Source organism: Stenotrophomonas sp. SBJS02 (assembly GCF_020428325.2).
GTDB lineage: Bacteria > Pseudomonadota > Gammaproteobacteria > Xanthomonadales > Xanthomonadaceae > Stenotrophomonas > Stenotrophomonas africana.
The window spans coordinates 2,193,917-2,251,587 of sequence record NZ_CP109812.1 but is presented as its reverse complement, the minus strand read 5'-3'; the positions used below and the strand labels follow the sequence as shown (position 1 = coordinate 2,251,587).

Sequence of the window (57,671 nt, the reverse complement as noted above, 5' to 3'; positions counted from 1 at the left end):
CGATGGCATGCCGCTGCCGGCGCTCGGCGCCGACCGGGCCAGCCTGGGCGGGCCGGATGCACTGGCCCTGCCGGTGGATTCATATGAGGAACGACTGCGGATGGCGCGTGAAGCCGTAAAGACCGACTCCAAGCGCGTGGCCCAGGTGGTCAAGGGCTGGGTGGCCAATGACTGAGGCACAACTGACCGGCGTACAGCGCGCGGCCGTGCTGCTGCTGTCCCTGGGTGAGCTGGATGCAGCCGAAGTGCTGCGCCACATGGAACCCAAGGAAGTGCAGAAGATCGGCATCGCCATGGCCACCATGACCGACATCACCCGCGAACAGGTGGAACGGGTGATGGACCAGTTCGGCCAGGAGCTGGGCTCGAAGACCTCGCTGGGCGTGGGCTCGGACGACTACATCCGCAACATGCTGGTGCAGGCGCTGGGCAGCGAGAAGGCCGGCAACCTGATCGACCGCATCCTGCTGGGCCGCAACACCACCGGCCTGGACGCACTGAAGTGGATGGACCCGCGTGCGGTGGCCGACCTGGTGCGCAACGAGCACCCGCAGATCATCGCCATCGTGATGGCGCACCTGGAAACCGACCAGGCCGCCGACGCGCTGAAGCTGCTGCCGGACCGTACCCGCGTGGACGTGCTGCTGCGCATCGCCACCCTCGACGGCATTCCGCCGAACGCGCTCAATGAACTCAACGAGATCATGGAGCGCCAGTTCGCCGGCAACCAGAACCTGAAGTCGTCCAACATCGGTGGCGTGCAGTGCGCGGCCAACATTCTGAACTTCATGGACAGCGGCCAGGACCAGGCGATCCTCGGCGAGATCGCGCGCATCGATGCGCCGCTGAGCAACCGCATCCAGGACCTGATGTTCGTGTTCGACGACCTGGTCGACCTGGATGACCGCGAAATGCAGCTGGTGCTGCGTGAAGTGAGCGGCGAGCGCCTGGGTCTGGCCCTGCGCGGTGCCGACATCAAGGTCCGCGACAAGATCACCCGCAACATGTCGCAGCGTGCGGCCGAAATCCTGCTGGAAGACATGGAAGCCCGCGGTCCGGTGCGCCTGTCCGACGTGGAAGGTGCGCAGCGCGAGATCCTGGCCATCGTCAAGCGCATGGCCGATGAAGGCACCGTCACCATTGGTGGCAGTGCGGAGGCCATGCTGTGAGCAACGTCGTGCGCTGGCTTGCCCCGGACCTGCTGGCCCAGCCCGAACCGGCGCTGGAGCAGGAGGACGCGTTCGAACTCACCGAGCCGGACCCGGAACACGAGCCGGAGCCGCCGCTGCAGCTGCCGACCCTGGAGGAAATCCAGGCCATCCAGGACAACGCCGAGAAGGAAGGCTTCCAGCACGGCCATAGCGAAGGTTACGGCCAGGGCCAGGCGGAGGTGCGTCGCCTCGCCGCACAGATCGAAGGCATCCTCGACAACTTCAGCCGACCGCTGGTGAGGCTGGAGAACGAAGTGGTCGGCGCACTGGGCGAGCTGGCGGTACGCATCGCGGGCGCACTGGTCGGCCGCGCTTACGAGGCTGAGCCGGCGCTGCTGGCGCAGCTGGTCGGCGAGGCCATCGACGCGGTGGGTGGCAGCACCCGCGAGGTCGAAGTGCGACTGCACCCGGATGACATCGCCGCCCTCGCCCCGCTGTTGAGCCTGCCGCCACAACAGCGCCTGGTGCCAGACACCAGCCTGAGCCGCGGCGATCTTCGCGTGCACGCAGAAGCCGTGCGCATCGACGGCACCCTGGAAGCCCGCCTGCGAGGCGCGCTGGACGCGGTGATCCGCCAGACCGGAGCCAATGCATGAACCCCGATCCGCAGCCGACGCCGCCACCGGCCGACTGGGCCATGGCCCGCAACCTGCGCCTGGCCCGTCGGCTCGACGGCCTGCGCGTGGATACCGCCCATGGCCGTGGCCTGATCCGCGAAGGCGTGCTGCGCCGCGCGGTCGGACTGACCCTGGAAGCCGTCGGCTGCGAGGCGCCGCTGGGCGCCAGCTGCAAGGTGGAAGTGGTCGACGGCGGCTGGGTCGATGCCGAAGTGGTCGGCTTTGCCGGCGAGCGCACCTACCTGATGCCCAGCGCCGAACTGCACGGCCTGCTGCCCAACGCACGGGTGGTGCCGTCTGCGCGCCGTGGCGGCGTTGAAGTGGGCGAAGGGCTGCTCGGCCGCGTCATCGACAGCGATGGCGTGCCGCTGGACGGCAAGGGCCCGATCCGCGCCGAGGGCCACGTTGGCATGGCCGGCGTGTCGATCAATCCGCTGGCGCGTGAGCCGATCACCCAGCCGCTGGACGTGGGCGTGCGCGCGATCAACGCGCTGCTGCCGATCGGCCGCGGCCAGCGTGTCGGCCTGTTCGCCGGCTCCGGCGTCGGCAAGTCGACGCTGCTGGGCATGATGACCCGCTACACCGCCGCCGACGTGATCGTGGTCGGCCTGATCGGTGAACGTGGCCGCGAAGTACGCGATTTCGTCGAAACCACGCTGGGCGAAGAAGGCCTGCGCCGCGCCGTGGTGGTGGCCAGTCCCGCCGACCGGCCGCCGCTGGCGCGCCTGCACGGCGCCTACCGCGCCACCGCCATCGCCGAATGGTTCCGCGACCAGGGCCTGAACGTGCTGCTGCTGATGGACTCGCTGACCCGCTTCGCCCAGGCGCAGCGCGAGATCGGCCTGTCGGTCGGCGAACCGCCCACCACCCGCGGCTACCCGCCGTCGGTGTTCGCCAAGCTGCCGGCACTGGTCGAACGCGCCGGTAATGGCGCCAAGGGCCGCGGCTCGATCACCGCGTTCTACACGGTGCTGACCGAAGGCGATGATCCGCAGGATCCGATTGCCGATGCAGCGCGCGCGATCCTCGACGGCCACATCCTGCTCTCGCGGCGCGTGGCCGACAGCGGCCTGTACCCGGCCATCGACGTCGAATCGTCGGTCAGCCGCGTGGTCACGGAAATCGCCGACGAGCCGTGGCGCCTGCGCATCCGCAAGTTGAAGCGACTGGTCTCGGCCTACTCGGCCAACCGTGACCTGATCGCCATCGGTGCCTACCAGCGCGGCAACGACGCGGCCACCGACGAAGCTCTGGAACGCTGGCCGGAAATCATGGAGTTCCTCGGCCAGGACGTTGCCAAGGCCGCAGATCTCCCGCACAGCCAGGCGGCGCTGCAGCGCCTGGTGGAACAAGAGAGTTAAGCCATGAACCAGTCCAAGCGCATCGATCCCCTGCTCAAGCGGGCCCAGGAACACGAGGACGCGGTCGCCCGCGACCTGGCCGAACGCCAGCGCGTGCTCGATACCCATCTCTCGCGACTGGACGAACTGCGCCGCTACGCCGAGGAGTATGCGAATGCCCAGATGGCGGCGACCAGCCCGGCACAACTGCTGAACCGGCGTGCGTTTCTCGACCGCCTGGATAGTGCGGTCGAACAGCAGCAGGCCACGGTCAACGGCAACCGCGAGAAGGTGGAAGCTGAGCGCGCCCGCCTGATCCTGGCCAGCCGTGACAAGGCCGTGCTGGAGCAGCTGGCCGCCAGCTACCGCGCGCAGGAAAAGGTGGTGACCGACCGCCGCGACCAGCGCGAGATGGACGACATCGGTGCCCGCCGCGCTCGCCTGGTACAGACCGAAGACCAGGACGGCGCCGAGCAGGGAGGCCGCTCGTGATGCCCGCGCCATTGGCCAGCAGCGCCAACGCGCAGCCGCAGAATTCCGGCAGCAGCGCAACGCGCGCGCCACGCGGTGATGGAAACAAGGAGTTCAGCCAACTGCTGCAGGGTGGCTCATCGGGTGCCGATGCGCCCTCGAAACCCTCGAAAGCCTCGAACACGCCCACGCCGTCCACGCAGGGACCGGCATCCGACAACAATGGCCAGGCCGGCGCCGAGCGCAGGCCGGACAGCGCTGCCGCGCCCGAAGAGACCGCAGCCACGGTGCCCACAGCGCAAGCCAAGCCCGCTGCCGAAAAGGACGCCCAGGCTGCGGCCGAGGAGGCGCCCTGGCCGCCGCTCGGCCTGGCAGGACTGGTGCTGGCGGTACCGGCACCTGCCGACCCTGCCGCCGCTCTGCCGGCGGTGACAGCGACAGCCACCGACGCAGACGGCAACGCACCCCCCGCCCCCGCCGCACTACCGGTCGCAGCAGCCCTGCCGTCCACAGCAGCTGCGACCACATCGTCCACCGCCGAGGGTAATGCCCCCAGCGGCGCCGACCAGGTGACCACACTGCCGTTGCCTGAGCTGGTGCTGCCCGGCAAGCGCAGCGAGCGCGGTGAAGGCAGCGACGCACCCCTCATCGGCGACCGCACCGCGGCGCCGCTGCTGCATGCACCGGGCAACGCGGCTGTGCAGGATCTGAAGACCGCGTTGGCCACGGGCAATGCGATCTTCAATGGTGAACCCACACCGAAACCGGTGCTCGGTGACGACGGTTTCGACCAGGCCATTGGCGCGCGCCTGGGCTGGCTGGCCGACCAGAAGATCGGCCATGCCCACATCCGGCTGAGTCCGGATGACATGGGCCCGGTCGACGTGCGCCTACAGTTGAACGGCGACAAGGTGCATGCCAGCTTCAGCAGCCCGCACGTGGATGTGCGCCAGGCGCTGGAAAGCAGCCTGCCGCGCCTTCGCGAACTTCTCGGCGAGCAGGGCTTCCAGCTGGCTCATGCCGATGTCGGCCACCAGGCGCCCGGTGGTGACGGCAATGCGTCGGGCCAGGCCGGTGGCGGCGGCATGGCAGGTGACGGAGAACCGTCGCCGGCCGAGGGCGGTGTGTCGTCCGCACAGTTGATCCGCCAGCGCGGGTTGCTGGACGCATACGCCTGACAGGCGTGCCAACCAAGGTTGGCACCCACCAGAGCGATGCGGTCGGCACCCTCCAGAGCAGTGCGGTTGGCACCTGCCAGTATCGCGTTGGTGGGTGCGGAGCTTGCTCCGCACGGCCCCACAGGCCCCCCGACGGAATTCCGTCGCACCCCTCTGCCCCGGCTCCGGCACACCCCTTGCATATCCCGGTGAAGCAACCCTCAGGAGCTTCACCCCGTGGCCGCAGCCGCTGACAAAACCAAGAAGACCGCCGAGAAGGACAAGGCCGCCAAGCCGCGTAGTCCGATCCTGATCACCGCACTGGTGGCCGTACTGGCCGCCGCTGCCGCCGGTGGCGGCGTCTGGTTCTTCACCCAGTCCAAGCACGAAGAGAAGACCGCGCAGGCGCCGAAGAAGGCCAGCACTCCGGCACCGGCACAGTACTTCGCGCTGGACCCGGCGTTCGTGGTCAACCTCAATGGCCCGGTCGACGGCCCGCGCTACCTGCAGCTGGAAGTGCAGCTGATGACCCGCGACCCGGCCGCGCTGGAAGCGATCAAGACCCATGCCCCCGCCATCCGCGCACGCCTGCTGATGCTGTTCTCGCAGGTCAGCCCGGACCAGATCGCCGACGTCGCCGGCAAGCAGAAGCTGCAGGCCGCTTCGCTGGCCGAAGTGCAGAAAGTGCTCAAGGCCGAGACCGGCAGCAACGGCGCTGACGATCTGCTGTTCACCAGCTTCGTGACCCAGTAAGGGCCCACCGATGAATGACCTGCTGTCCCAGGACGAGATTGATGCCCTGCTCCACGGCGTGGACAGTGGTGCGGTCGAGACCGATCCGGAACCGCCGTCCGGCGAAGCACGTTCGTACGACTTCGCCAGCCAGGACCGCATCATCCGCGGTCGCATGCCGACCCTGGAAATGGTCCACGAGCGCTTCGCGCGCCTCTGGCGGATCGGCCTGTTCAACCTGATCCGCCGCTCGGCCGAGCTGTCGGTGCGCGGCATCGAGCTGATCAAGTTCAACGACTACATGCACTCGCTGTATGTGCCGACCAACCTGAACCTGATCCGCTTCAAGCCGCTGCGCGGTACCGGCCTGATCGTATTCGAACCGACCCTGGTGTTCGCCATCGTCGACAACTTCTTCGGTGGCGACGGACGCTACCCGACCCGCATCGAAGGACGCGAGTTCACCGCCACGGAAATGCGGGTGATCCATCTGCTGCTGAAGCAGACCTTCGCCGACCTGCGCGAAGCCTGGGCACCGGTGATGGATGTGGATTTCGAGTACATCAACTCGGAGATCAACCCGCACTTCGCCAACATCGTGACCCCGCGCGAATACGTGGTGGTGTGCCGACTGCACGTCGAGCTCGACGGCGGTGGCGGCGACATCCACGTGACCCTGCCGTACTCGATGCTGGAGCCGATCCGCGAGCTGCTCGACGCCGGCATCCAGAGCGACCGCAACGATCGCGACGAGAGCTGGGGGCAGACCCTTCGCGAGCAGCTCAACATCGCCGAGGTGACCCTGTCCAGCGTGCTGGCCAGCAAGCGCATGACGCTGCGTGACCTGACCCAGCTGAAGGTAGGCGACATCCTGCCGATCGAGCTCAGCCCGCAGGTGCCGTTGTGCGTGGAGAACATCCCGGTGTTCACCGGCGAGTTCGGCATCGCCAACGGCATGAACGCCGTGAAGATCACCGCTACCCATCCGCCGGGCACCCGTCCGCGCGTACCCGTCATCCAGGAAGACCCGCAATGAACGATATCGACGCCCTCGAACCCACCCCGGCCCAGTTCAGCAGCCTGCAGGCCGATGAGGCGAACGGTCCGGACCTGAATCTGGACGTGATCCTGGACGTGCCGGTGACCCTGTCGCTGGAAGTCGGTCGCGCGCGCCTGCCGATCCGCAACCTGCTGCAGCTCAACCAGGGCTCGGTGGTGGAACTGGAACGCGGCGCCGGCGAATCGCTGGATGTGTTCGTCAACGGCACCCTGATCGCCCATGGCGAAGTGGTGGTGATCAATGACCGCTTCGGCGTGCGCCTGACCGACGTGGTCAGCCCGAGCGAGCGGATCCGGAGACTGCGTTGAGCCTGCTGGCCTCCACTCTGCTGGCGGTCGGCAAGGCCGCCGCTCCGGTCGGCCCGCAGATCGGCCAGCACGCGGCCGCCGCACCGAGCCTGTTCGGCGCGGTGCTGGCGCTGCTGGCAGTGCTCGCGCTGGTCATCGGACTCGGCTGGCTGCTCAAGCGCATGCCCGGCAGCGGCTTCCGCCCTGCCGAAGGCATGAAGCTGGTGGCCAGCCTCAGTGTCGGCGCCAAGGAACGCGTGGTGGTGGTCGAGGTCAATGGCCAGCAACTGCTGCTGGGCGTCACCGCCGGCGGCATCAACACCCTGCATACCCTGCCCGAACCGTTGCCGCCACCGGCACCGGTGCGCGTGCCGGATTTCAAGAACCTGCCGAATTTCGCCCAGCTGCTGCAGCAGCGGCTGCGCAAGGATCCCTGACATGCGTGTCACCCGTACCCGTCTTGCCACCCTGATGCCGTGGCTGCTGTTGCTTGCCCTGTGCCTGTTGCCTGCGCTGGCGTTCGCCGCGCCCGGTACGCCGGCCACCCCGCTGCCGGACATCAACGTGGGCAAGATCGGCGGTGCGCCGGTCAGCCTGCCGCTGCAGACCCTGCTGCTGATGACGGCGATCACCCTGATCCCGTCGATGCTGCTGGTGCTGACCTCGTTCACCCGCATCATCATCGTGCTGGGCCTGCTGCGCCAGGCGCTGGGCACCGGCCAGACGCCGTCCAACCAGGTGCTGCTGGGCCTGGCCCTGTTCCTTACCGCAATGATCATGCTGCCCACCTGGGACAAGGCCTGGAGCACCGGCATGGCGCCGTACCTCAACGGCGACATCGACTTCCAGACCGCCTGGACGCTGACCACCACGCCGCTGCGCGCCTTCATGCTGGCGCAGATCCGCGAGACCGACCTGATGACCTTCGCCGGCATCGCCGGGCACGGCACCTACGCCAGCCCCGATGCGATCCCGTTCCCGGTGCTGGTCGCCTCGTTCGTCACCAGCGAACTGAAGACCGCCTTCGAAATCGGATTCCTGATCTTCATCCCGTTCGTGATCATCGACCTGGTCGTGGCCAGCGTGCTGATGTCGATGGGCATGATGATGCTGTCGCCGATGCTGGTGTCGGCACCGTTCAAGATCCTGCTGTTTGTGCTGGTGGATGGCTGGGTGCTGACCGTGGGTACGTTGGCGGCGAGCTTCAATCCGGCGTGATTGAAAGGCAGTCGAGCATGGCTCGACGCTACATAAGAAGATGGAACCCGAATGACTCCCGAACTTGCCTTGACCGAACTGCGTGGCGGCCTGATCACCGTGCTGTGGGTGGCCGGCCCGCTGCTGCTGACCGTACTGGTGGTGGGCGTGGTGGTGGGCGTGGTGCAGGCTGCGACCCAGCTCAACGAACCAACCATCGCCTTCGTTGCCAAGGCGGCGGCGCTGACTGCGGTGCTGTTCGCGCTGGGAAGCCTGCTGATCGGCCACCTGGTTGAATTCACCACGCTGCTGTTCCAGCGCATCCCGCACCTGATCGGTTAGGACACGCACCTCGATGGACGCCGCCACCCAGATGGCTGCCGACGGCCTGCAGGCCTTCGGCATGATCGGCACCGTACTGTGGACCATGCTGCGCATCGGTGCGGTGGCCATGGCCATGCCCATGGTCGGTACCCGCGCGGTGCCGGCACGGATCCGCGTGATCCTGGCCGGTACCCTTGCCATCGCGCTGGCGCCGCTGCTGCCACCAGTTCCAGACTGGACCGGTTTCGATGCCGCCACGGTCCTGACCATCGCCCGCGAACTGGCCATCGGCGTATCCATCGGCTTCCTGCTGCGGCTGGTGTTCGAGGCCGGCGCGATGGCCGGCGAACTGATCGCACAGGGCACCGGCCTGGCCTTCGCGCAGATGAGCGACCCGCTGCGTGGCGGCACATCGGGCGTGATCGGCCAGTGGTTCTACCTGCTGTTCGGCCTGCTGTTCTTCACCGCCAACGGCCATCTGGCGCTGATCTCACTGGTAGTGGACAGCTACCGGGCACTGCCGATCGGCGCGCCGCTGCCGGACCCGCACGCCTTCTTCAGCATCGCCCCGACCTTCCTGCTGACCGTGCTGCGCGGTGCACTGAGCCTGGCGATCCCGCTGACCGTGGCGATGCTGGCAGTCAACCTGGCCTTCGGCGTGCTGGCCCGCGCCGCGCCGGCACTGAATCCGATCCAGCTGGGCCTGCCGGTCTCGCTGCTGCTGGGCCTGTTCCTGCTGGCGTTGCTGGCCGGGGAAATGGGCCCGCCGGTACAGCGCCTGTTCGATGCCGCCTTCCAGGCTGCGGACGCGGTCACACACTGACCCGATCATCACGTTTTTCTGCTTGCCCTGCCCCCGGGGCTGCGCGTTAGAGTGAATGCGCGGCAACCGGGGGGATGCCGCACGTGGCCGCCGCTCTGCGTCGGCCTGCCTCATGCATGCCCCACCGTGGTTTCCGTCGACAGGCAGGTCCGGGAGACTGACGAATGCTGGTAGGCACGTACAACCCATGGCTGGTGGCGACCTCATTGCTGGTTGCCGTGATGGCGTCCTACACCGCACTGGCGATGGCCGGGCGCACGGTCACCGCACCCGGCAAGGGCGCGGCGTGGTGGTGGCGCCTCGGTGGCGGCTTCGCCATGGGCCTGGGCATCTGGTCGATGCACTTCATCGGCATGCTCGCTTTCGACCTTCCCATTCCGCTCGGCTACGACCTGCCGATCACCCTGCTTTCCCTGGCCCTGGCCATCGCCTCGTCGGTGTTCGCACTGTGGCTGGTTTCGCTGCGCACCCTGCCGCACCGGAGATTGGCCGGCGGCGCCCTGCTGATGGGCACCGGTATCGCCGGCATGCATTACGTTGGCATGGCTGCAATGCGCATGCAGCCGGGCATCGACTACGACCCGGGCTGGCTGCTTTTTTCGCTGCTGGTAGCGGTGGCCGCTTCGTGGACCGCCTTGTACGTAGCCTTCCGCCTGCGCGCGCAGCGCACCCGCATCGGTGATCGTCTCGCAGCGGCGGGCCTGCTCGGGCTGGCCATCGTCGGCATGCACTACACCGGCATGGCCGCCGCACGCTTTCCGGAGGGCAGCATCTGCGGCGCAGCCGTCGGCGATGGGTTGCAGAGCGAATGGCTGGCCATGCTGGTGGTGATGCTCACCGTGGCGATCCTGGCCGTGGTGCTGGTGGTGTCCTGGCTGGACCAGCGGGTGGAGGCGCAGCTGCTGCGCCTGCGCAATTCCCTGTTGAGCACCTCGCTGACCGACGCGCAGCAGGAACTGACCCAGGCCGCACTGCACGACCCACTCACCCGCTTGCCCAACCGCCTGCTGCTGCAGCGTCGCATCGTGCAGGCACTGGCCGAGGCCGAACAGGGCGGCAGCCGTTTCGCTGTGATGTTCATGGACCTGGATGGCTTCAAGCAGGTCAACGATGCCTATGGCCATCAGGCCGGCGACGCGCTGCTGGTGGCAGTGGCCGAGCGCACCCGCCAGCTGCTGCGCTCCAACGACATGCTGGCGCGGTTGGGCGGTGACGAGTTCGTGCTGGTGGTACGCATCGAGCACGATGAAGACCTGCCGACGCTGGCCCGGCGCATCCTGCAGGCGGTCGGCAGCGGCCCCCTGCTGCCGGACAACGAACTGCAGGTAACCGCCAGCATCGGCGTGGCGATCTGCCCGGATCACGCCGCCAGCGAACGGCAGCTGATGGCGTTTGCCGATGCAGCGATGTACCAGGCCAAGGAATCCGGACGCAACGCCTTCGTGCTGTTCGCCGACTGGATGAATGACAGCGCCGAACAACAATTCCGGCTGCTGGCCGACCTGCGGCGGGCCATTGGCAGCGAGCAGCTGTTCCTGCACTACCAGCCCAAGATCCGCGTGGCCACGCAGAAGGTGGCCGGTGCCGAAGCATTGATCCGCTGGCACCATCCGGAGCATGGCCTGATTCCGCCGGACCGCTTCATCCGGCTGGCCGAGCGCAGCGGTGCCATCAACGATATCGGGCGCTGGGCGCTGGACCAGGCCTGCCTGCAGCTGCGCCGCTGGCATGACGCCGGTCACGAAGGCTGGTCGATGTCGGTGAACCTGTCGCCGGTGCAGTTCAGTTCGCCGCACCTGCTGCAGGATGTGCGCGAAGTGATCGAACGCCATGGCATCGCCCCGCGCCACCTGGTGCTGGAGATCACCGAAAGTACGGTGATGCGCGATACCGATACCAGCCTGCGCCTGCTGCAGGCGCTCTCGGCACTGGGCGTGGGCATCTCCATCGACGACTTCGGCACCGGCTATTCCAGCCTGCTGTACCTGAAGCGGCTGCCGGCCACCGAGATCAAGATCGACCATGCCTTCGTGCGCGATCTGGAACACAGCGCCGAGGATGTGGTGATCGTCTCGGCGATCGTGGCGCTGGGCCACGCACTGGACATGGACATCGTGGCCGAAGGCGTGGAAACCGCCGCCCAGCGCGCCTACCTGGAGCGGCTGGGCTGCGACTACCTGCAGGGCTACCTGCTCGGCCGCCCGGTGGATGCGGCGCGCTTCATGCAGCTGCACGACCTGCCGCGGCCGCGGGTGGAGTTGGCGCAGAGCCCACCGCCCAGCGACAACGCCTCCCTGTAGCCGAACCTGCGCTCGGCTCCCGCCAGGCATGGCCCGGCGCTACCATGGGGTGTCGATCCCCAGTAGGTCCACGCCATGCGTGGATGAGCCGTTCCACCATCATCCAAGGAAGCGCCCGTGGCCCTACGCACCACCTTTGCAGGCTTGTTGCTGGCCCTTGCTGTTGGCCACGCTGCCGCCGCTGATCTGCCGTGGTCATTGCCAGCCGATGCTTCCCCGGCCCAGGTCGACGCTGCCCTGCTGGCCCTCGGCAAGGGCGTGTTGAAGTCCCCCGGCCTGACCGATGCACAGCGCGGCCACGCGCTGCTGGCGATGGGCCAGACGGCCGAAGCGCGGCAATCGATCCAGCAGGCGCGGGCATCGCTGGCAAGCGACGGTGATACCGCGGCGGTGCAGCGCTGGGTGCCCATGCTGCTGCTCGCCACCGCCGGCGAGCGGGACAACGCCGCTTATGCGCGTGCCTTCCACAGCACCTTCGCTGCCCTCGACGACGTCGCCGCGGTGCAGGCCGAGGCCGCGCTCTCGGCTGAGCCGGCCCGGGTGCGCGCCCAGCTGGAGCAGGCCATCGCGGCGCAGGCAGGTGCCGCGACCGTATCCGCGGCCGTCGCCCTGGAACTTCTGCGCCTGCGGGCAGTACTGCGTGCACAGACCTTGGCCGCCGCAATGGCCCCGGCATTGGTCGCCGCAGAAGAGCAGCGTCGCTTCGTCATCGACGACACCCTGCGCATTCCCGCAGGCGGCGACGTGGTGCTGTCGGCCCAGTTGGCACGGCCACGCGCTGCCACTGCGCCACTACCTGCAGCCATGCTGTTCACCATCTACACCGATCCACCGAAGAACCGGCAGAAGATGCTGCTGGCCGCCGCGCATGGCTACGCCGGCATCGTGGTCGATGCACGCGGCAAAGGCCAGGGCACGGGCACCATCGCGCCCTACGAACACGACGGCGAGGACGCCAACGCGGCCATCGACTGGATCAGCCACCAGCCATGGAACGATGGCCGGGTCGCCATGTATGGCGGCAGCTACGAGGGCTTTACCGCCTGGGCAGCAGCGCGCCATCACCATCCCGCATTGAAGACCATCGTGCCCTACGTTGCCGCCATCCCCGGCCAGGGCCTGCCGATGGAAAACAACGTGTTCCTGAGTGCCAACTACGGCTGGGCGTTCTATGTCGCCAATGGTCCGATGCTGGACAACGACACCTACGACCAGGACGAGCGCTGGTCGCAGCTGCCGCGCCGCTGGTATGCCTCCGGTCGCCCTTACCGGCAGATAGACCAGGTCGACGGCACGCCCAATCCCTGGCTTCAGCGCTGGCTCGATCACCCGGCGTACGACGCTTACTGGCAGTCGATGGTTCCCTATAGTGACCAGTTCGACGACATCCACATCCCGGTGCTGACCATCACCGGCTACTACGACGACGGCCAGATCTCGGCACTGCAGTACTTCAAGGAGCACCTCAGGCACCGCCCCGATGCCGACCACGCCCTGCTGATCGGTCCCTACGACCACCGCGGTGCGCAGTCGGCGCTCAAACCCATGGAGCTGCGCGATTACGCGGTCGACCCTGCCGCGCAGTTCGACACCCCGGCAGTCACCTTCCAGTGGTTGGACCATGTGCTGCGCGGCGCCCCGCGTCCGCCGCTGGTGCCCGACCGGGTGAATTACCAGCTGATGGGCGCCAACACGTGGGGGCATGCGGCAACGCTGGAGGCGGCTGCGGGCGCTCACCGCCGCTACCACCTCTCCGCCGATCAGGCATCATCCGATGGCTACCACCGCCTGCTGGAACAGTCGCCAGCCCCTGGCCAGCTACGGCAGACCGTGGACCTGGCCGACCGCAACGAAATGCGCCACGGCTACTACCCGTACCCGATCGTCGCGGCACAGGACGAAGCGGACACCGCGCTGGCCTTCGTCTCCGAACCGTTCATTGCACCGATGGATCTGGTGGGAAGCTTCTCTGGTGACCTGAAGGTCCGCCTCAACAAGCGGGATTTCGATTTCACCGTCACCCTGTACGAGCTGATGGCCGATGGCCGCCGCATGCAGCTGTCCTACTACATGGGCCGGGCCAGCCACGTGCGTGACCCGAGCACACGCCAATTGCTGCGGCCCGGCCAATGGACCCACCTGCCGTTCGACCGGACGCGCATGGTCGCCCGCCGCCTGGCTGCAGGCAGCCGCCTGCTGGTGAACGTGGACGTGCTGAAGGACGCCATGCATCAGGTGAACCACGGCACCGGCCGCGATGTCAGCGATGAATCGGCCGCCGATGCGGGCGCCCCGCTGCAGGTGGACTGGCACAGCGACAGTGTGCTGACGATCCCGCTGCAGGCGGTAGCGCCGAACGGGTGACACGGCCGCCCAGCCCGCCATCACGGAACGATTCCTGCGGCACCCTCCTGTAGAGCCAAGCCCGTGCTCGGCTGCGCTTCGCACCTGGACCCAGCCGCAGCCGAGCATGGGCTCGGCTCTACAAAACGGGCCGTCGGTAGATCCACGCCACGCGTGGAACGGTTCTTGCACGCACCCTGGCATCCCCTGCCGCAGTGCCTGTGATGTCCGAGAACGAATCCGCCGGCGAAAAGACCGAACAGCCTACCGAAAAACGCCTGCGCGACGCCCGTGAACAGGGCAACCTGCCGCGCTCGCGCGAACTCGGCACCGCCGCCGTATTCGGCGCCGGCGTGCTGGCGGTGATGGCCATGAGCGGTTCGATCGGCCGCGGCGCCAGCGCCTGGATGAAGCACGCGCTCAGCCCCGAACAGAGCCTGCGGCAGAACCCGAAGGAACTGTTCGGCCACTTCGGCGACCTGCTGCTGCAGTTCATGCTGGTGATCGCGCCGCTGGTGCTGGTCTGCCTGCTGGCCAGTTTCGTCGCACCTCTGGTGATGGGCGGCCTGCGCTGGTCGCAGAAAGCATTGCTGCCCGACATCAACCGCATGAATCCGATGAGCGGGCTCAAGCGCCTGTATGGCCCGGAGGCCATCGCCGAGTTCACCAAGTCGCTGCTGCGCGTGGCCTTCGTCGGCGTCGCCGCCGGGCTGGTAGTCTGGACCGGCTTTGACACCCTGCGCGGGCTGATCCACCACCCGCTGGAGACCGCCATCACCGACGGCCTCGGCTTCACCCTGCGCCTGCTGCTGGCCACCGCCGGCGCGATGCTGGTGCTGGCCGCCATCGACGCGCCGTACCAGCGCTGGAACTGGATGCGCAAGCTGAAGATGACCCGTGAAGAACTGCGCCGGGAAATGAAGGAAAGCGAAGGCAGCCCCGAGGTGAAGGGCCGCATCCGCCAGCTGCAGCAGCAGATGGCCAACCGCCGGATGATGGAAGCCGTGCCCACGGCCGACGTGGTGGTGGTCAACCCCACCCACTATGCGGTGGCGCTGAAGTACGAGGGTGGCGCCATGAACGCCCCGACCGTGGTCGCCCTGGGCGTGGACGAGACCGCCCTGCGCATCCGTGAAGTGGCCGACGGCAACAAGGTCGCGATCGTCTCCGCCCCGCCTTTGGCACGCGCCTTGTATCGGGAAGGCCAACTCGGAAAGGAAATCCCCGTGAGACTGTATTCGGCCGTCGCCCAGGTCCTGTCCTACGTCTACCAGCTGCGCGCCTGGCGCACTGGCCCGATGCCGGACGCCCCGCACATCCAGGTGGATGAATTCGGCAAGGGAGGCCGCCCGTGAGCGCCCAGCCCTCCACCGGATTCAACACCCGCCGCGCCCTGGAAATGATCCGCCAGGGCCTTGGCGCGCCGCTGATCGTGCTGGCCCTGCTGGCCATGGTCGTGGTGCCGCTGGCCGCGCCGGTGCTCGATGCGCTGTTCACCTTCAACATCGCCATCTCGCTGATGGTGCTGCTGGCGGTGGTCTACGTGAAGCGCCCGCTGGACTTCACCATCTTCCCGATCGTGCTGCTGATCACCACCATGCTGCGGCTGGCGCTGAACGTGGCCTCCACCCGCGTGATCCTGCTCAACGGCCAGAACGGCCACGACGCCGCGGGCAAGGTCATCGCCGCCTTCGGCGAATTCGTGATCGGCGGCAACTACGCGGTGGGCATCGTGGTGTTCGCGATCCTCACCATCATCAACTTCGTGGTGATCACCAAGGGCGCCGGCCGCGTCTCGGAAGTGACCGCGCGCTTCATCCTCGACGCGATGCCCGGCAAGCAGATGGCGATCGACGCCGACCTCAACGCCGGTTTGCTGACGCGTGAAGAAGCCAAGCTGCGCCGCGAGGAAGTCCGCGAGGAAGCCGACTTCTACGGTGCGATGGACGGTGCCAGCAAGTTCATCCGTGGTGATGCCATCGCCGGCATCCTGATCCTGTTCATCAACATGCTCGGCGGCCTGGCCGTGGGCGTGCTGCAGCATGGCATGCCGTTCGGCGATGCCGCGGCTACCTACACCCTGCTGTCGATCGGTGACGGCCTGGTGGCGCAGCTGCCTGCACTGCTGGTCTCCAGCGCGGTGGCGATGCTGGTCACCCGCGCCTCGCGCTCGCAGGACATGGCCCAGGCGATGACCGGCCAGGTGTTCGGCCAGTACCGCGCGCTGGCGATCACCGCCGGCATCATCGGCGTGGTCGGCCTGGTGCCGGGCATGCCCAACGTCGCTTTCCTGACGCTGTCCGCGATCCTCGGCTTCATCGCCTGGAAGGTCTACCGCAAGGGCAAGGCCGCGGCCACCGACCCGGCAGCCGCCGGCAATGACACTGCCGCACTCAACGCACTCGGCCGCCCGGCGGCACCTGCGCCGACCGCCGAACTGAGCTGGGACGAACTGCGCCCGGTCGATCCGCTGGGCCTGGAGGTCGGCTACCGGCTGATCCCGCTGGTGGACAGCAACCAGGGCGGCGAGCTGATGGCGCGCATCAAGGGCGTGCGCCGCAAGCTGACCCAGGACGTCGGTTTCCTGATTCCGTCGGTGCACATCCGCGACAATCTGGAACTTCCGGCCAACGGCTACCGCGTGCTGGTGCACGGCGTGCCGGTGGCCACCGCCGAGATCCATCCCGACCGCGAGCTGGCCCTTGATCCGGGCAGCGCGCTGGGCACCCTGGAGGGCATCGCCGGCAAGGACCCCGCGTTCGGCCTGGATGCCACCTGGATCCAGCCGCACCAGCGCGCCCAGGCCGAAACGCTGGGCTACACCGTGGTCGATCCGGCCACCGTGGTTGCCACCCACCTCTCGCACCTGATCCGCGAACACGCGCCAGAACTGCTCGGCCACGAGGAAGTGCAGCACCTGCTCGCCAACCTGGCCAAGAGCGCGCCCAAGCTCGTCGAAGATCTGACGCCGAAGGCGCTGCCGCTGTCGGCGGTGGTGCGCGTGCTGCAGAACCTGCTGGTCGAACGCATTCCGATCCGCCAGCTGCGCAAGATCGCCGAAGCACTGGTCGAACACGCTCCAAACAGCCAGGACCCGGCGGTGCTGACCGCCGCCGTGCGCACCGCACTGGGCCGCTTCATCGTGCAGGAGATCGCCGGAATGTCGGCGGAGCTGCCGGTGTTCACCCTCAACCCGCAATTGGAACGTGTCTTGCAGGAGTCCACGCAGGGCAACGGCGCCGCGCTGGAACCCGGACTCGCTGAGCGACTGCACCAGAGCCTGGCCGAATGTGTCAGCAAGCAGGAAGCCCGCAACGAGCCCGCGGTTGTGCTGGTACCTGGCCCGGTGCGCGCCGCGCTGGCGCGCCTGGTCCGCCACAGCGTTCCGTCGCTGTCGGTCCTGGCCTACAGCGAGGTGCCGGAGGACAAGCGCCTGAAGCTGGTCGGAACGATCAGCTGACGCCGCCCTCCGATGCGCCAGAAAACAGACACCACTTTCGAACCGACGCAACAGACAGATACCAAGGGGAACCCGCAACGTGCAGACCACCGACCACCCGAGTTCTCCGACCGCCACCCCGCCGTCTTCGTCCCGTGACCACAGCATGAAAATCAAACGATTCGTCGCCGCCGACATGCGCTCGGCCATGAACCTGGTGCGCAAGGAACATGGTCCTGACGCCGTGATCCTGTCCAACCGCCGGATCGAGGAAGGCATCGAGATCGTCGCCGCCGCCAACTACGATGAGAGCGCCGTGCAGCGTGCGCTGGAAGCCTCGCGTCGTGACATCGCTCCGCCGCCGGCGCCGAAGCCGCGCACCGCCGCCGACGCGGTGATCGCCGCCGTCACCCGACGCCGCAGCAACACCCCGGCGCCGGAACCGGTCGCCGCCACCACCGGCCGTGGCCGCCCTCGCCCGCGCTGCGGTCGGCGCCACTGGCCGCACCCTGGACAGTGCCGACGAGATCGTGCCGACCCGTGGCAGCAGCGGCTTCGCCGCCACCCTGGCGCGTGCCGCCGTCAACGAACCGGCGCTGCCGGAACAGATCTTCGCCCCGTTCGCTGAAGCCATCGTCGCACCGGCGCCCGCCAGCGCCACGTCGGCCAACCGCGCCCACTTCCAGATCGACCCGCCGCACGAGACTCATCACGAAAGCCCGGCCCCGGCTGTGCAGCCGCCGCCGCTGCCGACCGCTGCTGTGGCTGATGTGCAGCCCGGGATCACCGCCAGCGAACCGGCACCGGCTGAAGCCAGTGACCAAGCCAGCCCGGCACCGGTACTGGCCCCGGCACCGACGCTGACCGTGGTTGCCCAGGACGACGCCGAGATCCGCCAGCTGCGTCAGGAAGTGGCCGGCATGCGCCATGTGATCGAGCGCGAAATGAACCGCTTCACCGACGAGCGCCTGCGCGGCTGCCCGGTGCGCGCCACTGCGCTGGACCTGATGGACGAGTACGGCTTCGACGCCGGCCTGGCCCGCGACGTGGCCATGCAGATCCCGCTGGAGACCGAGGCCCACCGTGGCCGCGGCCTGATGCTGGGGCTGATTTCGCGCAAGCTGCCGATCGCCCCGGTCGACCCGCTGGAAGAAGGCGGCGTGATCGCCCTTGTGGGCCCGACCGGCGCCGGCAAGACCACCACCATCGCCAAGCTGGCCTCGCGCTTCGCCGAGAAGCACGCGCCGCGTGACGTCGCCCTGGTCACCACCGACACCACCCGCATCGGCGCCCGCGAGCAGCTGTACGGCTACGGCCGCCAGCTCGGCATCGCGGTGCACGAGGCCAACAGCGGTACCGATCTGGACCAGCTGCTGGAACGCCTGAAGGACTACAAGCTGGTGCTGATCGACACCGCTGGCCTGGGCCCGCGCGACCGCGCGCTGGCCGCCCAGCTGCAGTGGCTGCGCGCCGCCCGCCAGGTGCGCACCCTGCTGGTGCTGCCGGCCAACACCAGTTTCGGCGACATGGACGAGGTGGTCCGCCGCTTCGGCGCGGCCAACCTGCAGGGCCTGGTGCTGAGCAAGCTGGACGAGACCGGCCGCTTCGGCAATGCCCTGTCGGTGGCCGTGGACCATGCCCTGCCCATCACCTGGGTGACCGACGGCCAGGACGTTCCGGAGGACCTGCACCGGGCCAGTGCGGCCAATCTCGTACTTCGCCTTGAAGATTTGCGCCGCGCGGCCGATATGCCCTGCAACCCGGAGTTGAACCATGCCGTCGCGTGAGTACGCCAAGCTGACCAAGACCTTCCCGCTGTCGGCCACCCGCAGCGAGCCGCTCGGCCCTGTGCGCACCATTGCCGTCACCGGCGGCAAGGGCGGCGTGGGCAAGACCAACGTTTCGGCCAACCTGGCCGTGGCGCTGGCCGGCATGGGCAAGCGCACGCTGCTGCTGGACGCCGACCTCGGCCTGGCCAACATCGACGTGATCCTGGGGCTGAACCCCACCTTTACCCTGGCCGACCTGGTCGCCGGCCGCTGCACGCTGGATGACGTCATCGTCGAAGGCCCGAACGGCGTGCTGGTGGTGCCGGCCGCGTCTGGTCGCCGCCACATGGCCGAACTGGCCCCGGCCGAGCACGTCGGCCTGGTCAACGTGTTCTCCGAGCTGGAACGCGAACTGGACATCATGGTGGTGGACACGGCCGCCGGCATCACCGATGGCGTGCTGACCTTCTGCCAGGCCGCGCAGGACACCGTGGTGGTGGTCTGTGACGAACCGGCGTCGATCACCGACGCCTATGCGCTGATCAAGGTACTCTCGCGCGAGCGTGGCGTGGACCGCATCCAGGTGGTGGCCAACATGGTGCGGGACCCGAACGAGGGCCGCGTGCTGTACGAGAAGCTGACCCGCGTCTGCGAGAAGTTCCTCGCCGATGTCTCCCTGAATTATCTGGGCTGCGTGCCGCAGGATGACTGGCTGCGCCTGTCGGTGCAGCGCCAGCAGCCGGTGGTGAAGGCCTACCCGTCCAGTCCGGCAGCACTGGCGATCACCGAGATCGCGCGCCGTACCGCACGCTGGCAGGCACCGACCGAACCGCGCGGCGGCGTTGAGTTCTTCCTCGAACGCATCCTCAAGCAGCGAGGGGTGGCCGCATGAAAGGCGCAGCCCAGTACAGGGAAGTCCAGCGCTCGGCAGCCAACGAGGTCATCGCCCAGCACTCGGATCTGGTGCGGCGCATCGCCCACCACCTGGCCGCACGCCTGCCGGCGAGCGTCGAGGTCGACGACCTGATCCAGGCCGGCATGATGGGATTGATCGAGGCCTCGCGCAGCTATGACGCCGACCAGGGTGCCTCCTTCGAGACCTATGCCTCGATCCGCATCCGCGGTTCGATGATCGATGAGATCCGCCGCGGCGACTGGGTGCCGCGCTCGGTGCACCGCCGCGCACGTGATGCCGCCGCCACAATCCGCCGCCTGGAACAGAGCAGTGGCCGTGCCGCCAGCGCCACCGAAGTGGCCGCCGCGATGGAGATGCCGCTGCCCGAGTACCTGCGGCTGATGGAAGACGCCGCCCGTGGTCAGGTACTGAGCCTTGAATCGCGCATCGAAGACCAGGGCGAGCTGGACACCGTCGCCCAGGGTGGCCCGACCCCGCAGCAGGTGCTGGAGCGCGGCGAGTTCGGCCGCGAACTGGGCAAGGCCATCGGCCACCTGCCTGAGCGCGAACAGCTGGTGCTCTCGCTGTACTACGAGCAGGAACTGAACCTGAAGGAGATCGGCGCGGTGCTCGGCGTGAGCGAGTCGCGGGTCTGCCAGATCCACGGCCAGGCGGTACTGCGCCTGCGTGGCCGGCTGAAGCTGTTCGAGGCTGCCGACGCCGGCCTCGAAGAATGAACATCCCCGAGGCGGCTGCCCCCGGCCGTCCGGAATGAACAACAAAGGAATTCTGCTTTGAACAAGAACATGCGCATCCTGATCGTCGACGACTTCTCGACCATGCGTCGAATCGTCAAGAACCTGCTGGGCGATCTTGGCTTCACCAACACCGCCGAAGCCGAGGACGGGCATGCTGCGCTGTCGCTGCTGCAGAGCCAGCCGTTCGATTTCGTGGTGACTGACTGGAACATGCCGGTGATGACCGGCATCGAGCTGCTCAAGGCGATCCGTGCCGATGCCAAGCTGAAGACCCTGCCGGTGCTGATGGTCACCGCAGAAGCCAAGCGCGAGCAGATCATCGAAGCCGCCCAGAGCGGCGTGAACGGCTACATCATCAAGCCGTTCACCGCACAGACACTGGAAGAGAAGCTCGGCAAGATCTTCGAACGCCTGGCGGCCAGCGCCTGATGGATACCACGGTCGACAAGAACGCCCTCGCCCTGCGCCTGCAGGAAGCCCTGGACGCACTGGAGTCCGGTGACGAGGCCGCCTGGCGGCAGCGCATCGACGGACTGGTCGCGCTGCGCACGCAGCCGATGATGAGCGGCCTCTCGCGGCTGGCCCGCGAACTGGGACAGGCGCTGGGTGAACTGCCGACCGTGCCCAGCGAAGCCGGCGAACTGGACGATGCCTGCGCGCGCCTGGACCACGTGGTGGCGATGACCGAACAGGCCACGCACCGCACCTTGGACCTGGCCGAGGAATGCCGCAGCCTGACCGAACAGCTGCGCGCCGAAGGCCTGCAGCCTGGCCAGGACGCGCAGCTCGAGCGCATCCGCCACAACCTGACCGAGATCGCCCTGACCCAGAGCTACCAGGACCTGACCGGGCAGATCATCCGTCGCGTGGTCGGCATTGTCCGCCGCGTGCACGAAGGCTTCGGCGCACTCGGCCTGCCGCCGGAACAGCATCGCACCGACCCGGAACTGGCCGGGCCGGCACTGAAGGGACTGGACCGCCACGCGGTCTCGCAGAACGACGCCGACGACCTGTTGTCGGATCTGGGGCTGTAAGCATGAGCGCGGTATCCGACGACATCACTGCCGATTTCATCATCGAGGCACAGGAAATCCTGGATCGCCTCGGCGAACAGCTGGTGTCGCTGGAGCAGGCACCGCAGGACAGCGATCAGCTCAACGCGGTCTTCCGCGGCTATCACACGCTCAAGGGCGGCGCCGGCTTCCTCGGCGTCACCGCCATGGTCGAGCTGTGCCACGCCGCTGAAGAAGCGCTGGGCGCCGCGCGCGCCGGGCAGGCCGTACTGCAGGCCCACCACTTCGATGCGGCCCAGCAATCACTGGACTACCTGCAGTCGATGCTGGACGCGGTGTCGTCCGGCACCGAGCCGGGCTATGCGCCGCCGGATCTGATCGCCCAGTTCGACGTGCACGGTGGTGCCGTGGCTGCTCCCGCCGCCGCAGCAGCGCCCGCCGCGGGCGGCAGCGACCTGATCACCGACGACGAGTTCGAGGCCCTGCTCGACCAGCTTCACGGCGGCAATGCACCGACCGCCGTCTCGCCGGCAAAAAAAGCCGACGACGGACTGATCAGCGAAGACGAGTTCGAAGCCCTGCTGGACCAGCTGCACGGTGGCGCCGCGCCAGGTGCCAAGCCTGCTGCCGCCGTGGCACCGACGCCGGTGGCAGCCCCGCGCCCGGCGGCCGCACCGGCACCGGCCGCCAAGCCGGCCGCCAAGCCGCTGGCCGAGGCCGAGCACACCGTGCGCGTGGACACCAAGCGCCTGGATGCGATCGTCAACCTGATCGGCGAACTGGTGCTGTCACGCAATCGGCTCAAGACCCTGCGCGCACGCCTGCGCGATGAGGAGCTGGACCGCGCCGTGTCCACCCTGGACATCGCCACCGCACGCCTGCAATCGGCAGTGATGCGTACCCGCATGCAGCCGGTGGGCAAGGTGTTCTCGCGCTTCCCCAAGGTTGCCCGCGACGTCGCCCGCTCGCTGAAAAAGGAAGTGGATCTGGAGCTGATCGGCGCCGAGACCGAGCTCGACCGAAATCTGGTGGAAGCCCTGGCCGACCCGCTGGTGCACCTGGTCCGCAACGCCATCGACCATGGCGTGGAAATGCCCGACCTGCGCGAAGCACAAGGCAAGCCGCGAATGGGCCATGTACGCCTGTCGGCGCAGCAGGAAGGCGACTACGTCAGCATCGAGGTGCAGGACGATGGCGCCGGCATCGACCCTGAGAAGCTGCGCGCGAAGGCGCGTGAGAAAGGCCTGATCGATCCGGAAGCCGCTGCCCGCCTGAGCAGCGAGGAGTGCCTGCACCTGGTGTTCCTGCCCGGCTTCTCGACCAAGCAGCAGGTCACTGACATCTCCGGCCGTGGCGTCGGCATGGACGTGGTGCAGTCGCGCATCCGCGAACTGAGTGGCCAGATCCAGATCCAGTCGGAACTGGGTCGTGGCAGCCGGTTCTTGATCCGCGTGCCGCTGACCCTGGCCATTCTGCCAACCCTGCTGGTGCAGGCCGGTGAGGATGTGTATGCACTGCCGCTGGCGCGCGTGATGGAGGTGCTGCACGCGCCGCGTACCTCGCTGGGCTGGTTCGATGGCCGCGCCGTGCTCGACCGCCGTTCGCACACGCTGCCGCTGGTCGATCTGCGCCAGTGGCTGGATGTGACGCCCGCCGCGTCGACCCTGCTGACGATCGTGGTGCTGCAGGCAGGCGAAGCGCGCTTCGGCCTGGTCGTGGACCAGGTGCGCGGGCGCGAGGAGGTGGTCATCAAGCCGCTGCCGAAAGCCCTGCGCGGCCTGCGCGGTTACGCCGGTGCAACCTTGATCGGCGATGGTCGCATGGCCTTGATCCTGGACGTGGACGGCCTGCGTACTCCGCACGACTGAGCCACTTGCTGAACCCGTAAAACTGTGAAGTCACACCAGTAGCCTGTACCGGTGTCTCAAGTCCCATTCATACAAGCCGATACCGGATCCATGGATAGACTCAGCCTCATTGGACTCTTTCTCGCCCTGGCCTCGCTGGTCGGCGGCAGCATCCTCAAGGGCGCCGGCCTGGCGTCGTTGTGGTCGCCTGCGGCATTCGTGATCGTCATCGTCGGCACCATCGCCGCGATCCTGCTGCATACCTCGCCGGCGGTGTTCAAGCATGCGTTCAAGATCGTGCGCTGGGTCGTGCGCCCGCCGCACAGCGATCGCCGCGAACTGATCCAGCAGATCGTCGAGTGGAGCAACATCGCTCGCCGCCAGGGCCTGCTGGGCCTGGAGTCGCAGGTGGAAGCGCAGCAGGATCCGTTCCTGCGCAAAGGCCTGCAGCTGCTGGTGGACGGCGTTGAGCCCGAATCGATGCGGCACATGCTGGAAATCGAACTGGGCAGCCAGGAGCACCAGGACCAGGCCGGCGCCAAGGTCTTCGAGGCGATGGGCATCTATGCACCGACGCTGGGCATCATCGGCGCCGTGCTGGGCCTGATCGCAGTGATGAAGAACCTGGCCGACCCGAGCAAGCTCGGCCACGGCATCGCCGCAGCGTTCACTGCCACCATCTACGGCATCGCTTCGGCCAACCTGCTGTTCCTGCCGATCTCGGCCAAGCTCAAGAGTGTGATCTCGCACAACACGCGCGACCGCGAGATGGTCATTGAAGGCCTGATCTCGATCGCCCAGGGCGAGAACCCGCGCAACATCGAAACCAACCTCTCCGGCTTCCTGCACTGACATGGCCCGCCGCAAGCACCACGAAGAGCACGCCAACCATGAAGCATGGGCGATCCCCTATGCCGACCTGATGACGCTGCTGCTGGCCTTCTTCGTGGTCATGTATGCGATTTCTTCGGTCAACGAAGGCAAGTACCGGATCATGGCCGACGCCCTCACCGATGCCTTCGGCGGTGCGCCGCGCACGATCAATCCGGTGCAGGTGGGCAACAAGCAGGTGCAGGGCGGCGGATGGGACAGCCCGTCGGTGATCAAGTCCGGCACCAAGATCGGCCCGTCCGCGCCGGCACCGTCGCACGACCCGACCCTGCTGCCGTCGATGGCCTCGCAGATGCGCATGCCTGTCTCGGTGCACAACCAGGAACAGATCGCGCGCGCCGAGCGCCAGCTCAACAGCATCGCCGACCGCCTCACCGCCGCACTTGCACCGCTGATCGACCGCGGCATGATCAGCGTGCGTCGCACCGAGCTGTGGATCGAAGTCGAGATCAACAGCGACATCCTGTTCCCGACCGGCTCGGCCGCGCTGGACGTGCACGCGCGGCAGACCCTGGCCAGCCTGGCTGACGTACTGCGCGATGTACCCAACAGCGTGCGCGTGGAAGGCCACACCGACAACGTGCCGATCGCCACTGCCACCTTCCCGTCCAACTGGGAACTGTCGGCCGGGCGCGCCGCCAGCGTGGTGCACCTGTTCGCCGACCAGGGCGTGCAGCCGTCGCGGCTGGCGATGGTCGGCTACGGCCAGTTCCGCCCGCGCGAAGAGAACGACAGCGCGCAGGGACGCAACCGCAACCGCCGGGTGATGGTCATCATCCTGGCCGACACCTCGCATTCGGTGGACCCGCTCGGCCAGCGCCTGAACGCAGCCACCGGCGCCACGGACAGCACCGCTACCGAACAGGCCGCCGCAACTCCGGCCAGCGCCCCCACCTCCCCCATCGCACCGGTGAAGTTGCCGCCGGTGCCGGCTGGCAGCCGCGTCGGCGCCGCCGTTCCCCCGGCAATGAAGGAGTAATCCGATGCGCATCTGGGCAGTCGCCAACCAGAAGGGCGGAGTCGGCAAGACCACCACCACCCTCGCCCTCGGCCGCGGCCTCGCCGCGCTTGGCCATCGCGTGCTGCTGATCGATCTCGATCCGCATGCCTCGCTCAGCCGTGCCTTCGGCGTGCCGGTGGATCCGCCGCCGGCCGGCGTGCTGGAACTGTTCGGCGCCCCGCCGGCCGATCTTTCCAGCCTGTGCCATGCCAGCAGCACCCACGGCCTGGACTATGTCTGCGCACAGTCCGCGCTGGCCACGCTGGAGCGCCGCAGCGCCAACCAGCCCGGCCTCGGCCTGGCCCTGCAGAACGCACTTGCCCGCCATCAGGGCCAGCATGACTACATCCTGCTGGACTGCGCACCGACCCTCGGCCTGTTGATGATCAATGCACTGGCCGCAGCCGACCGCCTGATCATCCCGACGCAGGCCGAGCCGCTGGCCCTGCATGGCCTGGATGGCATGGTCCGCACCGGCGAGATGGTCGAGCGTTCGCGCCGCCGCCCGCTGCCGATCTCGATCCTGCCGACCCTGTTCGACCGCCGCACCCGCGCCGGCAACGAGTCGCTGCGCACGATGCAGGATCGTCACGGCAGCCGCGTGTGGGAAGACGCGATTCCGATTGATACCCGCATCAGCAACGCCGCCGGCCTGACCCTGCCGAGCGTCGGCGAGGACTACCCGGGCCGCGGCCTGGCTGCCTACCGCCGCGCCCTGAACTGGATTCTCGGCGAGGACGCCCGTGCCCTGGAGCAGGCCGCATGAACAGCACCGGCGTACTGGACGACTATCTGGACGAACTGCTGGGCGAAGCGATCGCCCCGGCAGCCGTCGTACTGCCAACGCCGGACAGTGCCGCCCCGGCTTCGGCCGGCGCACCGCATCCGGAACGCGAGCCGACCTGGGATGACCTGCCGGCCGAGGTGATCTACGAAACCGGGAGCGTCGCCGCTGCACCTGCCGTGGACAACGCCGCGCTGGAAGACGCCTTCGAAGCGGCGGCAACGGCTGAGCGCGAGCCCACGTGGGACGATCTGCCCGCCGAAGTGATCTACGAAACGGAGGCTGTTGCTGCTGTCCCTGCAGAGGACGACGCCGCACTGGAGGCTGCCTTCGAGGCCGCCGCACTGCCTGTCGCCGCCCCCGAGCGCGAACCGACCTGGGATGACCTGCCCGACGAAGTGATCCACGAGACGGCCCCTGCTCCGGCCGCCGCCAAGGCAGGCCCGGAACCGACCTGGGACGATCTGCCGGACGAAGTGATCTACGAGACCGATACGGCCGACAGCCATCGACTCGCCCACACCGATAGCCCGAGCCTGCAGGCAGCGTTCGAGGCCGCCGCCGGTGGCGAGGACGTTGCCACGCCGCCGCCCGCCCTGGTCGCAGCATCGGTTGCGTCATCGGCCCCGCCCTGCGCCAGCGCCGGCCGCGCGCGCCGCCACCGCCGCCACGCGTCGCCATCGATGCCCCCGCAGGCAACCGCCCCGGCACCTGGCAGGAACTGCAGGCGCAGGCTCACCAGCCTGCCCGCAGCCCACACCCGCAGAACCGACGCGCCGGTGAACGCACCTCGCGCTGGCTGCGCCTGCGCTGCGGCACCCAGGCCTATGCACTGGAACTGCTGAAGGTGCAGGAGGTCGTGCTGCCCGTGCCGCTGCTGCCGTTGCGCGGTACCGCCGCAGCCATGCTGGGCATAATGAACCTGCGCGGCCAGGTCGTGCCGGTGATGGATCTGGGCCTTCACCTGGGCGCAGCCGCCGCCGAAGACGACGCACAGACCCGCATCGTGGTGCTGGAGGAAGACGGCGAGACCATCGGCCTGCGCGTATCAGCGGTGGAAGACGTCGCCAACCTCACCGATTCGCAGATTGAGCCGCCGGATACCGCGCGCATCTGCCAGATCTCCAACGACCTGTTCCGTGGCGTCGCACGGGTCAGCCAGCGCCCGATGATCCTGCTTGATGCCACCCGGCTGTTGAGCTGAGCGGGAAAAAGGGGACGGAGGGGATTAAGTCGCAAGTGGCTCGGCGCTTTGCGCCGACGCGGTGCCTGTCGGGGACGCCGTTGCCGAGGGCGGCTGCAGTAGAGCCAGGTCGATTGCGACTTAATCCCCTCCGTCCCCTTTTCAACAGCGACCGCATCAACGCACCGCGTCGATTCCCCTAAAGAACCCCACCGGGGTGCCGTTATGGATCACGGAACCGTTTGTCCGGAGCAACGATGAGCACTGTCGAACTGGGTGGGGATCTCGGCATCGAGAGCACTGCCGAGCTCAAGAACCGCCTCGCCCCATTGGTGGCGCAGGCAGGCGAGCTGACCCTGGATGCAAGCCAGGTCGCCCGCATCCACACGGCCGCCGTGCAGGTGCTGTGTGCGTTCGTGCAGGCCCGCCGCGAGGCAGGCCTGGGCACCGGCTTCCACGGTTGCACCGCAACCTTCCGTGACGCCGCGCGCCTGCTGGGCGTCACCCAGGCCCTGGGCCTGGACGTAACCCATGACAACCTGAAATCTGTGGAGAACGCTGCATGAGCGCACGTATCTTGGTGGTGGACGATTCGGCGTCGATGCGCCAGATGGTGTCCTTCGCCCTCACCTCGGCCGGTTTTGCCGTCGAAGAAGCTGAAGACGGCGCGGTCGCGCTCGGTCGTGCCAAGGGCCAGCGCTTCAATGCGGTGGTCACCGACGTCAACATGCCGAACATGGACGGCATCGCGCTGATCCGTGAACTGCGCCAGCTGCCGGACTACAAGTTCACCCCGCTGCTGATGCTGACCACCGAATCGGCCGCCGACAAGAAGTCCGAAGGCAAGGCCGCCGGCGCCACCGGTTGGCTGGTCAAGCCGTTCAATCCGGAACAGCTGGTCGCCACCGTGCAGAAAGTGCTGGGCTGATCGCCCGCGCCGCTTCCCCCTCTTCGCTTCCGGACCACCACCGCCATGAGCATGGACCTGCAACGCTTCCACGCCACCTTCTTCGAGGAGAGCCGCGAAGGCCTCGACGCGATGGAGGCTGGCCTGCTGGCCCTGGAATCGGGGCAGCAGGACGCGGAGATCATCAATTCGGTGTTCCGCGCCGCCCACTCGATCAAGGGCGCGCCGGCACCTTCGGCTTCGATGCCATCGCCGGCCTGACCCACGTGCTGGAAACGCTGCTCGATGAGCTGCGCGCCGGCAAGCGGGCCCTGGAAGGCCACGCCGTCGACGCCATGCTGTCCTCGGTGGACGTACTGCGCGCCCTGCTGCGCGAAGCCGAACACGGCCAGGCCGCCGATCCCGCCGCGGTCGTCGCGGTGAAGGCGCGCCTGGAAGCGGTGCTTTCCGGCCAGGCAGCACCCAGCGCCCCGGCTGCTGCCGCAGCCAAGGTCGACGATACGCCGGAAGCCTGGCAGATCGGCTTTACCCCGGCACCGTCGCTGTTCATGAGCGGCAACGATCCGCTGCGCATCATCCGCGAGCTGGAACACCTCGGCTCGCTGCAGGTGGCCGCGCGCATGGAACGCCTGCCCGGCTTCGCCCAGCTCGACCCGCTGGAGGCCCACCTGGCGTGGGACCTGGGCCTGGTCGGCAAGGTGCCGCGCAGCAAGATCGAAGACACCTTCGCCTGGGTGCTGGACGACTGCGAGCTGGACATCCGTCCGGCCGCACCGCCGAGCCTGGCTACCCAGGCCCCGGCCGCAGCCGCTCCCGCTCCGGTGGCAGCGGCGCCGTCGGCACCTGCCGCGCCTGCCGCCAGCGGTGGCGCCAACCAGGAAGCGGAAACCTCGATCCGCGTCAGCGTCGACAAGGTCGATGCGCTGATCAACCTGGTCGGCGAACTGGTCATCACCCAGGCCATGCTCAAGCAGGTCTCGCACGCACTGGACCCGGTCCACGCCGAGAGCCTGTTCGCCGGCCTGGACCAGCTTGAACGGAATACCCGCGACCTGCAGGAAGCAGTGATCGGCGTGCGCATGCTGCCGGTCGATGCAGTGTTCCGCCGCTTCCCGCGCCTGGTCCGCGATCTGTCCAGCCGGCTCGGCAAGCAGGTCCGCCTGCGCACCGTCGGCGAAGGCACCGAACTGGACAAGGGCCTGATCGAAAAGATCGCCGATCCGCTGGTTCACCTGGTGCGCAACTCGATCGACCACGGCCTGGAAATGCCCGATGTGCGTCGCGGTGCAGGCAAGGACGAGACCGGCACGATCACCCTGGCCGCCTCGCACCAGGGCGGTCACATCGTCATCGAAGTCAGCGACGACGGCCGCGGCCTCGACCGCGCCAAGATCCTGGCCAAGGCCACCGAACGCGGCCTGGCGGTGCCGGACAACCCGACCGATTCGCAGGTCTGGGACCTGATCTTCCAGCCCGGCTTCTCCACTGCTGATGCAGTCACGGACCTGTCCGGTCGTGGCGTTGGTATGGATGTGGTCCGCCGCAACATCCAGGCATTGGGTGGCGAGGTACAGATCGAAAGCAGCCTCGGCGCTGGCACGCGCACGCTGATACGCCTGCCGCTGACCCTGGCCATCCTCGACGGCATGACCGTGGCGGTGGCCGGCGAAACCCTGATCCTGCCGCTGGCCTATGTGCTTGAGGCGTTGCAGCCGCAGGCCGAGGACATCCGCAGCATGGCCGGCGAAGGCCGCGTACTGCGCGTGCGCGGCGAGTACCTGCCGATCCTGTCGCTGAGTGAGTATTACGGCTACGGCCACCGGGCACCGGGCAGCGAGTCGCTGGTGGTGGTGGTCGAAGGCGATGGCCAGAAGATCGCGCTGGAAGTGGACGAGCTGGTCGGCCAGCAGCAGGTGGTGGTGAAGAACATCGAGAACAACTACCGCCGCATCGGCGGAGTATCCGGTGCCACCATCCTGGGCGACGGCCGCGTCGCGCTGATTGTCGACATCGGCGGGCTTGTGCGTTCACTGCGGATGCCGCAGGCCGCCTGATCCACGCTGCATGTGTGTACCGGACCGCCGCCCTTCGGGGCGGCGGTTTTTGTTTGCGTGCGCCCTGCCAAGGGGGCAGATCCCATTCCTGCGGAAAGGAATCTGACCCCGACCCACAACACCGTGCATTCCGTGAACTCCGTCGACGCGATGGTTTCGCGCGCAACCACGTCACTCAAGCGCAAGCCCCGCCAGGCCTGCACTTTCGCGCCGTCATCCCTACGCAGCCGAATGTGATCTGCGTCCATAAAGTCCACCCGAACTGCGCCGCTATTTCGCTTTGACGGCTGTCACCGAACCCCACCGGGCACCCCCGTTCGCTCTGCAACCACCCCCGAACCGGCGCACAGACGCCGGCATTCTGCCCACCTGGAGCACCCTGCATGAAGTGGTTCCAAGATCTGCCCATCGCCCGCAAGCTGGCCGTGGGGTTCACCCTCACCACCTTGATGACCCTGATCCTCGGCGCCTTCGCACTGCTGCGCCTGAGCGAAGCCAACGCGCAGTTGCGCGAGATGGCTGGCAACGACATCCCCTCGGTCCAGCACCTGGGCGAGGCGCGCTCGCAGCTCGGTGAGTTCCGCACCTACGAACTGGCCCAGCTGAGCATGCTGGACCAGCCGGAGAAGGTCGCCGACTACAACAAGCGCATGGACGACACCGCCAAAGCCGTGCATGACGAACTGGCGGCGTACTCGGCGCTGCCGGCGCTGGACAAGGAGCGCGAACTGTATCGCGCGGCCAGCACGCAGCTGGATCGCTACTTCGCCGCCAACAAGGCGATGCGCGAAGCCGTGGCCGCCGGCGATGGCGCCCAGGCCCAGCAGATCTCCGATGAGCAGTCACGCCCGGCGCGTCGTGACCTGTTCGCTGCAATGAAGGCACTGGGCACCCACATCGCCGGGCAGATGGACGGCAAGATTGCCGACGCCAACGCCACCCATCGCACCAGCATGATCGCGATCGTCAGCTGCATCGTGCTGCTTTCGTTGGTGGCCGCCGCACTGGCCACGGTCATCTCGCGCGCCGTCACTGGCCCGTTGGGCAAGGCCGTGCATGCCATCCAGGCGGTTGCCCGCGGCGACCTCAGCGTCAGCACCCAGGCCACCAGCAAGGACGAAGCCGGCAAGATGCTGGCCGCCACCGCCGAGATGACCGCAATGCTGCGGCGCTTCAGCGAGCAGACCCAGTTGATGGCACAGATGCACGCTGGGCCGGACATCAGCCACCGCATCCCGGAGGATTTCCCGGGTGTGTATGGCCAGCTGGCCAACGGCATCAACACGGTGATCTTCGAACACCTCGATGCAATCGTCGATGCCATTGAAGTACTCAACCAGTACGCCACCGGCAACCTCGCCCCGGACGCCCGCCGCCTGCCGGGCAGCCGCGCGATCCTGCACGAGTCGATGGATGCGGCCAAGGCCAGCCTGCTGGCCATCAACACGCAGATCCAGCAGCTGGCCTCTGCCGCTGCCGCCGGCGACTTCAGCCAGCGTGGTGATGCGCAGCGTTTCGATCACGACTTCCGCGTGATGATCGAGCAGCTGAACAGCATGATGCAGGTGGCCGACGGCAACCTCGGCCAGCTCTCGCAGCTGCTGCAGTCGATCGCCGCCGGCGATCTGACCGCACGCATGGACGGCCAGTTCAACGGCGTGTTCGCACGCATGCGTGACGATGCCAACACCACCGTTGCGCAGCTGACCCAGATCGTCGGCCAGATCCAGGCCAGCGCCGGCAGCATCACCCTGGCCGCTGGCGAGATCGCCTCGGGCAACAGCGACCTGTCGCGCCGTACCGAGCAGCAGGCCGCCAACCTGGAAGAAACCGCTGCATCGATGGAGGAACTGACCTCCACCGTGCGCCAGAACGCCGAGCACGCCCGCCAGGCCAACCAGCTCGCCATCGGCGCGCATGGCGTCGCCTCGCAGGGCGGTGAAGTGGTCGGCCAGGTGGTCACCACCATGTCGGCCATCGAAGCCTCGTCGAAGAAGATCGCCGAGATCATCAGTGTCATCGACGGCATCGCTTTCCAGACCAACATCCTGGCGCTGAACGCCGCGGTGGAAGCTGCGCGTGCCGGTGAACAGGGTCGTGGATTCGCCGTGGTCGCCAGCGAGGTGCGTACCCTCGCCCAGCGCTCGGCCGCCGCGGCCAAGGAGATCAAGGGCCTGATCGATGATTCGGTCGGCAAGGTCGCCGAAGGCTCCAGCCTGGTCCACCAGGCCGGCAGCACCATGGGCGAGATTGTCGCTTCAGTGCAGCGCGTGACCGACATCATGGCCGAGATCTCCGCCGCCTCGCAGGAACAGTCCGCCGGCATCGAGCAGGTCAACCAGACCGTGGTGCAGATGGACGAAACCACCCAGCAGAACGCCGCACTGGTGGAAGAAGCCACCGCCGCCGCGCGTGCAATGGAAGACCAGGCCGTGCAGCTGGGTGAGGCCGTGGCACGCTTCCGGCTGGCGTCACAGGGGGCCACCGTCGCGCCGGCACGCCTGACCACCGCGCCAGTGCCGCGCCAGTTGGCGGCCGCCGGGTCGGCTGCCAGGCCCGCTCCCGCTCGCCCGCTGCGCGCATCGGCAGCACAGCCAGCACTGGCCACAGACGGCGACTGGCAGGAGTTCTGACCCACGCGGAACGCATCCGCACATCGCGTGATTCCAACTGCGCGGCGGGCCAGGGGCCAGGATCCCTTTCCTTCGGGAAAGGGATCCGACCCCGGACGCATGGAAAGTGATGCAATTCTCACTTCATAATCCGGCACAGTGGCCGATATCCCCATCGAGCCTCGCGCCAACGCGTGGTGGCGCCCGCCCTTGACCGTAGATTCCATGTCCGACGGCAACGACACTGCAGTGCATGATGTCCACGCGGCTGATGCCGCTGACGAACGTTTCCTGGTCCGTAATCCGCGCCAGCTGCGGCAGCTGCTGCGATCGCTGATCGACCAGCGATCGCTTATCAATGCGCATATCGACGGCCGCGACCGTTCGTTCCCGACCGCGCTGCTTGAGCTCGACGAGGACGAAGACACGCTGCTGCTCGATGGCAGCCTGCAGGAAGCGTCCAACCGCGCCGCCGAACAGGCCGACCATCTGCTGTGCTTCGCCCAGCTCGAACGCGTGCTGGTGCGGTTCCGCCTGCAGGCACTGCAGCGTGTGGACAACGACGGTCACGTCGCCTTCCGCGCCGCCCTGCCGGAGGAACTGGTCCATCTGCAACGGCGTGAGATGTACCGGCTGGAGACCCCGGTCACCGATTCGCCCCAGCTGCTGATCCCTGCCGGCGAGAGCCGCGCCGAAGCGCTGTCGATGCGGGTGGTGGACATCAGCGGCGGCGGCCTGGCGGTGGCCGTGCCTACCGATTGCGCGGTGTTCAGCCTGCAGAAGCGCTACCCGGCGGTGCTGTCGCTGCCCGATGGCCCGGACCTGGAGATCGAGCTGGTCGTCTGCAACCTGCTGCCGCAGCGCCAACCCAACGGCATCGAGATCAAACGCGTGGGCATGCGCTTCGACATCCTGCCGCGTGGCGCCGACAGTGCCATCCAGCGCTACATCTTCCGCATCGACCGCCAGCGCAAGGCGCGCCGCAACGGCGAGCTGTAAAGCCGCCCGACCGGTAGTGCCGGCCGCTGGCCGGCAACTTGGCAACAACGTGGACGCCGCCATTGCCGGCCAGCGGCCGGCACTACCCCCCCTCGGTCGATCCACCTCATGCGTGGATGCCTTTTCCCGGCACCTAAAGTCCCCCACAGCGGGGCCGATATCGAGCCTGACACCGGGACTTCCGGCAGAACCAGGACCCCTCGATGAACGACAAGACCAGCTCCGCCGCCAGCGCCGGTGGCGAATTCCTCAGCTTCACGCTCGGTGCCGAGCACTACGGCGTGGACATCCTCAAGGTGCAGGAAATCCGCGGCTACGACGCCGTCACCCGCGTGCCGGATGCCCCGGACTACATCAAGGGCGTGATCAACCTGCGCGGCACCATCGTCCCGGTCATCGACCTGCGCCTGAAGCTGCGCCTGGACAACGCCCGCTATGACGCCTTCACCGTGATGATCGTACTGAACGTGGAAGACCGCGTGGTCGGCATCGTCGTTGACAGCGTTTCCGACGTGATCCCGCTGTCGGCCGAACAGATCCGCCCGACCCCGGAATTCGGCGCCGCCGTCGATACCCGCTTCATCTCCGGTATCGGCACGCAGGACGACCGCATGCTGATCCTGCTCGACATCGAGACCCTGCTGGACAGCGCCGACATGGGCCAGGCCAACATCGTCGAAGACGCCGCTGCCTGATCGAACGGACCTGCTTCACGTTCTGGTCACAAAACCCTTCAGTTCCCGCCGGCAGTGCCGATAGGGGGACAGAAGCCGGTCGCGCAGGAGCGCGCAGAACCGGAACGACCATCACCATCCCCGGAGATACACCTCGATGAAGTCCCTGCTTGCGTTCGTTTCGGCCGCTGTCCTGGCCACCACCGCTTCCGCCGCGTTTGCCCAGTCGGCCGACATGATCCCGCCGGAACTGGCACCGCGCTCGGTCGGCAAGGACGGCATGGTCTGCGGCAAGGTCGAGAAGGCCCGCTACGCAGAAGGTTCCGAAGGCCAGCCGACCTTCCTGTACATGGGCGGCGCCTTCCCGCGCCACACCTTCTCGGCGCGCATCGCCGGCGAGAACCGCGGCAAGTTCTCCTTCCCGCTGGAAACCCTGGAAGGCAAGACCGTCTGCGTGATCGGCAAGATCCAGCGCGATGCCTCACGCGCGGAAATCGAAGTCAGCTCGCCGGCCGGCCTGAAGCTGGCGAACATCAAGTAATCCGCCGTCCGTCGAACCACGCCGGACCTGGTACCGGCGTGGTTTCTGCTGCAACCGGGCCCGAGGCCCGGACGCGTCTGCCTTAGGAGATCGCAACGCCCATGCCGTGGATCAACAACCTCAAACTGATGCCGAAGCTGCTGCTGACCTTCGGCGTCCTCCTGCTGGTGATGTTGCTGCAGGGCATCGTCGCCTATCGCGGCCTGCATTCGCTGAACAATGTCACCACCGAGCTGGCGGGTTCTCGCATGGAGAGCATCCGCATGGCAGGCGAGATGCGCGGCATGCTGGGTGAATACCGCAACGCCGCCTACCAGCAGCTGATCCGCGCCAGCGACGACGTCAAGGCGGATGCACGCAAGCAGGGCGTCGAGCTGCGCGCGAGCATGGACAAGTCGATCAAGGAGTATCCGACCCTGGTCGACAACGCGCAGCAGAAGAAGCTGTTCGACACCTTCGCCAAGGAGTGGAAGGACGCCCTGGCCTCCTACGACAGCGTCACCGAGATGCTGGAACTGGACCTGCCGGACGACGCCATCGATACCTTCGTCGGCGAAACCCGCACCAAGCACCGCAAGGCCGCCTCGGCGCTGGAAGCGCTGATCGCCGAAGACAACCGCCTCGCCCGCGCCTCGCGCGAACAGGCCGCCTCCACGTATTCCGCCTCGGCCGTGCTGACCGTGATCGCCCTGCTGGGCGGCGCCGCGCTCGGCCTGGTGCTGGTCTGGCTGTTCGCCCGCGCCCTGGTCGGCAGCGTGCGCGGTGCCGTGTCGGTCGCCAACGACGTTGCCGGCGGCAAGCTCGATGGCCACATCGACGTCAGCCGCCAGGATGAAGTGGGCGAACTGATGCAGGCCATGCAGCGCATGCAGCGCGACCTGCGCGAACGCATCGAAACCGACCAGGCCGTCGCCCGCGAGAACCTGCGCATCCGCACGGCGCTGGATTACAGCTCAACCGGCGTGTACCTGACCGATACCAGCAACACCATCGTCTACAGCAACCGCGCCCTGCAGCAGACCCTGAGCCAGTACCAGGATGAAGTGCGCCGCGACCTGCCGGACTTCGACGCCCAGGCCTCGCTGATCGGCAAGCCGGTCACCGTGCTTGAACACCGCGGCGAGATGGACCAGACCCTGCTGGGCAACCTGAAGGCACACGGCGTGGCGCGTCGCCCGATGCAGTACGGCGATGCCCAGTTCGCCCAGGTGGTCTCGACCATCCGCAATGAAGGCGGCGACACCGTCGGCTACGTGGTGGAATGGCGCGACCGCACCCAGGAAGCACAGGTGGAAGCCGAAGTGGCACGCGTGATCGCCCAGGCAGCCGCCGGCGACCTGTCCGGCCGCATCGATGCCAGCGACAAGGAAGGCTTCTTCCTGCAGCTGGCCCAGCAGATCAACGGCCTGCTCGATGCCAACGCCGGCAGCATCGAACAGATCTCCGGCCTGCTCGCCGCGCTGTCGCAGGGCGACCTGACCGTGCGCATGCATGGTGACTACCAGGGCGTGTTCGCCCGCATGCGCGACGACGCCAACGCCACTGCCGCGCAGCTGAGCGAGATCGTCACCCGCATCAAGCAGTCCAGCCGTGCGATCAGCTCGGCTGCCGGCGAGATCGCCTCGGGCAACAGCGACCTGTCGCGCCGTACCGAACAGCAGGCCGCCAACCTGGAAGAAACCGCTGCCTCGATGGAGGAACTGACCTCCACCGTGCGCCAGAACGCCGAGCACGCCCGCCAGGCCAACCAGCTCGCCATCGGCGCGCATGGCGTCGCCTCGCAGGGTGGTGCAGTGGTTGGCCAGGTGGTCACCACCATGTCGGCCATCGAAGCCTCGTCGAAGAAGATCGCCGAGATCATCTCGGTCATCGACGGCATCGCTTTCCAGACCAACATCCTGGCGCTGAACGCTGCGGTGGAAGCCGCACGTGCCGGCGAACAGGGTCGTGGATTCGCCGTGGTCGCCAGCGAAGTGCGCACCCTCGCTCAACGCTCGGCTGCCGCCGCCAAGGAGATCAAGGGCCTGATCGACGACTCCGTCGGCAAGGTCAACGATGGCTCGACACTGGTGCACAAGGCCGGCGCGACCATGGGCGAGATCGTCGCCTCGGTGCAGCGCGTGACCGACATCATGGCCGAGATCTCTGCGGCTTCGCAGGAACAGAGCGCCGGCATCGAGCAGGTCAACCAGACCGTGGTGCAGATGGACGAAACCACCCAGCAGAACGCTGCGCTGGTGGAAGAAGCCACCGCCGCCGCCCGCGCGATGGAAGAACAGGCCGGCCACCTCAGCGAGGCCGTATCGATCTTCGTGGTGGACGAAGCCGATACCGTGGTTGCCCCGCCGCGAGCCACTGCCCCGACCCCGGCCCCGCGTGCTGCTGCACCGGCAGCACCGGCTCCGGCGGCCCCCCGCCCGCCGCACGGCGGGTGGTCGCCCGATGGCTACCGAACTGGCGGACGGAGACTGGCAGGAATTCTGAGGCCTGCCTGACCTGACGGACGAAGACGCCCCGGCCCTGCGCTGGGGCATTTTCGTTTAAGGGGTATCTGGATATCCAGCCAACGGCGAAGCCCCTCGGGGTGGTCGGCCGAAGCGCTGGGTTACTGAGAGTTGGCCGGGAGGGTCGGCTGCGCAGGGGACGCCGTGAATACGTCCCTGTAGGCTCGGGCGCGCCATCCATGGCGCTTACGCCCCTGCGCAACCAACCCTCCCGGCCACGGACAGTTTCCGTGCGCGTCCACCCCGGATTGAAGAAAGAAGAGCAAGAGCAAGAACAACAGCCGCATTGCTTCCGGGGTCAGATCCGTTTTCCGCAGGAAAACGGATCTGACCCCTCTTTCCACTTGGAAACCCAACGCTCTTGCCGTCCGACGCCGGGATATCGAATGGGCCGGGCCAGGATGGGCTGGCGGGGGTGTCCGCGGCATGGATGCCGCGGCCAAGCCCCCAGGGACGGGTTTACGGCGTCCCCCGCCAACCCATCCTGGCCCGGCCCTTCTCGCAACCCCTGACTACCGACCAAGCGCCGTTGCTGTTGCTGTTGCTGTTGCTGTTGCTGTTGCTTTTGCTTCAAAACCAGCCTGCCGCAGGCAGCGCCGCAGCCGCCGCTGCAAGGAAACCTGAATACGTTCGAACACCTCACCTCAATCCCCCGCCCCAGCGGCCGATAACGGGGTTGTCACCGCTCGTCCCGCCGTGACCGGCTCGGCGCCGCCCGCCCGTTTCGACCTGGTCCTGCTCGATGAATCTCCTGCATCGCTGGCAACACTACTTCAGCAATCTCTCCGTCCGGCGCAAGCTCAACCTGCTGACGCTGCTCATCGCGCTCGGCGTGATCGCGCTCTCGGTGATCGCCGCCCGCATGCAGTACCTCGACCTTACCGAGACCCGCAAGACCGCGCTGAAGACCCAGGTCGAACTCAGCTACGGCATCCTCCAGCATTACCACCGGCTGGCCGGCACCGGCGAGCTCAGCGAGGACGCTGCCAAGAGCGCCGCATTGCAGGCGCTGGAAGTGATGCGCGCCGATAACGATGCCTACTACTTCAACATCTACGACACCGGCTACCGCCTGCTGATGCACCCGTTCCGCAAGGACCTGGTCGGCAAGGACATGAAGGACTTCCGCACCGACGACGGCGTGCGCATCTACTACGACCAGGTCGAAGCAGCCAAGGCCGGTGGCGGCTTCGTCAACTACCGCTGGGCCAAGCCCGGCAGCAAAGGCGAGGTCGAGAAGGTGGCCTACGCCGGCCTGTTCGCGCCCTGGAACTGGGTGGTCAGCAGTGGCGTCTACATGGACGACGTGCAGAAGCAGGCGCTGGTGTTCACCGCCATCATGGCCGTCTCCGGTGGCGTGCTGGTACTGATCGTGCTGGCGCTGAGCTGGCTCATCGGCAACCGCATCGCCGTGCCGCTGAAGCAGGCAACGGCCGTGGCCGAGGGTATCGCCCGCGGCAAGCTGGACAGCCACATCGGCCCGCAGCCGCATGACGAAACCGGCCGCCTGCTGGACGCCATGTCCGCCATGCAGCGGCAGTTGCACGCAGTAATCAGCGGCCAGCGCGAAATGGCGCGCCGCCACGACGGCGGCGAACTGAGCTATCGCATCGACGCCAGCGCCTTCCCCGGCGAGTACGGGCTGATGGTGCAGGAAACCAATGCCCTGGTGGGCGGCCATGTGCAGACCCTACACGACGTGCTGGACGTGGTGCAGCAGTATGCGGTCGGCGATCTGAGCCGCGACATCGCGCGCTACCCCGGCGAGAAGGCGGCGATGACCACCACCGTCGACACGGTCAAGGCCAACCTCGGCCGCATCAACGCCGAGATCAAGCAGCTGGCCCGCGCCGCCGCCGCTGGCGACTTCAGCCAGCGAGGTGATGCGCAGCGCTTCGATCACGATTTCCGCCTGATGCTGGAAAACCTCAACGCCATGATGGCGGTCAGCGATGACAACCTCGGCAAGCTCTCGCAGCTGCTGTCGGCCATCGCCGAAGGCGACCTGACCGCGCGCATGCACGGCGACTACCAGGGTGTGTTCGCGCGCATGCGCGACGACGCCAATACGACCGTCACGCAGCTGACCCGGATCGTCGGCCAGATCCAGGCCAGCGCTTCCAGCATCACCCTGGCCGCCGGTGAGATTGCTTCAGGCAACAGTGACCTGTCGCGCCGTACCGAGCAGCAGGCCGCCAACCTGGAAGAAACCGCCGCATCGATGGAGGAACTGACCTCCACCGTGCGCCAGAACGCCGAACACGCACGCCAGGCCAACCAGCTGGCCATCGGCGCGCAGGGTGTGGCCTCCCAGGGCGGCAGCGTCGTCGGCCAGGTGGTCACCACCATGTCGGCCATCGAAGCCTCGTCGAAGAAGATCGCCGAGATCATCTCGGTCATCGATGGCATCGCCTTCCAGACCAACATCCTGGCCCTGAACGCCGCGGTGGAAGCTGCGCGTGCCGGTGAGCAGGGCCGTGGCTTCGCCGTGGTCGCCAGCGAAGTGCGCACCCTCGCCCAGCGCTCCGCCGCCGCCGCCAAGGAGATCAAGGGCCTGATCGATGATTCGGTCGGCAAGGTCGCCGAAGGCTCCAGCCTGGTCCACCAGGCCGGCAGCACCATGGGCGAGATCGTCGCTTCGGTGCAGCGCGTGACCGACATCATGGCCGAGATCTCTGCGGCCTCGCAGGAACAGAGCGCCGGCATCGAGCAGGTCAACCAGACCGTGGTGCAGATGGACGAGACCACCCAGCAGAACGCCGCGCTGGTGGAGGAAGCCACTGCCGCCGCACGTGCGATGGAAGAACAGGCTGGCCAGCTGGCCGACGCCGTGGCGATCTTCCGCCTGGACAACCAGGTCGCCGCCGCGATGAAGGCGGTGGCCGCACGTGTCGAGCCGGTCCGTGCTGCCACCGTCGTGGCGCGCCCACAGCCGGCTCCGACGCCGGCACCGGCACCGGTACGCCGTACCGGCAGCAACGCCAGCACCTTCGTCGCCAGCGACAGCGACTGGCAGGAATTCTGAGACCCACCCGCGGTGGCTTCGGCCGCCGCCTCTGCCGATGGACACGTCCCCCGTGCAAAGTCCTACTCCCATCGTCACCGGCCCGCGCGAATTCGAGTTCGCCGACCGTGATTTCCGCCGCGTCTGCGACCTGATCTACCAGCGCGTGGGCATCGCCCTCGCTCCGGCCAAGCGCGACATGGTCTATGGCCGCCTGTCGCGCCGCCTGCGCACGCTGGGCATGCGCAGCTTCCAGCAGTATCTGGACCATCTGGAGCAGGAAGATGGTGACGAGTGGCAGGCGTTCACCAACGCCCTGACCACCAACCTGACCTCGTTCTTCCGCGAACCGCATCACTTCGACAAGCTGCGCGAGGAGCTGCAGCAGCGCTCCAGCCGCACGCCGCTGCTGCTGTGGTCGTGCGCGGCGTCCACCGGCGAAGAGCCCTACTCGATGGCGATCACCGCCTGCGAGGCCTTCGGCACCCTGAAACCGCCGGTACGCATCATCGCCACCGACGTCGATACCCAGGTGCTGGCCACCGCCGGTCGTGGCGTCTACAACATCGATCGCGTCACCAGCCTCGATCCGGACCTGCGCCGCCGCTACTTCCAGCGCGGCAGCGGCCCCAACGAGGGTCAGTGCCGCGTGCTGCCGGCGCTGCGCGAACTGATCGAGTTCCGCCCGCTGAACCTGCTCGCCCCGCGCTACGACGTCGGCGGACCATTCGACGCGCTGTTCTGCCGCAACGTGATGATCTACTTCGACAAGCCGACCCAGCGTGCCATCCTCGGTCGCCTGGTCCAGCACCTGTCCGATGATGGCCTGCTCTATACCGGGCACTCGGAGAATTACCTGCACGCCGCCGACCTGATCCAGCCCTGCGGCCGCACCCTGTACCGCCGTGCGGCAAAGGCCGGTGCATGAACGCCTCACTGCGTACCGATGATGTGATGCGCTACCAGGATGCGCGCTTCAAGACCATCGCCGCCAAGCTGCTGCCGACCCAGTACCTGGTGGTGGACGACACCACCGCGCTGACCACAACGCTGGGTTCCTGCGTGGCCGCCTGCCTGCGCGACCCGGTGCTGAAAATCGGTGGCATGAACCATTTCCTGCTGCCCGAAGGCAACGCCGGCGACGGCGCACCCGCGCGCTATGGCAGCTATGCGATGGAACTGCTGATCAACGACATGCTCAAGCGCGGCGCACACCGCAAGCGCATCGAGGCCAAGGTGTTCGGCGGCGCCAACGTGCTCAAGGGATTCACCAGCAATCCGGTCGGTACCCGTAACGCCGAGTTCGTGCGCCAGTACCTCCAGGCCGAGCATATTCCGATCATCGCCGAGGACCTGTGCGGCATCCATCCGCGCAAGATCTGGTTCTTCGCCGATACCGGCCGCGTGGTGGTGCAGCGCCTGCCGCATGCCCACGAAGCCGAAGTGGCTGCCACCGAATCGGCCGTGCGTGCGCGCCTGTCCAAGGCCCCGGTCACCGGTGGCGTGGAGTTGTTCGAATGACCCTGACCGGCAACGCCCCCTGCCGGGTCCTGATCGTCGACGACTCCGCCGTGGTGCGCCAGATGCTCACCGAGATACTGTCCAGCGATCCATCCATCGACGTGGTCGGCACCGCCGCCGACCCGCTGCTGGCACGCGAGAAGATCAAGCGCCTGGCCCCGGACGTGATCACCCTGGACGTGGAAATGCCGCGCATGGACGGCCTGGCGTTCCTGGAGAACCTGATGCGCCTGCACCCGCTGCCGGTGGTGATGATCTCCTCGCTGACCGAACGTGGCGCCGACACCACCCTGCAGGCGCTGGCACTGGGTGCGGTGGATTTCGTCTCCAAGCCGAAGCTGGACGTTGCGCGCGGCCTGCAGGCCTACGCCGACGAGATCATCGCCAAGGTCAAGATGGCGGCGCGCTCGCGGGTGCGTCCGCTGGTGCGCGCTGCCGCACCGAAGCTCCTGCTGGAAGCCGCGCCTGCGATGCGCCCCGCCGCGCCGCAGTTCCGTACCACCGACCGCCTGATCGCGATCGGCTCGTCAGCCGGTGGCACCGAAGCCCTGCGCGTGGTGTTGGAAGGAATGCCCGCCGATGGCCCGGCCGTGGTGATGACCCAGCATCTGCCGGCCAGCTTCAGCACGGCCTTCGCCGAACGCCTGGACCGCCACTCGGCCATGGCCGTACGGGAGGCCAGCGATGGCGAAGCCGTGCTGCCCGGCCATGCCTACCTGCCACCCGGCGGCAAGCACCTGCGGATCATCCGCGACGGTGCGCGCTGGCGCTGCCGCGTCGACGACGGCCCTGCGGTGAACCGGCACAAGCCAGCGGTGGACGTGCTGTTCCGCTCGGTCGCGCAGAACGCCGGCGGCAACGCCATCGGCGCCATCCTCACCGGCATGGGCGATGACGGCGCCCGTGGTCTGCTGGAAATGCGTCGCGCCGGCGCACCGACGCTGGTGCAGGACGAGGCCACCAGCGTGGTCTGGGGCATGCCCGGTGCAGCGTTCAAGCTCGGCGCCGCCGAGGAACAGGTGCCGCTGGAACGGATTGCCGAGCGATTGCTGGCGCTCGCCCGCGGCTGATTGCGCGCCGCGGCTCAACGACTCCGCGGGCAGTAGATCCACGCCATGCGTGGATGCCTTTGTAGAGTCGAGCCGCGCTCGACTCATCGCGCATCGCACGAACAGCAGCCAAGCATGGACTCGGCGCTACAGGCCATCAGGCAACAAGAAAAGGTGCCGGCTTTCATCGGGGTTCTTCGTTTCAACGCGCTACCCGCATGTGTGCTTTGATAGCGGTATTGCACAAGGAATGCTGCACATGATCAAAGGCATATGGAAGGCCGCCCTGGCGACCGTACTGCTTTCATTGCCACTGGCACCCGCCAGCGCCAGTGGCGATCTGTTCTACTTCGAGGCCAAGCAGGGTGATGCGTTCTTCATGCTGATGCTGGTGGGTCGCGAAGACCCCGGCGCGGTAAGCGTCAGCTGGAAAGGCGCGTTGATCCCGCCGTATCCCAACGTGCATCGCCGCTACTACATCGAGTTCAACCGTGCAAAGCGCCAGGCCTACGTGCGTCCACTTGACCGTGATGGATTGCCCTGGTTCGAGATGGATGTCTCCGGTAAGCGCGGCTACGTGCTGATCGGCGGCCGTCGGTTGCAGGGCAACGCAGACTGGACCGTGCAATAGCGGATGCAGCAGACAAAAACCCCCGGCTTTCACCGGGGGTTCTTCGTTTCAACGGGATGCCGGCCAGCGGCCGGCACTACCGCATCAGGCAGCGACCGTCTTGGCCACGTCCTGGTATTCCTCGATCTGGTCGAAGTTCATGTAGCGGTAGATCTCCGCGCCGCTGGCGGCGATCACGCCCACATCGGCCATGTACTCTTCCTTGGTCGGGATGCGGCCCAGACGCGAGCAGATCGCGGCCAGTTCGGCCGAACCCAGGTACACGTTGGTGTTGCGGCCCAGACGGTTCGGGAAGTTGCGGGTCGAGGTCGACATCGCGGTGGAGCCTTCACGGATCTGTGCCTGGTTGCCCATGCACAGCGAGCAGCCCGGCATTTCCATGCGTGCACCGGTGGCGCCGAAGGTGCCGTACACGCCTTCCTTGGTCAGCTCCGAGGCATCCATCTTGGTCGGCGGGGCCACCCACAGGCGGGTCGGCAGGTCGCGCTTGCCTTCCAGCAGCTTGGCCGCCGCACGGAAGTGACCGATGTTGGTCATGCACGAACCGATGAACACTTCGTCGATCTTGGCGCCGGCCACTTCGGACAGGGTCTTCACGTCGTCCGGGTCGTTCGGGCAGGCCACGATCGGCTCGTGGATGTCGGCCAGGTCGATCTCGATGACGGCGGCGTACTCGGCGTCGGCATCCGGCTCCAGCAGCTCCGGGTTGGCCAGCCACGCTTCCATCTTCTCGATACGGCGCTGCAGCGAGCGCGGATCCTGGTACCCCTCGGCAATCATCCACTTCAGCAGCGTGATGTTGCTGGTCAGGTACTCGATGATCGGCTCCTTGTTCAGGCGCACCGAGCAACCGGCCGCCGAACGCTCGGCCGAGGCGTCGGACAGTTCGAACGCCTGTTCGACCTTCAGCTCCGGCAGGCCTTCGATTTCCAGGATGCGGCCGGAGAAGATGTTCTTCTTGCCGGCCTTGGCCACGGTCAGCAGCCCGGACTTGATCGCGTACAGCGGGATCGCGTTGACCAGGTCACGCAGGGTCACGCCCGGCTGCATCTTGCCCTTGAAGCGCACCAGCACCGACTCCGGCATGTCCAGCGGCATCACGCCGGTGGCAGCAGCGAAGGCGACCAGGCCCGAACCGGCCGGGAACGAAATACCCACCGGGAAACGGGTGTGCGAGTCACCACCGGTACCGACGGTGTCCGGCAGCAGCATGCGGTTGAGCCAGCTGTGGATCACGCCGTCGCCCGGGCGCAGCGAGACGCCGCCACGGGTGGAGATGAACTCCGGCAGGGTGTGGTGGGTCTTCACGTCCACCGGCTTCGGGTAAGCGGCGGTGTGGCAGAACGACTGCATCACCAGGTCGGCCGAGAAGCCCAGGCAGGCCAGGTCCTTCAGCTCGTCACGGGTCATCGGGCCGGTGGTGTCCTGCGAGCCGACCGAGGTCATCTTCGGTTCGCAGTAGGTGCCCGGGCGCATGCCCTGGCCTTCCGGCAGGCCACAGGCGCGGCCGACCATCTTCTGCGCCAGCGAGAAGCCCTTGCCGGTGTCGACCGGCTGCACCGGCAGGCGGAACAAATCGGTCGGGGCCAGGCCCAGCGCTTCGCGCGCCTTGCCAGTCAAGCCACGGCCGATGATCAGCGGAATGCGGCCACCGGCACGCACTTCGTCGAACAGCACTTCGGACTTGACCTGGAACTCGGCGATCACTTCACCGTTCTTCAGCGCCTTGCCTTCGTACGGACGCAGCTCGACCACATCGCCGTGCTCCATCTTCGACACGTCCAGCTCGATCGGCAGTGCGCCGGCATCTTCCATGGTGTTGTAGAAGATCGGGGCGATCTTCGAACCCAGGCAGACGCCACCGGCGCGCTTGTTCGGGATGAACGGAATGTCATCACCGGTCCACCACAGCACGCTGTTGGTGGCCGACTTGCGCGAGGAGCCGGTACCGACCACGTCGCCGACATAGGCGACCAGGTGGCCCTTGTCCTTCAGCGACAGGATCTGCTGGATCGGGCCGCGCTTGCCGTCTTCTTCCGGGGTGAACGGCGCATCGTCGCGCTTGTTCTTCAGCATCGCCAGGGCGTGCATCGGAATGTCCGGACGGGTGGTCGCGTCCGGCGCCGGCGACAGGTCGTCGGTGTTGGTCTCACCCGGCACCTTGAACACGGTGACGGTCAGGCTCTGCGGCACTTCCGGGTTGCTGGTGAACCACTCGGCATCGGCCCAGCTCTGCAGCACGGCCTGGGCGTTGGCGTTGCCGGCCTTGGCCTTTTCCTGCACGTCATGGAAGGCATCGAACACCAGCAGGGTCTTCTTCAGACCGTTGGCGGCGATGGTGCCGACGCTGGCGTCGTCCAGCAGCTGCACCAGCGGCGCGACGTTGTAACCGCCCAGCATGGTGCCCAGCAGTTCGGTGGCGCGCTCGCGGCTGATCAGCGGGTTCTGCTCGCTGCCCAGGGCGATCGCGGCCAGGTAGGAGGCCTTGACCTTGGCCGCGTCATCGACGCCGGCCGGCACGCGATGGGTCAGCAGGTCGAGCAGGAACTCGGCCTCGCCCTGCGGCGGGTTCTTCAGCAGTTCGATGACATCGGCCGTCTGCTGCGCGCTCAGCGGCAGCGGCGGGATGCCAAGCGCAGCGCGCTCGGCGACGTGGTGGCGGTAGGCTTCCAACATGACAACTCCCGGGTAATGCGTAGGTTGAAAAAACAATGTGGGCTCAGGCTTGCGGCACGATCAGCTTCAGGCCCTTGAAGTAGTCGCGGTAAAACGTGTCGTTCCAGGTGATCAGGCCGTCGCACTGCAGCAGTGCGTGGGCGCCGACCATGAATTCGTCCAGACTGCGACGGCTGCCGCCGCGCTGGCGATGACGACGGTGCATCTCGCCGGCGCGCAGCGCCGACTTGGCTTCCATCGGGTTGAAGTGCACGCCCATCTCTTCCAGCGCTTCCAGCACTTCGGCACCGCCGCGCAGCGATGCGCAGACTTCGGCCAGGGTCGCGCCACAGACCACCACGCGGCCGCCGACCAGGCTCTGCCGGAGGATGGCTTCCACCGCATCGGCCTGCGGACCATTGCTGAGCAGCTCGACCAGTACCGGCGAATCGACGGCGATCATCACGGCTTATTCCTCGTCACGCACCGCACGCACCGCCGCGTCGGACGACTCAAAGCCGTCCAGCGCGAACTTGCCGCGCGCCCGTGAAATGGCATCGTCAACACTCTTGCGCAGGATGATGCGGCTGCCGTCCAGTTCGACCTTCAGCAGCGTGCCCTTGGTCAGGCCGAGGGCATCACGCACCGCCTTGGGCAGGGTGATCTGTCCGCGTTCTGCAACAGTGGCTTCCATCGGTAGGCCCTCCAGAGTATGCACAAATTATACATACTTCCTTGGGCATACTTCCACCCTGAACAGGACCGGCACCCCGCCAGCCCTTGCCTCGCAAAGGATCGGCCACAAACGTGACATACGCCATACACCCGCCCCTGTAGTCTGGAACCGATGCCGCAGGCCGAACCCGGCCCGGGTGAATCCATTCAGTTTCGGGTTCATACTGGAACTTCCGGGGCCACCAGGCCCGCGGCAAACGCAAGCAGGTCCGCCCATGCGCGGGCCACTGCAAGCCATCCGCAAGAAGGAGTTACCCCGCATGAGCGATTCGTTCTCCACCCGAAGCCAGCTGAACGTCGGCGACAAGACCTACGACTACTTCAGCCTGCCCACGCTGGGCCAGCGCTTCGACATCTCCCACCTGCCCTACTCGATGAAGATCCTGCTGGAGAACCTGCTCCGGCACGAGGATGGCGGCATCACCGTCGGCAAGGACCACATCGAAGCCGTGGCCCGCTGGAACCCGGCGGCGGAACCGGACACCGAGATCGCCTTCATGCCGGCGCGCGTGGTCCTGCAGGACTTCACCGGCGTACCCTGCGTGGTCGACCTGGCCGCGATGCGCGATGCGGTGGTCAAGCTCGGCGGCTCGCCGGAGCAGATCAACCCGCAGATCCCCTCCGAACTGGTCATCGACCACTCGGTGCAGGTCGATGTGTTCGGCAAGCCCGACGCGCTGGACCTCAACGGCAAGATCGAATTCCAGCGCAACCAGGAACGCTACGGCTTCCTGCGCTGGGGCCAGAAGGCCTTCGACAACTTCAAGGTGGTGCCGCCCAACACCGGCATCGTGCACCAGGTGAATCTGGAAAACCTGGCTCGCGTGGTGATGACCGCGGACAAGGATGGCAAGGCGGTGGCCTACCCCGATACCGTGTTCGGCACCGACAGCCACACGACCATGATCAACGGCATCGGCGTGCTCGGCTGGGGCGTGGGCGGCATCGAGGCCGAGGCGGCCATGCTCGGCCAGCCGTCGTCGATGCTGATCCCGCAGGTGGTGGGCTTCAAGTTGACCGGCAAGCTGCCCGAGGGCGCCACCGCCACCGACCTGGTGCTGACCGTTACCCAGATGCTGCGCAAGCTCGGCGTGGTCGGCAAGTTCGTAGAGTTCTACGGTGATGGCCTGCAGCACCTGCCGCTGGCCGACCGTGCCACCATCGGCAACATGGCCCCGGAATACGGCGCCACCTGCGGCATCTTCCCGATCGACGCCGAATCGCTGAACTACCTGCGCCTGTCCGGCCGCAGCGAAGAACAGATCGATCTGGTCGAAGCCTACGCCAAGGCGCAGGGCCTGTGGCACGAGCCGGGCAGCCCGCACGCGCAGTACAGCACCACGCTGGAACTGGACATGGGCACGGTGAAGCCGTCGCTGGCCGGCCCCAAGCGCCCGCAGGACCGCGTGCTGCTGGAGGACGTACAGAGGAACTACCGCGAAGCGCTGGTTGGCCTGACCACCAACCGCGACAAGCGCAGCGACGATGTCTCCTCGTTCGTCAATGAGGGCGGTGGCGCCGCGGTCGGCAACGAGCAGCTGGCCAAGGGCTTCGCCGACATCGAGATCGAAGGCCGCAAGGTGCGGCTGAAGGACGGCGCGGTGGTCATCGCGGCCATCACCTCCTGCACCAACACCTCCAACCCGGCGGTGATGATCGGTGCCGGCCTGCTGGCCCGCAACGCGGCCGCCAAGGGCCTGAACCGCCAGCCGTGGGTGAAGACCTCGCTCGGCCCAGGCTCGCGCGTGGTCACCGACTACTTGGAAAAGGCCGGCGTACTGAAGGAACTGGAGAAGATCGGCTTCTACGTGGTCGGCTACGGCTGCACCACCTGCATCGGCAACTCCGGCCCGCTGCCGACCGAAGTCAGCGCCGGCATCGCCGCCGGCGATCTTGTGGTCACCTCGGTGCTGTCCGGCAACCGCAACTTCGAGGGCCGCGTGCACCCCGAAGTGAAGATGAACTACCTGGCCAGTCCGCCGCTGGTGGTGGCCTACGCCATCGCCGGCACCACCGACATCGACCTGACCACCCAGCCGCTCGGTACCGGCAGCGATGGCCAGCCGGTGTTCCTGCGCGACATCTGGCCGAGCAACAAGGAAATCGGCGATGTCATCGCCGCGACCATCGGCCCGGAGATGTTCAAGCAGAACTACGCCGACGTGTTCAAGGGTGACACCCGCTGGAACACCATCGCCTCGCCGGACGGCAACCTGTACGAGTGGAGCGATGCCTCCACCTACATCAAGAACCCGCCGTACTTCGATGGCATGACCATGCAGACCGGCAGCATCGACGACGTGCATGGTGCACGCGTGATGGGCCTGTTCGGCGATTCGATCACCACCGACCACATCTCCCCGGCCGGCAACATCAAGAAGGACTCGCCGGCGGGCCGCTTCCTGCAGGAGCGCGGCGTGCAGCCGGCCGACTTCAACAGCTACGGCAGCCGCCGCGGCAACGATGACGTGATGGTCCGCGGCACTTTCGCCAACATCCGCATCAAGAACCTGATGTTCGGTGGCGAGGAAGGCGGCAACACCCTGTACTACCCGGCCGGCGGCGGCCAGCCGGAGAAGCTGGCGATCTACGATGCGGCCATGAAGTACAAGGCCGACAAGGTGCCGCTGGTAGTGCTGGCCGGCAAGGAATACGGCACCGGCTCGTCGCGCGACTGGGCGGCCAAGGGCACCCTGCTGTTGGGAGTGAAGGCGGTCATCGCCGAGAGCTTCGAGCGCATCCACCGTTCCAACCTGGTCGGGATGGGCGTGCTGCCGCTGCAGTTCCGCAACGGCGAGAATGCGCAGAGCCTGGGCCTGGACGGCTCGGAAGTGATCGACATCACCGGCCTGCAGGACGGTGCCAGCAAGCGCGCCACGGTCACCGCCACCAAGGCCGATGGCACCAGGAAGACCTTTGAGGTCTCGGTGATGCTGCTGACCCCGAAGGAAGTCGAGTACTTCCGTCATGGCGGTCTGCTGCAGTACGTGCTGCGCCAGCTGGCCAGCAAGTAACGAAAAAGGGCCGGATCCGCACGGATCCGGCCCTTTCCGTTTGCGATGTCTCCTGTGGAGCCGAGCATGGGCTCGGCTCTGCGGAAGCGCTCAGCGGCGCGGTGCGTCCGGGTCGGTGCGCAGCGCCTTCAGCAGGCCCCACATGTAGAACGCCAGGGTGAACGAGAACGGCAGGCCGCACAGCACCACCGCCGTCTGCATCGCGCTGAAGTTGCCGGCCAGCAGCAGGCCAACGCTGGCCACGGTGATACCCGCCGCCCAGAACACGCGCAGCCAGATCGGCGCGTCATGCCCATCTTCCACGCCATCGTCAACGCGACGGGTACACAGGTTGGCGATCATCAGCGTGCCCGAATCGACCGGGGTCAGGAACAGCACGAAGCCAATCACCACCGCAGCACCGGCCACGTACGGCGCGCCGGGCAGGTATTCCAGCAGCTTGAACAGCGTCATCGCCGCATCGTGCTGGGCCACGTCACCCAGGATCGCCTGGCCATGGTTGAGCACCAGGTCGATGGCGGTGTTGCCGAAGATCGACAGCCACGCCAGGGTGAAGCCGAGCGGGATCAGCAGCACGCCCATGATCACCTCGCGGATGGTGCGGCCCCGCGAGATGCGCGCCACGAAAAGGCCGACGAACGGCGCCCAGGCGATCCACCAGGCCCAGTAGAACAGCGTCCACGAGCCCATCCACTCACGCCCCTTCGGGTCGTTGAGGTACATGTCGAAACTCTTGCGCACGAACGCACCGAGGTAATCGCCGGTGTTCTGGATCAAGCCGTCGAACAGGTGCAGGGTCGGGCCGGTGACCAGCACGAACAGCAGCAGGCCGCACAGCAGGCGCACGTTGAGGTTGGAGAGCCAGGCAATGCCCTTTTCCACGCCTGCAACCACGCCGATGGTGGCCACCACCATCATCACCAGCACGATCGCCACCAGCACCTGCGGCGTATCCGGGATGTGGAACAGGTAGACCAGGCCGGACTGCACCACCAGCGCGCCGATGCCGAGGTTGGTCACCATCGAGATCAGCGTGGCCAGGATGCCGAAGCCATCCACCATGTCGCCGATGCGGCCATGGATGCGCTCACCGAAGATCGGGTACAGCGCCGAGCGCAGCGCCAGCGGCAGATCGCGGCGGTAGGCGAAATAGCCCAGCGCCACGCCGACCAGCGCATACAGCGCCCAGCCGTGCAGGCCCCAGTGCAGGAAGGTCAGCACCATCGCCTCGCGGCCGGCGGCCACGGTGCCGCCGGGCTGCCCGGGCGGATTGAGGAAATGGTCCAGCGGCTCGTAGGCGCCGTAGTACAGCAGCGCGATGCCGATGCCGGCCGAGAACAGCATCGAGACCCAGGCGACGTAGCCGAAGGCCGGTGATTCCTCGTTGTGGCCCAGGCGGATGCGGCCATACGGCGAGAACGCCAGCCACAGCACGAAGCCCAGGCACAGCACGATCAGCAGCATGTACCACCAGCCGAACGCGGCCGACACCTCGGCCTGCGCCCATTGCAGCCAGTGCTCGCTGCCTTCGGGATAGAGAACGGTGAGCAGCCCGAGGATGCCGATCGACACCGAGGAGCTGAAGAAGACAAAACGGTTCAAGCGCAGGGGCGAACGCTTGGGATGAGCCAGGGAAGACATGGGGTCGTCTCATCAAGTCCGAGGGAGCACATGGGCGGGGCCGGACCGGTAAACCGGGCCCATGGCGTGGGGCGCGAGCGCATCCTAGGGTTTATTGATTGAACGTTCAATCAATAAAAAGCATAATGGCAGGCAGCCCGATCCTTCGGGTCGCAATCCGTGGAGAGACAATGCCGAAGAAAGGCGTGGAACCGGTACGGCGCGAGCAGCTGATCCGGGCCACTTTCCAGACCATCGACGAGATCGGCATGGCCGATGCGACCGTCGCCACCATCGCGAAGAAGGCAGGGCTGTCCAGCGGCATCGTCGCCCACTACTTCGGCGACAAGGACGGCCTGCTCAATGCTGCAATGCGGCAGATCCTGCGTGAGCTGAAGGACGCCGTCGCCCGCTACCGCGCCGACGCCAGCGACGACCCGCTCGAGCAGCTGCGCGCCATCGTCGATGGCAACTTCGACGACAGCCAGATCAACGGCACCGCCATGCGCGTCTGGCTCACCTTCTGGGCCGCGAGCATGCACCAGCCGGAACTGGCCCGGCTGCAGCGCGCCAACGACCAGCGCCTGTTCTCCAACCTGTGCCACCAGTTCAACCGCCTGCTGCCCCACCCGCAGGCCCGCCTGGCCGCCCGCGGCCTGGCCGCGATGATCGATGGCCTGTGGCTGCGCGGCAGCCTGGTCGGCGGCCAGTTCAATGCCGAGAAGTCCCGGCGCATCGCTTACGGCTACATCGACTTCCAGTTGCAGGCTGTCGCGCTATAAGCGCTTCAGCACCCGCCCCCTTCCAAGGAGTACGCCCCATGACCACCCTGCCCGTCCAACAGCTCTACATCCACGGCCAGCGCGTCGATGCCACCAGCGGCAAGACCTTCAAGACCGTCAACCCGGCCACCGGTGAGGTGATCGCTGAAGTGCAGGTCGCCAGCCAGGCCGACGTCGAGCGCGCCGTGCAGAGCGCGGCCGAAGGCCAGAAGGTGTGGGCGGCGATGACGGCCATGGAGCGTTCGCGCATCCTGCGCCGCGCGGTCGAGCTCCTGCGTGAGCGCAACGACGAGCTGGCCCACCTGGAAACCCTGGATACCGGCAAGGCGCTGGCCGAAACCACCACGGTGGACATCGTCACCGGTGCCGACGTGCTGGAGTACTACGCTGGCCTGGCCACCGCCATCGAAGGCATCCAGCTGCCGCTGCGCGAATCGAGCTTCTTCTACACCCGTCGCGAGCCGCTGGGCGTGGTCGCTGGCATCGGTGCCTGGAACTACCCGATCCAGATCGCCATGTGGAAGTCGGCGCCGGCCCTGGCTGCCGGCAACGCGATGGTGTTCAAGCCGTCGGAAGTAACCCCGTTGACCGCGATCCGGCTGGCCGAGATCTACACCGAAGCCGGCCTGCCGGCCGGCGTGTTCAATGTCGTTCAGGGTCCGGGCCGCGAGATCGGCCAGTGGCTGACCGAGCACCCGGTGATCGAGAAGATCTCCTTCACCGGCGGCGTCGCCACCGGCAAGAAGGTGATGGCCAGCGCCGCCTCCTCGTCGCTGAAGGAAGTGACCATGGAACTGGGCGGCAAGTCGCCGCTGGTGATCTGCGATGACGCCGATCTGGACCGCGCCGCCGACATCGCGGTGATGGCCAACTTCTTCAGCTCCGGCCAGGTCTGCACCAACGGCACCCGCGTGTTCGTGCCGCGCAGCATGCTGGCTGCATTCGAGGCCGCCGTGGTCGAGCGCGTCAAGCGCATCCGCATCGGCGACCCGATGGCCGCCGAAACCAACTTCGGCCCGCTGACCAGCTTCCCGCACATGGAAAACGTGCTGCGCTACATCGAAAGCGGCAAGGCCGAAGGCGCCCGCCTGCTGACCGGCGGTGGCCGTGCCACCGAGGGCGCGCTGGCCAATGGCGCCTACGTGCTGCCGACCGTGTTCTCCGACTGCCGCGATGACATGACGATTGTCCGGGAAGAGATCTTCGGGCCGGTGATGAGCATCCTCGCCTACGACGACGAAGACGAAGTGGTGCGTCGCGCCAATGACACCACCTTCGGCCTCGCCGCCGGCGTGGTCAGCAAGGACGTCAGCCGCGCCCACCGCATCATCCACCGCCTGGAAGCCGGCATCTGCTGGATCAACACCTGGGGCGAATCGCCGGCCGAAATGCCGGTCGGTGGCTACAAGGAATCCGGCGTCGGCCGCGAAAACGGCATCTCGACCCTTGGCCACTACACCCGCATCAAGTCGGTGCAGGTGGAACTGGGCGACTACGCCAGCGTGTTCTGACCGGCGCGCCCCGAGCACGCCCCCTCGTCCGGCCACCGCGCCGATCCGACATTCCGCCGGGACGCCTGCACGCAGCGCGCCCCGGCCTGCAGGAGACACCCATGAGCACCCATAACGAGTACGACTACATCATCATCGGCGCCGGTTCGGCCGGCAACGTGCTGGCTACCCGCCTCACCGAAGATGCCGATGTCAGCGTGCTGCTGCTGGAAGCCGGTGGCCCGGACTACCGGCTCGACTTCCGTACCCAGATGCCGGCGGCACTGGCCTTCCCGCTGCAGGGCAAGCGCTACAACTGGGCGTACAAGACCGATCCCGAGCCCTTCATGAACAACCGCCGCATGGACTGCGGCCGCGGCAAGGGCCTGGGCGGCTCGTCGCTGATCAACGGCATGTGCTACATCCGTGGCAACGCGATGGATTACGACAACTGGGCCAGCATGCCGGGCCTGGAAGACTGGACCTACCTGGACTGCCTGCCGTACTTCCGCAAGGCGGAAACCCGTGACATCGGCCCCAACGACTACCACGGTGGCGACGGCCCGCTGCGCGTGACCACGCCGAAGGCCGGCAACAACGAACTGTTCGCTGCGATGGTCGAAGCCGGCGTGCAGGCTGGCTACCCGCGCACCGACGATCTGAACGGCTACCAGCAGGAAGGCTTCGGCCCGATGGACCGCACGGTGACCCCGAAGGGCCGTCGCTCCAGCACCGCCCGTGGTTACCTGGACCTGGCCAAGCCGCGCCCGAACCTGACCATCGTCACCCACGCGCTGACCGACCGCATCCTGTTCTCGGGCAAGCGTGCGGTGGGCGTGCAGTGGCTGCACAACGACCAGCCGCAGCGTGCCACCGCGCGCCGCGAAGTGCTGCTGTGTGGCGGCGCTATCGCCTCGCCGCAGATCCTGCAGCGCTCGGGTGTCGGCCCGGCCGACCTGCTGCGCAGCCTGGACATCGACCTGGTGCACCACCTGCCGGGCGTCGGCGCCAACCTGCAGGATCACCTGGAGATGTACCTGCAGTACGAGTGCAAGAAGCCGGTCTCGCTGGCGCCGGCACTGAAGCTGTACAACCAGCCGGCGATCGGTGCCGAGTGGCTGTTCCTGGGCACCGGCATCGGCGCCAGCAACCAGTTCGAGGCCGGTGGCTTCATCCGCAGCGACGCCGAATTCGACTGGCCGAACCTGCAGTACCACTTCCTGCCGGTGGCCATCAATTACAACGGCTCCAACCCGATCAAGGCGCACAGCTTCCAGATGCACGTCGGTTCGATGCGCTCGCCCAGCCGCGGCCGCATCCATGTGCGTTCGAAGGATCCGCGCGAACATCCGAGCATCCTGTTCAACTACATGTCGCACGACCAGGACTGGCGCGAGTTCCGCGCGGCGATCCGCATCACCCGCGAGATCTTCGCGCAGCCGGCGCTGGCACCGTACAGCGGCCGCGAGATTTCCCCGGGCAGCGCGCTGCAGACCGATGCGCAGATCGATGCGTTCGTGCGCGAACATGCCGAGACCGCTTACCACCCGTCGTGCTCGAACAAGATGGGCCACGCCGATGACCCGATGGCGGTGGTGGATAGCCAGGGCCGCGTGCACGGGCTGGAAGGCCTGCGCATCGTCGATGCCTCGATCATGCCGCAGGTGGTGACCGGCAACCTCAACGCGCCGACCATCATGATGGCCGAGAAGCTGGCCGACGTGATCCGCGGCCGCACCCCGCTGGCGCGCAGCACTGCGCCGTACTACAAGGCCAATGGTGCACCGGTGCGTAAGCAGGGCTGACGCAGACGGCCCTTCTGCCGACTCACACCCCAAACCGGTAGGTGCCCACCTTGGTGGGCACATCTCCACAGCGCCCCCCTCGCAATCCCGTGCCGACCAAGGTCGGCACCTACCGTTGCAGCCTCCGCGAACCCCTCTTCGCGTTTTCCCTACGGCGGGGTATGCTGCAATGAACGGCCATTGTCGCTACGCTCAGGGCCGAAACCTAAAACATCACGATTCCTGGAGGGGGAATATGAGTCTGGATCGTCCCTGGCTGCAGAGCTATCCGAAAGGCGTTCCCGCCGAAATCGACGTCAACGAGTTCCATTCGGTCGCCTCGGTCTTCGACGCTTCCGTCGCGAAATTCCGCGACCGCCCCGCCTACTCCAGCTTCGGCAAGGTGCTCACCTACGGTGAGACCGATGCGCTGGTCACCCGGTTCGCCGCCTACCTGCTGGGTGAGCTCAAGCTCAAGAAGGGCGACCGCGTCGCCCTGATGATGCCCAACTGCCTGCAGTACCCGGTGGCCACTTTCGGCGTGCTGCGCGCCGGCCTGACCGTGGTCAACGTCAACCCGCTGTACACCGCGCGCGAACTCAAGCACCAGCTGGTCGACGCCGGCGTCAGTGCGTTGGTGGTGGTCGACAACTTCGGCGACACCGTCGAGCAGGTCATCGCCGATACGCCGGTCAAGCACGTGATCACCACCGGCCTGGGCGACCTGCTCGGTGCCAAGGGCGCGATCGTCAACTTCGTGCTGAAGTACGTCAAGAAGATGGTTCCCAACTACCACATCAAGGGCGCCGTCCGCTTCAAGCAGGCGCTCAAGCTGGGCAGCCGCCATACGCTTCCGAAGGTCGAGATCGACCACGACGACATTGCCTTCCTGCAGTACACCGGCGGTACCACCGGCGTTGCCAAGGGCGCGATGCTGACCAACCGCAACCTGATCGCCAACATGCAGCAGGCGTCGGCATGGTTGTCGACCTCGGGCATCGAGCCGGGCAAGGAAGTGATCATTACTGCCCTGCCGCTGTACCACATCTTCGCGCTGACCGCGAACGGGCTGGTCTTCATGAAGTTCGGTGGCTGCAACCACCTGATCACCAACCCGCGCGACATGAAGGGCTTCGTCAAGGAGCTCAAGGGCACCCGCTTCACCGCCATCACCGGCGTCAACACGCTGTTCAACGGCCTTCTCAACACTCCGGGCTTCGACGAGATCGACTTCTCGTCGGTCAAGTTCACCCTGGGCGGTGGCATGGCGGTTCAACGTGCCGTGGCCGAACGCTGGAAGAAGGTGACCGGCGTGACCCTGGTCGAAGCCTATGGCCTGACCGAAACCTCGCCGGCAGCCTGCATCAACCCGCTCACCCTGCCCGAGTACAACGGCGCCATCGGTCTGCCGATCCCGTCCACCGACGCCTGTATCAAGGACGACAACGGCAACATCCTGGCGCTGGGCGAAGTGGGCGAGCTGTGCATCAAGGGCCCGCAGGTGATGAAGGGCTACTGGCAGCGGCCGGAGGAAACCGCCACCGCCATCGACGCCGACGGCTGGCTGCACACCGGCGACATGGCGAAGATGGACGAACAGGGCTTCTTCTACATCGTCGACCGCAAGAAGGACATGATCCTGGTGTCCGGCTTC

The 57,671-nt window shown here is 67.1% G+C and carries 46 protein-coding genes and 4 pseudogenes (2 of these 50 running past the window's edge); 46 read left to right on the top strand and 4 right to left on the bottom strand.

The features are described 5' to 3' along the window. The 41 genes and pseudogenes from fliF to FQS62_RS10355 form a co-directional block, all read left to right on the top strand. Positions 1-175 carry the 3' end of a flagellar basal-body MS-ring/collar protein FliF gene (gene fliF, locus FQS62_RS10555; RefSeq protein WP_049444832.1) on the top strand. It extends 1,472 nt beyond the left edge of the window, so only the last 175 of its 1,647 coding nucleotides appear in the window; its start codon lies off the left edge, out of view; the stop codon is at positions 173-175. Between the two features lie 7 nt (positions 176-182). Next, complete coding sequence (gene fliG / locus FQS62_RS10550; protein WP_024958226.1) at positions 183-1,169, top strand: flagellar motor switch protein FliG; 987 nt, start codon at positions 183-185, stop codon at positions 1,167-1,169. Further along, the gene (locus tag FQS62_RS10545) at positions 1,166-1,807 is read left to right on the top strand and encodes a FliH/SctL family protein (protein WP_100442760.1); all 642 of its coding nucleotides are present in this window, start codon (positions 1,166-1,168) and stop codon (positions 1,805-1,807) included. The genes fliG and FQS62_RS10545 overlap by 4 nt, the downstream gene beginning before the upstream one ends. Continuing rightward, complete coding sequence (locus tag FQS62_RS10540) at positions 1,804-3,189, top strand: FliI/YscN family ATPase (protein WP_005413257.1); 1,386 nt, start codon at positions 1,804-1,806, stop codon at positions 3,187-3,189. The genes FQS62_RS10545 and FQS62_RS10540 overlap by 4 nt, the downstream gene beginning before the upstream one ends. A gap of 3 nt (positions 3,190-3,192) precedes the next feature. Continuing rightward, positions 3,193-3,660, top strand: coding sequence for a flagellar export protein FliJ (gene fliJ / locus FQS62_RS10535; RefSeq protein ID WP_049434692.1), 468 nt, complete (start codon positions 3,193-3,195; stop codon positions 3,658-3,660). Beyond that, on the top strand, positions 3,660-4,817 hold the full coding sequence (locus FQS62_RS10530) for a flagellar hook-length control protein FliK (RefSeq protein WP_208043765.1): 1,158 nt from the start codon (positions 3,660-3,662) through the stop codon (positions 4,815-4,817). Before fliJ ends, FQS62_RS10530 begins: the two co-directional genes overlap by 1 nt. A gap of 216 nt (positions 4,818-5,033) precedes the next feature. Then, positions 5,034-5,549, top strand: coding sequence for a flagellar basal body-associated FliL family protein (locus FQS62_RS10525; protein WP_005409545.1), 516 nt, complete (start codon positions 5,034-5,036; stop codon positions 5,547-5,549). Between the two features lie 10 nt (positions 5,550-5,559). Continuing rightward, positions 5,560-6,564 (top strand): flagellar motor switch protein FliM, encoded by a 1,005-nt coding sequence (fliM, locus tag FQS62_RS10520; protein WP_049431106.1) that lies wholly within the window; start codon positions 5,560-5,562, stop codon positions 6,562-6,564. Next, positions 6,561-6,896 (top strand): flagellar motor switch protein FliN, encoded by a 336-nt coding sequence (gene fliN, locus FQS62_RS10515; protein WP_005409543.1) that lies wholly within the window; start codon positions 6,561-6,563, stop codon positions 6,894-6,896. The genes fliM and fliN overlap by 4 nt, the downstream gene beginning before the upstream one ends. A 17-nt stretch (positions 6,897-6,913) precedes the next feature. Continuing rightward, positions 6,914-7,312, top strand: a complete 399-nt coding sequence (gene fliO, locus FQS62_RS10510; RefSeq protein ID WP_170272481.1) for a flagellar biosynthetic protein FliO — start codon at positions 6,914-6,916, stop codon at positions 7,310-7,312. Position 7,313: 1 nt separating this feature from the next. Beyond that, positions 7,314-8,093, top strand: a complete 780-nt coding sequence (gene fliP / locus FQS62_RS10505; protein WP_057499838.1) for a flagellar type III secretion system pore protein FliP — start codon at positions 7,314-7,316, stop codon at positions 8,091-8,093. Positions 8,094-8,144: 51 nt separating this feature from the next. Then, positions 8,145-8,414: a flagellar biosynthetic protein FliQ gene (locus tag FQS62_RS10500; RefSeq protein WP_012510965.1), complete on the top strand. Its 270-nt coding sequence runs from the start codon at positions 8,145-8,147 to the stop codon at positions 8,412-8,414. 13 nt (positions 8,415-8,427) lie between these two features. After that, positions 8,428-9,219, top strand: coding sequence for a flagellar biosynthetic protein FliR (gene fliR / locus FQS62_RS10495; RefSeq protein WP_057499837.1), 792 nt, complete (start codon positions 8,428-8,430; stop codon positions 9,217-9,219). Between the two features lie 164 nt (positions 9,220-9,383). Next, positions 9,384-11,519 carry a putative bifunctional diguanylate cyclase/phosphodiesterase gene (locus tag FQS62_RS10490; RefSeq protein ID WP_208043764.1) on the top strand — a complete coding sequence of 712 codons (2,136 nt, stop codon included), beginning with the start codon at positions 9,384-9,386 and terminating at the stop codon, positions 11,517-11,519. Between the two features lie 117 nt (positions 11,520-11,636). Further along, positions 11,637-13,883, top strand: a complete 2,247-nt coding sequence (locus FQS62_RS10485; protein ID WP_208043763.1) for a CocE/NonD family hydrolase — start codon at positions 11,637-11,639, stop codon at positions 13,881-13,883. A 203-nt stretch (positions 13,884-14,086) separates the two neighbouring features. After that, positions 14,087-15,217, top strand: coding sequence for a flagellar biosynthesis protein FlhB (gene flhB / locus FQS62_RS10480; protein WP_043033586.1), 1,131 nt, complete (start codon positions 14,087-14,089; stop codon positions 15,215-15,217). 44 nt (positions 15,218-15,261) lie between these two features. After that, positions 15,262-17,322 carry a flagellar biosynthesis protein FlhA gene (flhA, locus tag FQS62_RS10475; protein WP_170935803.1) on the top strand — a complete coding sequence of 687 codons (2,061 nt, stop codon included), beginning with the start codon at positions 15,262-15,264 and terminating at the stop codon, positions 17,320-17,322. A 145-nt stretch (positions 17,323-17,467) separates the two neighbouring features. Next, positions 17,468-19,088: pseudogene (gene flhF / locus FQS62_RS10470) on the top strand (flagellar biosynthesis protein FlhF). After that, positions 19,075-19,962, top strand: a complete 888-nt coding sequence (locus tag FQS62_RS10465) for a MinD/ParA family ATP-binding protein (RefSeq protein ID WP_010482449.1) — start codon at positions 19,075-19,077, stop codon at positions 19,960-19,962. The pseudogene flhF and the gene FQS62_RS10465 overlap by 14 nt, the downstream one beginning before the upstream one ends. Then, entirely contained in the window at positions 19,959-20,702 is a 744-nt protein-coding gene (locus tag FQS62_RS10460; RefSeq protein ID WP_049401180.1) for an RNA polymerase sigma factor FliA, read from the top strand. The genes FQS62_RS10465 and FQS62_RS10460 overlap by 4 nt, the downstream gene beginning before the upstream one ends. Positions 20,703-20,759: 57 nt before the next feature. Then, entirely contained in the window at positions 20,760-21,152 is a 393-nt protein-coding gene (gene cheY / locus FQS62_RS10455) for a chemotaxis response regulator CheY (RefSeq protein ID WP_006365466.1), read from the top strand. Continuing rightward, on the top strand, positions 21,152-21,757 hold the full coding sequence (locus FQS62_RS10450) for a protein phosphatase CheZ (protein WP_006442968.1): 606 nt from the start codon (positions 21,152-21,154) through the stop codon (positions 21,755-21,757). Before cheY ends, FQS62_RS10450 begins: the two co-directional genes overlap by 1 nt. 2 nt (positions 21,758-21,759) lie before the next feature. Next, the gene (locus FQS62_RS10445) at positions 21,760-23,604 is read left to right on the top strand and encodes a chemotaxis protein CheA (RefSeq protein WP_208043762.1); all 1,845 of its coding nucleotides are present in this window, start codon (positions 21,760-21,762) and stop codon (positions 23,602-23,604) included. Between the two features lie 90 nt (positions 23,605-23,694). After that, entirely contained in the window at positions 23,695-24,435 is a 741-nt protein-coding gene (locus FQS62_RS10440; RefSeq protein WP_049444851.1) for a flagellar motor protein, read from the top strand. Between the two features lies 1 nt (position 24,436). Continuing rightward, positions 24,437-25,282 (top strand): annotated as a pseudogene (motD, locus tag FQS62_RS10435) (flagellar motor protein MotD); the annotation flags it as partial. 175 nt (positions 25,283-25,457) lie between these two features. Further along, positions 25,458-26,240 carry a ParA family protein gene (locus FQS62_RS10430; protein ID WP_208043761.1) on the top strand — a complete coding sequence of 261 codons (783 nt, stop codon included), beginning with the start codon at positions 25,458-25,460 and terminating at the stop codon, positions 26,238-26,240. Further along, the gene (locus FQS62_RS10425; protein WP_268924730.1) at positions 26,237-27,103 is read left to right on the top strand and encodes a hypothetical protein; all 867 of its coding nucleotides are present in this window, start codon (positions 26,237-26,239) and stop codon (positions 27,101-27,103) included. Before FQS62_RS10430 ends, FQS62_RS10425 begins: the two co-directional genes overlap by 4 nt. Before the next feature lie 2 nt (positions 27,104-27,105). Further along, positions 27,106-27,462, top strand: a complete 357-nt coding sequence (locus FQS62_RS10420) for a chemotaxis protein CheW (protein WP_268924728.1) — start codon at positions 27,106-27,108, stop codon at positions 27,460-27,462. A 236-nt stretch (positions 27,463-27,698) separates the two neighbouring features. Continuing rightward, positions 27,699-28,007, top strand: coding sequence for an STAS domain-containing protein (locus tag FQS62_RS10415; RefSeq protein ID WP_049444859.1), 309 nt, complete (start codon positions 27,699-27,701; stop codon positions 28,005-28,007). After that, a complete protein-coding gene (locus tag FQS62_RS10410) occupies positions 28,004-28,369 on the top strand; it encodes a response regulator (RefSeq protein ID WP_005409521.1) in 366 nt (121 codons plus the stop codon). The genes FQS62_RS10415 and FQS62_RS10410 overlap by 4 nt, the downstream gene beginning before the upstream one ends. A 45-nt stretch (positions 28,370-28,414) precedes the next feature. Further along, positions 28,415-30,402 (top strand): annotated as a pseudogene (locus FQS62_RS10405) (chemotaxis protein CheA). Positions 30,403-30,785: 383 nt separating this feature from the next. Beyond that, positions 30,786-33,035 carry a methyl-accepting chemotaxis protein gene (locus FQS62_RS10400; protein WP_100442759.1) on the top strand — a complete coding sequence of 750 codons (2,250 nt, stop codon included), beginning with the start codon at positions 30,786-30,788 and terminating at the stop codon, positions 33,033-33,035. A gap of 204 nt (positions 33,036-33,239) precedes the next feature. Then, complete coding sequence (locus FQS62_RS10395) at positions 33,240-34,013, top strand: flagellar brake protein (protein ID WP_057499828.1); 774 nt, start codon at positions 33,240-33,242, stop codon at positions 34,011-34,013. A gap of 203 nt (positions 34,014-34,216) precedes the next feature. Continuing rightward, the gene (locus tag FQS62_RS10390; RefSeq protein WP_049448758.1) at positions 34,217-34,708 is read left to right on the top strand and encodes a chemotaxis protein CheW; all 492 of its coding nucleotides are present in this window, start codon (positions 34,217-34,219) and stop codon (positions 34,706-34,708) included. Between the two features lie 136 nt (positions 34,709-34,844). Next, positions 34,845-35,228 carry a hypothetical protein gene (locus tag FQS62_RS10385; protein ID WP_010482470.1) on the top strand — a complete coding sequence of 128 codons (384 nt, stop codon included), beginning with the start codon at positions 34,845-34,847 and terminating at the stop codon, positions 35,226-35,228. Positions 35,229-35,329: 101 nt separating this feature from the next. After that, positions 35,330-37,712, top strand: a pseudogene (locus tag FQS62_RS10380) (methyl-accepting chemotaxis protein). A gap of 762 nt (positions 37,713-38,474) precedes the next feature. Beyond that, positions 38,475-40,757, top strand: a complete 2,283-nt coding sequence (locus FQS62_RS10375; protein ID WP_208044114.1) for a methyl-accepting chemotaxis protein — start codon at positions 38,475-38,477, stop codon at positions 40,755-40,757. Positions 40,758-40,794: 37 nt separating this feature from the next. Further along, entirely contained in the window at positions 40,795-41,664 is an 870-nt protein-coding gene (locus FQS62_RS10370; RefSeq protein ID WP_050509861.1) for a CheR family methyltransferase, read from the top strand. Then, positions 41,661-42,257, top strand: a complete 597-nt coding sequence (gene cheD, locus FQS62_RS10365; RefSeq protein WP_008264676.1) for a chemoreceptor glutamine deamidase CheD — start codon at positions 41,661-41,663, stop codon at positions 42,255-42,257. The genes FQS62_RS10370 and cheD overlap by 4 nt, the downstream gene beginning before the upstream one ends. Next, positions 42,254-43,327 (top strand): protein-glutamate methylesterase/protein-glutamine glutaminase, encoded by a 1,074-nt coding sequence (locus FQS62_RS10360; protein WP_208044113.1) that lies wholly within the window; start codon positions 42,254-42,256, stop codon positions 43,325-43,327. Before cheD ends, FQS62_RS10360 begins: the two co-directional genes overlap by 4 nt. A gap of 238 nt (positions 43,328-43,565) precedes the next feature. After that, on the top strand, positions 43,566-43,937 hold the full coding sequence (locus FQS62_RS10355) for a hypothetical protein (protein ID WP_099589496.1): 372 nt from the start codon (positions 43,566-43,568) through the stop codon (positions 43,935-43,937). Positions 43,938-44,021: 84 nt separating this feature from the next. Here the strand turns inward: FQS62_RS10355 and acnB are convergent, their stop codons facing one another. The 3 genes from acnB to FQS62_RS10340 are packed head-to-tail and all read right to left on the bottom strand — an operon-like array spanning position 44,022 to position 47,286. Next, a complete protein-coding gene (gene acnB / locus FQS62_RS10350; protein WP_049458028.1) occupies positions 44,022-46,613 on the bottom strand; it encodes a bifunctional aconitate hydratase 2/2-methylisocitrate dehydratase in 2,592 nt (863 codons plus the stop codon). A 43-nt stretch (positions 46,614-46,656) separates the two neighbouring features. After that, positions 46,657-47,055: a type II toxin-antitoxin system VapC family toxin gene (locus tag FQS62_RS10345; RefSeq protein WP_005409506.1), complete on the bottom strand. Its 399-nt coding sequence runs from the start codon at positions 47,053-47,055 to the stop codon at positions 46,657-46,659. A gap of 6 nt (positions 47,056-47,061) precedes the next feature. Beyond that, a complete protein-coding gene (locus FQS62_RS10340) occupies positions 47,062-47,286 on the bottom strand; it encodes an AbrB/MazE/SpoVT family DNA-binding domain-containing protein (RefSeq protein ID WP_005409505.1) in 225 nt (74 codons plus the stop codon). A gap of 301 nt (positions 47,287-47,587) precedes the next feature. On the opposite strand from FQS62_RS10340, the gene acnA reads away from it, so the two are divergent. Further along, complete coding sequence (acnA, locus tag FQS62_RS10335; protein WP_208044112.1) at positions 47,588-50,341, top strand: aconitate hydratase AcnA; 2,754 nt, start codon at positions 47,588-47,590, stop codon at positions 50,339-50,341. Between the two features lie 90 nt (positions 50,342-50,431). Here acnA and FQS62_RS10330 read toward each other — a convergent pair whose 3' ends face one another. Then, on the bottom strand, positions 50,432-51,982 hold the full coding sequence (locus tag FQS62_RS10330) for a BCCT family transporter (RefSeq protein ID WP_029379823.1): 1,551 nt from the start codon (positions 51,980-51,982) through the stop codon (positions 50,432-50,434). Positions 51,983-52,152: 170 nt separating this feature from the next. On the opposite strand from FQS62_RS10330, the gene betI reads away from it, so the two are divergent. The 4 genes from betI to FQS62_RS10310 all read left to right on the top strand — a co-directional run. Continuing rightward, positions 52,153-52,743 (top strand): transcriptional regulator BetI, encoded by a 591-nt coding sequence (gene betI, locus FQS62_RS10325; RefSeq protein WP_208044111.1) that lies wholly within the window; start codon positions 52,153-52,155, stop codon positions 52,741-52,743. Positions 52,744-52,781: 38 nt separating this feature from the next. Then, complete coding sequence (gene betB, locus FQS62_RS10320; protein ID WP_208044110.1) at positions 52,782-54,254, top strand: betaine-aldehyde dehydrogenase; 1,473 nt, start codon at positions 52,782-52,784, stop codon at positions 54,252-54,254. Positions 54,255-54,355: 101 nt separating this feature from the next. Beyond that, complete coding sequence (gene betA / locus FQS62_RS10315; protein WP_088479905.1) at positions 54,356-56,038, top strand: choline dehydrogenase; 1,683 nt, start codon at positions 54,356-54,358, stop codon at positions 56,036-56,038. Between the two features lie 235 nt (positions 56,039-56,273). Next, positions 56,274-57,671, top strand: partial view of a long-chain fatty acid--CoA ligase gene (locus FQS62_RS10310; RefSeq protein WP_049444794.1) — the 5' portion only. Its footprint extends 279 nt past the window's final position; the window shows 1,398 of its 1,677 coding nt (coding positions 1-1,398); the start codon lies at positions 56,274-56,276; its stop codon lies off the right edge, out of view.

Bases quoted from the DNA above. Each gene is read 5' to 3' on its own strand.
- FQS62_RS10540 (WP_005413257.1), top strand. From the start codon at position 1,804: ATGAACCCCGATCCGCAGCCGACGCCGCCACCGGCCGACTGGGCCATG.
- fliJ (WP_049434692.1), top strand. From the start codon at position 3,193: ATGAACCAGTCCAAGCGCATCGATCCCCTGCTCAAGCGGGCCCAGGAA.
- FQS62_RS10530 (WP_208043765.1), top strand. From the start codon at position 3,660: ATGCCCGCGCCATTGGCCAGCAGCGCCAACGCGCAGCCGCAGAATTCC.
- fliM (WP_049431106.1), top strand. From the start codon at position 5,560: ATGAATGACCTGCTGTCCCAGGACGAGATTGATGCCCTGCTCCACGGC.
- fliN (WP_005409543.1), top strand. From the start codon at position 6,561: ATGAACGATATCGACGCCCTCGAACCCACCCCGGCCCAGTTCAGCAGC.
- fliP (WP_057499838.1), top strand. From the start codon at position 7,314: ATGCGTGTCACCCGTACCCGTCTTGCCACCCTGATGCCGTGGCTGCTG.
- FQS62_RS10500 (WP_012510965.1), top strand. From the start codon at position 8,145: ATGACTCCCGAACTTGCCTTGACCGAACTGCGTGGCGGCCTGATCACC.
- fliR (WP_057499837.1), top strand. From the start codon at position 8,428: ATGGACGCCGCCACCCAGATGGCTGCCGACGGCCTGCAGGCCTTCGGC.
- FQS62_RS10490 (WP_208043764.1), top strand. From the start codon at position 9,384: ATGCTGGTAGGCACGTACAACCCATGGCTGGTGGCGACCTCATTGCTG.
- flhB (WP_043033586.1), top strand. From the start codon at position 14,087: ATGTCCGAGAACGAATCCGCCGGCGAAAAGACCGAACAGCCTACCGAA.
- flhA (WP_170935803.1), top strand. From the start codon at position 15,262: ATGATCCGCCAGGGCCTTGGCGCGCCGCTGATCGTGCTGGCCCTGCTG.
- FQS62_RS10465 (WP_010482449.1), top strand. From the start codon at position 19,075: ATGCCGTCGCGTGAGTACGCCAAGCTGACCAAGACCTTCCCGCTGTCG.
- FQS62_RS10460 (WP_049401180.1), top strand. From the start codon at position 19,959: ATGAAAGGCGCAGCCCAGTACAGGGAAGTCCAGCGCTCGGCAGCCAAC.
- FQS62_RS10450 (WP_006442968.1), top strand. From the start codon at position 21,152: ATGGATACCACGGTCGACAAGAACGCCCTCGCCCTGCGCCTGCAGGAA.
- FQS62_RS10445 (WP_208043762.1), top strand. From the start codon at position 21,760: ATGAGCGCGGTATCCGACGACATCACTGCCGATTTCATCATCGAGGCA.
- FQS62_RS10440 (WP_049444851.1), top strand. From the start codon at position 23,695: ATGGATAGACTCAGCCTCATTGGACTCTTTCTCGCCCTGGCCTCGCTG.
- FQS62_RS10430 (WP_208043761.1), top strand. From the start codon at position 25,458: ATGCGCATCTGGGCAGTCGCCAACCAGAAGGGCGGAGTCGGCAAGACC.
- FQS62_RS10425 (WP_268924730.1), top strand. From the start codon at position 26,237: ATGAACAGCACCGGCGTACTGGACGACTATCTGGACGAACTGCTGGGC.
- FQS62_RS10415 (WP_049444859.1), top strand. From the start codon at position 27,699: ATGAGCACTGTCGAACTGGGTGGGGATCTCGGCATCGAGAGCACTGCC.
- FQS62_RS10410 (WP_005409521.1), top strand. From the start codon at position 28,004: ATGAGCGCACGTATCTTGGTGGTGGACGATTCGGCGTCGATGCGCCAG.
- FQS62_RS10400 (WP_100442759.1), top strand. From the start codon at position 30,786: ATGAAGTGGTTCCAAGATCTGCCCATCGCCCGCAAGCTGGCCGTGGGG.
- FQS62_RS10395 (WP_057499828.1), top strand. From the start codon at position 33,240: ATGTCCGACGGCAACGACACTGCAGTGCATGATGTCCACGCGGCTGAT.
- FQS62_RS10390 (WP_049448758.1), top strand. From the start codon at position 34,217: ATGAACGACAAGACCAGCTCCGCCGCCAGCGCCGGTGGCGAATTCCTC.
- FQS62_RS10385 (WP_010482470.1), top strand. From the start codon at position 34,845: ATGAAGTCCCTGCTTGCGTTCGTTTCGGCCGCTGTCCTGGCCACCACC.
- FQS62_RS10375 (WP_208044114.1), top strand. From the start codon at position 38,475: ATGAATCTCCTGCATCGCTGGCAACACTACTTCAGCAATCTCTCCGTC.
- FQS62_RS10370 (WP_050509861.1), top strand. From the start codon at position 40,795: ATGGACACGTCCCCCGTGCAAAGTCCTACTCCCATCGTCACCGGCCCG.
- cheD (WP_008264676.1), top strand. From the start codon at position 41,661: ATGAACGCCTCACTGCGTACCGATGATGTGATGCGCTACCAGGATGCG.
- FQS62_RS10360 (WP_208044113.1), top strand. From the start codon at position 42,254: ATGACCCTGACCGGCAACGCCCCCTGCCGGGTCCTGATCGTCGACGAC.
- FQS62_RS10355 (WP_099589496.1), top strand. From the start codon at position 43,566: ATGATCAAAGGCATATGGAAGGCCGCCCTGGCGACCGTACTGCTTTCA.
- acnB (WP_049458028.1), bottom strand. From the start codon at position 46,613: ATGTTGGAAGCCTACCGCCACCACGTCGCCGAGCGCGCTGCGCTTGGC.
- FQS62_RS10345 (WP_005409506.1), bottom strand. From the start codon at position 47,055: ATGATCGCCGTCGATTCGCCGGTACTGGTCGAGCTGCTCAGCAATGGT.
- FQS62_RS10340 (WP_005409505.1), bottom strand. From the start codon at position 47,286: ATGGAAGCCACTGTTGCAGAACGCGGACAGATCACCCTGCCCAAGGCG.
- acnA (WP_208044112.1), top strand. From the start codon at position 47,588: ATGAGCGATTCGTTCTCCACCCGAAGCCAGCTGAACGTCGGCGACAAG.
- FQS62_RS10330 (WP_029379823.1), bottom strand. From the start codon at position 51,982: ATGTCTTCCCTGGCTCATCCCAAGCGTTCGCCCCTGCGCTTGAACCGT.
- betI (WP_208044111.1), top strand. From the start codon at position 52,153: ATGCCGAAGAAAGGCGTGGAACCGGTACGGCGCGAGCAGCTGATCCGG.
- betB (WP_208044110.1), top strand. From the start codon at position 52,782: ATGACCACCCTGCCCGTCCAACAGCTCTACATCCACGGCCAGCGCGTC.
- betA (WP_088479905.1), top strand. From the start codon at position 54,356: ATGAGCACCCATAACGAGTACGACTACATCATCATCGGCGCCGGTTCG.